Below are 45,169 nucleotides of genomic sequence, written 5' to 3'. Positions count from 1 at the left end.
GCACTGCAGACCAACCTTGAAGCTGCCGAAGAAATCGCCCGTCAGTTGCGCTTGCGCGACATCGGCGGCCTGATCGTCATCGACTTCATCGACATGACCCCTGCCAAGAACCAGCGCGCCGTGGAAGAGAAAGTCCGCGAATGCCTGGAAGCCGACCGCGCTCGCGTGCAAGTCGGTCGCATCTCGCGCTTCGGCCTGCTGGAAATGTCCCGTCAGCGCCTGCGTCCATCCCTGGGCGAAAGCAGCGGCATCGTCTGCCCGCGTTGCAATGGCACCGGCATCATCCGTGACGTTGAATCGCTGTCGCTGGCGATCCTGCGCCTGATCGAAGAAGAAGCCCTGAAAGACCGCACCGCCGAAGTTCGCGCACAAGTGCCGATTCCGGTTGCAGCTTTCCTGCTCAACGAAAAACGCAACTCGATCACCAAGATCGAACTGCGCACCCGTGCCCGCATCGTCATTCTGCCGAACGATCACCTCGAAACGCCGCACTTCGAAGTTCAGCGTCTGCGCGATGACAGCCCGGAAGCCGCGGTCGGCCAGTCCAGCTACGAAATCGCTGCTGCCGCTGCCGAAGTCGAAGAAGTCCAGCCAGCCGCTGCGACCCGCACCCTGGTTCGCCAGGAAGCCGCGGTCAAGACGGCTCCGGCCCGCGCCAACGCTCCGGTTCCGACCGAAGTCGTCGCGGCTCCGGTGGCTGCACCGGCCGTCGCCCCAGAGCCAAGCCTGTTCAAAGGCCTGGTGAAGTCGCTGGTCAGCCTGTTCGCCACCAAGGAAGAGCCTGCTGCGCCGGTTGTGGTTGAAAAGCCAGCCACCGAACGCCCTGCTCGCAACGAAGAGCGCCGCAACGGCCGTCAACAGAGCCGCAACCGTAATGGTCGCCGCGATGAAGAGCGCAAGCCTCGTGAGGAACGTGCACCGCGTGAAGAACGCGCACCACGTGAGCCACGTGAAGCCCGCGAAGAAGCTCCAGCAGTCGCCCAGGAACGCGCTCCGCGCGAAGAGCGCGCACCACGCGCCCCTCGTGAAGAACGTGCACCGCGCGCCCCGCGTGAAGATCGCAAGCCACGTGGCGAGCGTGAAGAACGTCCGGTTCGTGAATTGCGCGAGCCTCTGGATGCCGCTCCGGCCGCTGCTGCCAGCGCTGAAGAGCGTCCAGCCCGTCAGCCACGTGAAGAACGCGCTCCACGCCCACCGCGTGAAGAACGTCAGCCACGTACCGAGCAAGCCGCTGCTGCCGTTGCTGAAGAAGAGTTGACCACCAACGAAGAGCAACTGCAGGAAGACGGTCAGGAAGGCGCCGAAGGCGATCGTCCGCGCCGCCGCTCCCGTGGCCAGCGTCGTCGCAGCAACCGTCGTGAGCGTCAACGCGATGCCAACGGCAACGTGATCGAAGGTTCGGAAGAGTCCGAGTCGGCTGAAAACGCCGAAGCGCCAAGCGCTGCCGATCTGGCCGCCGGCCTGGCTGTTACCGCAGCCGTTGCCAGTTCCGTGATCAGCGCACCTGCTGAAGCACAAGCCAATGAGCAAGCTGAACGCGCCACTGCCGCCACTCTGGAAACCGCTCCGGTTGAAGCTCCAGTGGTTGAAGCGACCACACCAGTAGAAGTCACCGCTGCTCCGGAAATCGAAGTAGCACCGGTTCGTGAAGCACAGCCTGAAGTTGAAGCTGCCGCTGAGCCGGCCGTCGTCGCTGAACCAGTGGCTGCTACCGAGCCTGTGGTTGAAGCGCCGGCTGAACCGGTACGTGAAGTTCGCGAAGAACAAACCACGTTCAACTGGGTTGCCGAGCCACCTGTAGCGGTCGAAGCTCCAGCGCCAGCCGCTGAAGCTCCGGTTGCCGAAGCCATGGTCTCCGAGCCAGTGGTTGCTGCTGCCGAGCCTGCTCCGGTGGTTGAAGCGCCTGTGGTTGCCGAACCGGTGGTTGAAGCCACCCCTGTCAGCGCCCTGACCCCAAGTGGCCGTGCGCCGAATGACCCGCGTGAAGTGCGTCGTCGCAAGCGTGAAGCCGAGCGTCTGCAGAAGGAAGCCGAACTGGCTGCCGCTGCTGCTCCGGCCGCTGCCGAGCCAGCCCCGGTTGTTGCTGAAGTTGTCGAGGCAGCCCCTGCCCCGGCCGCTGAAGTCGCTGCCGAACCGGTTGAATCCGCGATCGACGAAGCACCGCGCTCCGTTCAGGAAGCGGTAGAGCAACACGAGCAAGCCCAGGAAAAAGAGCACGAGCCTAAACCCCTCGCCTGATTCCATCGGCCATTAAAAAGCCCCGCCTGGTGATCCCAGGCGGGGCTTTTTTATGTTTGCGGGGAAGCAGCGGGACCGCGTTGTGGATCGTTCCCACGCTCTGCGTGGGAATGCAGCCCGGGACGCTCCGCGTCCCAAGCGGACGCAGAGCGTCCATTGAGGCATTCCCACGCAGAGCGTGGGAACGATCATCCATCAGGCAAAGATCAACGCCTCTGGCACATCCACATCCCACAACACCCCGGGATCCTCCACTGCCACCTCGACCACCCTCGCCTGTGCGAACAGCGACTTGGCGCCGTGATCACCGGTCAACGCCATCAATCCCGGACCAAAGCTTCGCCCGAACCCCACCGGATGCCCATACTGCCCCTCATGCACCGGCACGCTGACGGCATCATCCGCAATGGCCGCGACGACCTGCTCAATACTGGACGGCAGAATAAACGGCATGTCCCCCAGCACGATCAACCAGCCACCGAGTTGTGAACACGCCGTCACACCCGCCGCAATGCTGTCGCCCAGACCGGTCGACTCGATCCGCACAATCTCGCAACCATAGGCCTGAGCCATGCGAATCACTTGCGGGCGATCCGCCGTGGTCACCAGTACGCGCTTCTCAAGCGCGGCCGGCAGATTCACCAGCACCTGCTCGATCACCGAATGCACGGTGACGCCATCACGAGCGGTGCAGTCCACTAGCAGCTTGTCCTTGTCGTCGCCCGCTACCTGTCGAAACCGACTGCCCTGCCCCGCGGCCAGAACGATAACGCCAATGGAGTCGCTCATACGCCCTCCTGCAACGGCCTCTTGTGTTTCAGCTCGACGCCGTTCTTGATCGCCACAATTTCGGCCAGCAGCGACAAGGCGATTTCCGCCGGTGTATGGCTGCCGATGTGCAAACCGATCGGGCCGTGCAAGCGCTCGATGGCCTGTTGTGACAAGCCTAGCTGAGCCAGGTTGTCCCGGCGCTTCTGGCTATTGATCCGCGAACCCAGCGCACCGACATAAAACGCCTTGGAGTCCAGCGCCGTGAGCAGCGCCATGTCATCCAGGCGTGGATCGTGGGTCAGCGCGACAATGGCTGTGCGCTCGTCGGTCTGGATGGTCAGCACCGCTTCGTCGGGCATGCCCGGGACGAAGCGACCGTGTTGCTCTTCCCAGCCGTAGACGAACTCGGTGCGCGGATCGCAGATCAGCACTTCGAAATCCAGCAGCCGTGCCATCTCGGCAACGTAGCGCGACAGTTGGCCGGCGCCGATCAGCAACAGCCGCCAGCGCGGACCATAAATGGCGCGCAAGGTCTGTCCGTCAAACACCAGCACATCAGTCTTGCTCGCTGGCTGCAGAATCACTTCACCGGTCGCCAGGTTCAGCTCACGCGCAACGATTTCATGGGCCTCGCAGCGCGTCAGCAATTCGGCAACCCACGCCGGATCACCGACGCGCTCCTCGGTCAGGCGCAACGTGCCACCGCACGGCAAACCAAACCGTGCGGCCTCCTCCCGGGTGACGCCATAGGTAATCAACTGCACCGGCGGCCCATCGGCCGGGATACGGCCATCGTGCAGCCGGGCAATCAGGTCATCCTCGACGCAGCCACCGGACACCGAGCCAATCACCACGCCGTCTTCACGCAAGGCCAGCATGGCGCCAGGTGCCCGGGGTGCGGTGCCCCAGGTCTGGACCACGCTGTACAACATCACCCGCTGACCGGCGCGGCGCCATTCCAGCACGCTGCGCAGGACGTTCAGATCGACGCTGTCCATCAGGCTTGTGCCTTCTGCCAACCTTGCAGCTGATAGCGTACCGGCAGATTACGGATACGCTTGCCGGTGGCGGCGAAGATCGCGTTGCACAGCGCCGGCGCAATCGGCGGCACGCCCGGCTCACCGACTCCGCCCAATGGCACATTGCCCGGTGGCGTGACCAGATGCACGGCGACTTCCTTCGGCGCCAGGGACATGCGCGCCACTTCGTACATGTGGAAGTTGTCCTGCTGAACCTTGCCGTCCTTGAAGCTGATCTCCCCCAGCACCGCGTTGCCCAGCCCCATGACGCAGGCACCTTCGAACTGCGAGCGAATCCGCTCGGGGTTGATCTGCGGGCCGCAATCGACGGCGATGTCGGCCTTGTGCACGATCAGCGTGCCATCGTCTTTGACTTCAACCTCGATCACCGCCGCCACATACGTGACGAAGCTGTAATGCACCGCCAGGCCTAGCCCTCGGCCCTTGGGCAACTCACGCCCCCAACCGGCCGCTTTGGCGGCGGTTTCCAGCACGGTGCGCATCCGTGCAGTGTCGATTGGATAACGCTCGGGAGATTCGCCGTAGTTCCACTCTTCACTCAAGGTGCGCGGATCGATCTGACGGTCCGGCCCGAGCAATTTGATCTGGTACTTGAGTGGATCCTGGCCAGCCTTGTGGGCCAGTTCATCGACAAAGCTCTGAATCGCAAAGCCGTGGGGAATGTTCGACACCGAGCGATACCAGCCAACCCGGGTATGGACCGTCGCTTCAGGGTTTTCCAGGCGCACGTTGGGAATCGCGTAAGCCATGTTGGTAAAGCCCATGCCCAGTTCGAAAGCCGCCTCATGGTTCATGCCCGGCGCGAACAGTGCGGTGATACTCGGCGCCACTGTGCGGTGCAGCCAGCCGGACGGCAGGCCGTCCTTGTTCAGGCTGGCTTTCAGGTATTCAGCAGACACGGTGTGGAAATAGGAGTTGTGGATGTCGTCTTCACGGGTCCATTGCACCCGCACCGCCTTACCCGGGAACTCCTTGGCCAGGATCGCCGCTTCAACGACGAAGTCCGGCTTGGACTTGCGACCGAAACCGCCGCCGAGCAAGGTGACGTTGAACGTGACGTTATCGAATGGAATGCCGAGGCGCTCGCCGATCCGTTCGCGGGTGACTTGCGGGGCCTGGCTTGGGGCCCAGGCTTCGCACACGCCGTCCTTGAAGCGGGCGATGGCGACCATCGGTTCCATTGGCGATTGCGCCAGGTGCGGCAGGTAGTAAGAGGCTTCGAGGGTGCTGTCGGCGCTGCTCATGGCCTGGTCGATGCTGCCGGTATTGCGCACCACTTTGCCGGGCTTGAGGGACGCGGCTTCGAGTTCCTTGCGGTAGGCGATCGAGTCGTAACTGGCGTTGGGGCCGTCATCCCACTCGATCTTCAGCGCTTCGCGGCCCTTGATAGCGGCCCAGGTATTGCTGGCCACCACGGCCACGCCGCCCAGAGGTTGAAATTCGGACGGCAACGGACGGCTTTCGATTTGCAGGACCTTGATAACACCCGGGACTTTCATCGCGGCGCTGGCATCGAAGGATTTTACCTTGCCGCCGTAGACCGCTGGCCGCGCGATGGTGGCGAACAGCATGCCGTCGAAATGCACATCGGCGCCGTAGACCGCACGACCATTGACGATGTCCTCACCGTCGATGGCCTTGGTGCCTTCCTTGCCGATGTAACGGAATTCCGATGGCTGCTTGAGCCGCAGGCTGTCGCGGGCCGGTACCGCCAGTGCCCCGGCAGCAGCGGCCAACGCGCCGTAGCCCAGTTCACGACCCGTCGGTTGGTGAATGACTTTATGCAGTTGTGCATGGCACTCGCTGACCGGCACTTTCCACTGCGCGGCGGCGGCTTGCTCAAGCATGGTCCGCGCGGCAGCACCGCAACGGCGCATCGGCTCGTACCAGTGACGCATGCTGCGCGAACCGTCGGTGTCCTGATTGCCGAAACGCACTTCGTCGCCCGGCGCCTGTTGCACTTTGACCAGCGCCCAGTCGGCGTCCAGCTCATCGGCCACTACCATAGTAAGACTGGTGCGCACGCCCTGGCCCATTTCCGAGCGGTTGCAAACCACGGTTACGCTGCCATCGGCGGCGATGCTGACGTAAACCTTAGGATCATCGATCCAGCCGTTGGGCATGCCGTCGGCGCCGAACTTCTTGTCTTTTTCGGCGGCGAGCGCGTCCTGCCAACCCCAACTGGCAGCCAGCACCAGCGCACTGGTGGCGCCCACGCCTTTGAGAAAGCCACGGCGACTGAGGTTGCTCAGCGCAAAATCATTGGGTAGCTGGCTCATGCCTTGGCCTCCTTCAGGTGAGTGGATGCCTGACGGATGGCAGTCTTGATCCGGTTGTAGGTGCCGCAACGGCAAATGTTGCCGACCATTGCCTCTTCAATCTGCTCGTCGCTGGGGTTCGGATTGGTTTTGAGCAACGCCGTGGCCGACATGATCTGCCCACCCTGGCAGTACCCGCACTGAGCCACGGCGCTGTCGAGCCAGGCTTGCTGCACGACTTTGCCAACCGGGTCGGCGTGCAGGTTATCGATGGTGCTGACGTTCTGGCCGATTACCGAGCCGATTGGCGTTATGCAACTGCGCGCAGGCGCGCCGTCGATATGAATGGTGCAGGCGCCACACAGGCCCATGCCGCAGCCGAATTTGGTGCCGTTGTAACCGGCCACGTCACGGATCGCCCAGAGCAGCGGCATGTCCTCGGTGACATCTAGTTGATGATCTTGTCCATTGAGTTTCAGGGTAATCATGGGCACGCCCGCCATTTTTTCTCATAAGAGGTCGAGGTTATGGGGTCGAGCAATCTGTCGCTGGGTTCCTTCACGCAGATCGACTCAGGCTAATGGGCTCTCTTATGCAGACGGCGACGTCTGCATCGGGCCTTTGGTGGAGCAAATGCTTGCATCGTTAGGTGGCTAAGTTAACTGAGCATTAACAAAAAAGCCCTGCACATTTGAAAGATGTGCAGGGCTTTGGAATCAGCCTGAAAGCCTAGCCTCAATACTGATTGGGTTCCATTTCCAGGTCGACTTTGAATCGCTCTGAAATATCTTTCTGAATACGTTGTGCCAGGTTCAGCAATTGCAGGCCTGTTGCGCCGCCGTAGTTGACCAGCACCAGTGCCTGTAATTTGTGTACACCGGCATCGCCTTCGCGAAAGCCTTTCCAGCCGGCCCGTTCGATCAGCCAGCCCGCCGCCAGCTTCATTTGCCCGTCGGGTTGCGCGTAGGCCACCAGCTCCGGGTATTGCTCCTTGAGTTGCGCCACTAATGTTGCCGGCACCAAGGGGTTCTTGAAGAAGCTGCCGGCATTGCCAAGCACCGCCGGGTCCGGGAGCTTTTCGTTGCGAATGCTGCAAATGGCCTGGCTGACATCGGTGGCAGTCGGGTGATCAATGCCCTGTTCAGTCAGGCGCTGACGCACCGGGCCGTACTCCAGATGCAGGTGTGCGGCGTGATCCAGGGCAAAACGAACGCGCAGGATCAACCACCGCCCCGGTTCCTGTTTGAACAGGCTGTCGCGGTAGGCGAAGTTGCACTCGGCCAGCGAGAAGTCGCGCAGCTCACCGGTCTGGCGATCGAGGGCGGTCAGGCCGGCAAAAACGTCTTTTATCTCGACGCCATAAGCGCCGATGTTCTGCATCGGTGCCGCGCCGACAGTGCCGGGGATCAAGCTGAGGTTTTCCAGCCCCGACAGCCCTTGCACCAAGGTGTGCTGCACAAACGGATGCCAAGGCTCGCCGGCCTCGGCTTCAATCACGACCTTGCTGCCGTCATCACTGAGGATGCGAATCCCGCGTGTGGCCATGCGCAGTACCAGCGCCTGCACATCAGCAGTCAGCAGCAAATTGCTGCCGCCGCCGATAACCAGCACGGGCACATTATGTTCCAACCCATAGGCCAGGGCTTCGCGCACGTCAGCATCGCTATGCGCCTCGGCAAACAGCCGGGCCTGAACGTCCACGCCAAAGCTGTTGTACGGTTTGAGCGAAACCTGGGGTTGAAGCTGCAAACTCATAACCGGCCCTTCAATTCGATCACCAGCAGATCGCTGGCGCGCTCGATCAGGTCCAGCACCTGTTCGAAACCCTGGTCGCTGTCGTGATAAGGGTCCGGCACTTCATCGATTTCCGACTGGTAGCGACGAAGGAACAGGTCCAACTCGGCCTTGCCCTTGGCCGGTTGCAAGGCCTTGAGGTGGCGCAGGTTGCTGTTGTCCATCGCCAGAATCAGGTCGTAGGTGGCGAAATCGGCGCGGGTCACTTGCTGAGCGCGCTGGGCGGACAGGTCGTAGCCGCGCAGCTTCGCCGCGGCCTGGCTGCGCTTGTCCGGGGCCTTGCCGACGTGCCAGTCACCGGTGCCGGCGGAGGCCACTTCGACTTGATCGGCCAGCCCCGCCTCACGCAGTTTGTGCCGCAATACGCCTTCGGCCGTGGGCGAACGGCAGATGTTGCCCAGACAGACGAACAGAACCCGCATCAGGCCTCCAGCAAGCGACGAACGCGCTCGAGGTCTTCAGGGGTATCGACGCCGGTCGGCGGTGCAATCAGCGCATCGGCGACGTGAATCCGCACGCCGTGCCAGAGCGCCCGCAGTTGCTCCAGAGACTCGGTGTTTTCCAGCCAGCACGGGCCCCAGATGACGAAGTCCTGCAGGAAACCGGCGCGATAGGCATAAATGCCGATGTGGCGGCGATACGGCACGCCTTCCGGCAATTGCTCGCGGCTCTTGGCGAACGCGTCGCGAGCCCACGGCAAAGTGGCTCGACTGAACGTCAGCGCCAGGCCATTGAGGTCGCTGACCACCTTGACCACGTTGGGGTTGAACAGGGTTTCCACATCTTCGATCGGCTCGGCCAGGGTGGCCATGCGCGCTTCGGTGTGGGCGGCCAGGTTGGCGGCGACCTGATCGATCACGCTCGGCGGAATCAACGGCTCGTCGCCCTGAACGTTGACCACAATGGCGTCCGGGGCCAGGCCCAGTTTCGCCGCGACTTCGGCCAGACGGTCAGTGCCGGAATTATGGTCTTCGCGCGTCAGCACCACGTCGGCACCAAAGCTTTTGCAGGCCTCGACAATGCGCGCATCGTCAGTGGCAACGACCACGCGCTGGGCACTGCTTTTGCTCGCCTGTTCCCAGACGTGCTGGATCATCGGCTTGCCGGCGATCAGCAGCAGGGGTTTGCCCGGCAGACGGGTGGAGGCATAGCGCGATGGAATGACAACGGTAAAGGCTGTGGTCATTTATCCAGACGCTCGTCGGTGGTCAGGGTGCGCGCTTCACTTTCGAGCATCACCGGGATGCCGTCGCGAATCGGGTATGCGAGGCCAGCGCCCTTGCTGATCAGCTCGGTTTTGTCGGCGCTGAGCTTGAGCGGACCTTTGCAGATCGGGCAAGCGAGGATATCGAGCAATTTGGTGTCCATGAACATTCCCTGGATAGAAACGGATTTAAGGCAAAAGACGAGCCGGCAACAGGCGCATCAGCTGCGTATCGAACCAGGCCACGAAGGCCGGCGATGGCGCAGCATCGACCGCCAGGTACCACCAATCGGCGGCGGCGAAGGCACGGCACTTCACCGCGTCCTTTTCCGTCATCACCACTGGCAATGACGGTGTGAAATTCAAGGCCTGCACGCTGTACTCGGCGTGGTCGGCAAATGCATGCAGCACTGGCCGCCAGTGTAGCGTTTCGAGGGTCGTGAAGAAACGCTGGGGATTGCCGATCCCGGCCACGGCGTGAATAGCCTGGCCTGAGGGGAAGTGGTCAAGGGGCCGGCGTTCGCCGCTTTGCAGGTTGACCAGTGCTGTGGGTTGCAGCTGGAAGGCAAAACCGTCGATGCGGTCGGCCGTGGCACCGTTGTAAAGCACCGCATCGACGCTTTGCAGGCGCTCGATCGGTTCGCGCAACGGCCCGGCCGGCAGGCAACGCTGGTTGCCCAGCCCCCGGGCGGCATCGATCAGCACCAGTTCCAGATGCCGGGCCAGCCGGTAATGCTGCATGCCGTCGTCGGAGAGGATCAGGTCCAGCGGCTCGCTCGCCAGCAAGGCTTTGACCGCGCGGCTGCGGTCCGGATCGATCATCAGCGGCACGCCGGTACGCTGGACGATCAGCAATGGCTCATCGCCCGCCATGTCCGCGCCTTGATCCGCCTCGACCCGCCACGGCAATTGCGCAGGTTTGGCGCCGTAGCCACGGCTAACCACGCCGACCCGCAGACCGTTGCGCTGGCAGTGCTGGATCATCCACAGAATCAGCGGCGTCTTGCCGGTGCCGCCTACCGTGATGTTGCCGACCACGATCAGCGGCACCGGCGGTTGGTAGATCTCGCCCTCGCCCGCCAAAAAGCGTTTGCGCTTGCCGGTGACCACGCGTCGATACAGCCATTCCAGAGGCTGCAACAGCTTCAACGCCGGATGACCTTCGTACCACGCAGCGAGCAATCGATCGGACATGGCCATCAGGACGCCGGTGCCGCCTCGACTGTGGTCATGCGCAAGTGACTGAAACCGAGCTTGCCGGCAGCGTCCATTGCGGTGATAACGGACTGATGGGGGGTCTTGCCATCAGCGCTGATGGACAACGGCAGGTTGGTATCGCCGTTGGATTCTTTCTGTAGCGCTTCCATCAGGCTGGTCAGGTCATTCTTGGGCAACAATTGGTTGTTGACCGAGAACACCCCTTCGGCGCTGATAGCGATGTCCAGTTGCTTGGCCTGCTGGTCTTCGGCCGGGGAACCGCTGACCGCTTCCGGCAGGTCGACGCGCAACTGGGTTTCACGGGTGAAGGTGGTGGTTACAACGAAAAACAGCAGCAGGATAAACACCACGTCGATCAACGACGCGAGGTTTATGTCGACTGTTTCCCGCGGTTTACGACGGAATTTCACGCTTTGCCCTCAGCCAGATCCACGTCGCGATCACCTTGCACTACCTCGACCAGCTTGATCGCTTCCTGCTCCATGCCCACCACCAGCTCATCTATGCGGCGTTGCAGGAAGCGGTGGAAGAACACGGCCGGAATACCAACCATCAGACCGGCAGCGGTGGTGATCAGCGCTTTGGAAATACCACCGGCCAGTACCGAGGCGTTGGTGCCCATGCCCGTGCCCATGAATGCACTGAAAATATCGATCATGCCCAGCACCGTACCCAGCAGACCCAGCAACGGGGCCATGGCAGCAATGGTGCCGAGGGCATTGATGTAGCGCTCGAGCTCGTGAATCACCCGCGCAGCGGCTTCTTCGATGCACTCTTTCATGATCTCGCGGCCATGCCTGGAATTCGCCAGACCGGCGGCCAGGATCTCGCCCAACGGAGAGTTGGCACGCAGTTCCTTGAGCTTTTCTTTATTGAGTTGTTTGTCCTTGATCCAGACCCAGACCTGCCCGAGCAAATGCTCCGGGGTCACGCGGCTGGCACGCAGGGTCCAGAGACGCTCGGCGACGATCGCCATGGCCGCGATGGAACTCAGAATGATCGGCAGCATCATCCAGCCGCCGGATTTGACCAATTCCCACACAGTGACAGTCCCCTCGAAAAAGTGCGCCACTCTAACATAGGGGGTGGACGCACCGAAGACCGCGATGTCGTATCCGGTCGGGCTTCGACAGTTCGGGTTACTGGCTGGATGGTGGCAGATCGCGCCAGAAGCGCCGTTCTTGAAGCATCGTCCACGGCGGCTTGAAGCGCCCCAGTTGCAGACGAATGGCACCTTGCTCGGCGCTGTCGTAAATCGCCACGCCGCGTTTTTGATACCGCGCCACGACCGTGGGATGGGGGTGGCCGAAAGAATTGCCGTTGCCACGGGAGATCAGCACCGCTTTGGGTTGCAATACGCTGAGCAACGCCATCGAAGATGAACTGCGACTGCCATGGTGCGGGGCCAGCAACCAATCCGTCGGCACCGCCAATGGACCGTCGAGCAGCGCCCGCTCGGCCGCGCTATCGATATCGCCAGTCAGCAGCAACCGCTCGCCATTGGCTTCGATCTGCAGCACACAGGACTTCTGATTGCTGTCGATGGCAGACGGCCACTGCCAGAGTTGAAACTTCACATCGTCCCAGGCCCATTGCCGACCGCTCTCGCAGCCCTCGGCGTGCAGTTCGTCTGGCAGGGCCTGGTGATCGCCGCTCAGTATTTGCTTCACCGGTATTCCATTGGCAATTGCTCGCGCACCGCCGGCGTGATCGGCGTCGGCATGGCTGATCAGCATCAGATCGAGCCCGTTCACACCCAGTTTGCGCAATGATGGCAACACCACCCGCTCACCCAGATCGATATCGCCGAACCGTGGCCCGGCGTCATACAGCAAGGTGTGATGGCGGGTACGCACCAGGATTGCCAAACCCTGACCGACATCCAGTTGCCAGACCTCGGCCATGCCTTCAGGCAACGTGTGCAGGGGCGAAAAAACCAGTAACAGCAGCATCGGCCAGCCCAACGGGCGCAACGGCACGCCTCGCGGCAATAACAGCAGAAAAGCCCCCAATGTGCCGACCGCCCATACCCACAACGGGACCGCCACCGGAACCCACGCGGGCAATTGCCCGGCGATCAACGCCAACCCCTTGAACAAAAGATCGATCAGACCGCCGGCCAACCACAGCAATCCTTCGCCCACATAAGGAACGGGCAACAACATCGTCCCAAGCAAGGCCGGCGGCAGGACAACCAGACTGACCCAGGGCACCGCCAGCAAATTGGCAAGCGGCCCGCTGAGACTGATCGGCAACCCCAGCACCAACAGCAGCGGGCACAGACCGATCGCGATCAGCCATTGAGCGCGAGTCCAGGTTTGCCACCAGCGCCATGCCCCCAATCGGCCGCCAAAAGTGAAAATCAGCACCGCGACCGCTGCAAAGGACAACCAGAAACCCGGTTGCAGGCTCGCCAGCGGGTCCAGCAGCAAAACGCCATCAAGCGCCAGCAACAGCGGCCACCATGCGCCGAGGTGACGAAACCGTAGTCGCCACAACAGCACCAGACCGATCATCAGGCAGGCCCGCCGCACCGGCACCTCGAAGCCGGCCAGCAGCCCATAACCGAGCGCCGCCGCGAACGCCAGTCCGCATGCCCATGGCAGCCACGGCAAGCGCTTGGGCCATAAGCCAAAACGCGCCAACCCGGCGATCAGCAGATACACCACTCCCGCCAGCAATCCCACGTGTTGCCCGGAAATCACTAATAGATGCACGGTGCCGGTGTCTTGTAGCACCTGCCAGTCCTCACGACTCAATCCCGCGCCATCCCCCAGCACTAATGCCGTCAGCGCACCCGTTCGCCCTTGAGCATCCACGGCCTGCAAACGCTGACGGATGCCGTCACGCCAGGCCCACTGTGCTTCCATCAGTCGCTGGCCATCCTTGACGGTCCCGGTGGCGCCGATGTGCCGGGCCAACAACCAGGCGTCGTAATCGAACGCATGCGGGTTGAGCAACCCGGCAGGACGCTTCAATTTGACCGCCAGCCTCCAATGCTCGCCGCTATTGACGGGCGGCCCGCCATACCAGGCCAGGCGCAGGTGCCGAGGCAGTCTGGTGCGACGCGACTGACTGTCCGTCAGTTCGAAACGCACTACGCCCTCGGCCTGCTGCGGCAACCCGGTCACACGACCTTCGAGCCAGCGAGTCTCGCCATCAAGCGTCGCTGCCAGGCGATCATTCAGCGCCCACTGTGCATTCGCGCCCGCCCAACTGAAACCGAACAGAAAAAATGCCAGGGGGAAGGTGCGAAACGGCAACAACATCAAACCCACTACCGGCAACAACAGCCACAACCCCGCTGGCGGTAGTACCGGTAAAAAACGCAGGGCCAACAGACCCAACGCCAGCGCCATCATCCCTGTGCGCATAAGCCCGTCCTTGAGAGTTCCAGCCCTAGGCTTAGCCGGTCTGTCGCACGTCCGCCGTTATCAATTGTCACAAAGTCTGAATGGGCGGTTCGTAGAATCAAGACATACTTGCCGCCTTAACCGACCGAGAAGCCTTATGCCCCGGCGCTTGTTCAAACGTTACATGCCAGACCCGACCAGCATCAGGGAACACAAATCCTTACGCTTTCTCGGCACCCTGCTGCATGACCCGAACCTCTGGCACCTCAATCGCCACTCCGTCGCGCGGGCCATGGCGGTCGGTCTGTTCGCGGCGTTCCTGCCCATTCCGTTGCAGATGCTGTTGGCGGCCATCCTTGCCATTGTGGTGCGCGGCAACATGCCGATTGCCGTCAGCCTGGTCTGGTTGACCAACCCGATCACCATGCCGGCGGTGTTCTTTTGCACTTACCAGACCGGCGCCTGGCTGATGGATGTTCCTGCCCGCAGCCTGCCGAATGAGCTGACCTGGGAATGGATCAGCGGCGAACTCTCGAGCCTGTGGCAACCGTTCTTGCTTGGTTCGGTGGTGACGGGGCTGGTGCTGGGTGCCCTCGCCTATTGTCTGGTGATGATGTATTGGCGCTGGTGGGTGAGTCGGCAGTGGAAGCGGCGTAAGCGTAGCCGGATGTAAGAATGCAAAACGGCCTCCGCTTGGGAGGCCGTTTTTTTGCGGTGTTTGTGCTGACGCCATCGCGAGCAGGCTCGCTCCCACACTGAATGGCGTTACCCATCTATTTTGCGATCGACACAAAACCAATGTGGGAGCGAGCCTGCTCGCGATGCAGGCGACTCGATCTTCCTTAGGTACGCATCCCGCGCCCACTCACCAGCAACCGCGCACAACCGATATACAGCACAACGGTCGCTATCAACATGAAGGTGATCGCCACGCTGATCTTGATATCCGACACACCGAGGATGCCGTAACGGAAGGCGTTGACCATGTGCAGCACCGGGTTGGCCAGCGACACGGTCTGCCAGAATGGTGGCAGCAGGCTGATCGAGTAGAACACCCCGCCCAGGTACGTCAACGGCGTCAGCACGAATGTCGGGATGATCGAGATGTCATCGAAGTTGCGCGCAAATACCGCGTTGATGAAACCCAGCAGCGAGAAAATCGTCGCCGTCAGCACCACCACCAGAACGGTCACGCCCAGGTGATGCACCTGCAATTGAGTGAAGAACAACGACAGCAGGGTCACGATGATCCCGACCATCAACCCGCGCAGCACGCCGCCCAGGGTGTAGCCGATCAGAATCGTATGCGGCGATACCGGCGACACCATCAATTCTTCGATGGAACGCTGGAACTTGCTGCCAAAGAAACTCGACACCACGTTGCCGTAGGAGTTGGTGATCACCGACATCATGATCAGCCCCGGCACGATGTACTCCATGTAGGTGAAGCCACCCATGTCGCCGATCTGCCGACCGATCAGATTGCCGAAGATCACGAAGTACAGAACCATGGTGATGGCCGGCGGCAGCAGGGTCTGTGGCCAGATCCGGGTGAAGCGTTTGACCTCGCGGTAGACGATGGTGTTGAGGGCAACGAGGTTGGGTTGCAGCTCGGAACTCATACCGCCACCTTCGACAGATTCTTCTCCACCAGGGACACGAACAACTCCTCAAGGCGATTGGTTTTGTTACGCAGGCTCAACACTTCGATGTTCTGCTGCGTCAATTGAGTAAATAGCGCGGTAATGCCCATGGCCTTGTCAACCTGAACTTCCAGGGTATGACTGTCGATCAGTTTGGCCGGGTAACCGAGCAATTGCGGGGCCACTTGCAACGTATTCTTCATATCCAGCAGGAAGGTTTCGACATGCAGTTGGCTGAGCAACTGCTTCATGCTGGTGTTCTCGACAATGGTGCCGTGGTCGATGATGCCAATGTTGCGGCACAACTGCTCAGCCTCTTCCAGATAGTGGGTGGTGAGGATGATGGTGATGCCTTTTTTGTTCAGTTCGGTGAGGAAAGTCCACATCGAGCGACGCAATTCGATGTCCACCCCCGCCGTCGGTTCGTCGAGGATCAGCAGGCGCGGTTCGTGAACCAGCGCACGGGCGATCATCAGTCGGCGCTTCATGCCGCCGGACAGGGAACGCGACGGCACATCGCGCTTGTCCCACAGGCCCAGTTGGGTCAGGTACTGCTCGGCGCGTTCCTTGGCGATTTTCGCCGGGATGCCGTAGTAACCGGCCTGGGTCACGACAATGTCGAACGTCTTTTCAAACTGGTTGAAGTTGAATTCCTGGGGCACCACACCAATGGAGCGCTTGAGTTGCGCAGGATTCTTGTCCAGGTCGTGACCGAAGATATTCACCGTGCCGCTGGTCTTGTTCACCAGGGTTGAAAGAATGCCGATGGTCGTGGATTTGCCGGCGCCGTTGGGGCCGAGCAAGGCGAAAAAGTCACCTTCGGCGACGTCCAGATCGATACCACTCAAGGCCTGGAAACCGTTGCCGTAGGTTTTGGTTAGCTGCCGGATGGACAGAGCGGAACTCATATCGGATTACGCACCAAGAAGGGAAGAAAGGAATAAATAAGGGCGGGCGGCGAGCAATGCAACCGCGGCGCACGAGCGCAATGGTGCTTGTCGCTGCCGCACAAGTACAGTCAAGTGTGTCGATAGTGAGTATTAAGTCAACGCGGTCATGACCGCCTTCTGATAGGCCGGACGCTGTTTCAGGCGCTCGTACCAGGCCTGCAAATGAGGCTGCGGCGCGCGCTCGATCGGCATCTCGAACCAGGCATAAATGAAACTGCCCAGGGGAATGTCGCCCATGCCGATCTCATCGCCCGACAGATACGGTTTGGCCGCCAGCGCTTGATCGGCCATCGACAGCAGATCGTCGCACTCCTTGATCGCAGCCTTGATGGCCGGCCAGTCCTGCTGGTCTTCCGGGGTGCGCAACACGCCCCAGAACACCGTGCGGAACGGGGCGGCAAAACTTGAGGTGGTCCAGTCCATCCACTTTTCGGCAGAGGCTCGGGCTTGCAGGTCTGTCGGATACCAGGCAGTACCGCTGGCATGACGGGCCATCAGGTAACGGACGATGGTGTTGGATTCCCACAGCACAAAACCGTCGTCGTCGATCACCGGCACGCGGCCGTTGGGATTCATCGCGCGGTACTCAGGCGTGTCGACTACACCAAAGGCGCCGCCGGCATCGATGGCTTCATAGGCCAGGCCCAGTTCTTCGGCCGCCCACAACGGCTTCCTGACATTCGACGAATTTTTCCGACCCCAGATCTTCAGCATGACCGCCCCTTTTTGGATGAATGCGCAGGCAGCATACGCCGGATCAGGCGCGACTCAAATCGCTCTGCATGTCCCCCAGTAGCACCGGCAGCTGCTCGCCAAACAGATGCGGATAGCACTTTTCCAGGTGTTCGAAAAAGAACGCTTCAGGCACATCGGTGAACTGGCCGTGATCGATCAGATATTCCATCAACTGCTCGCCGTCACGGTTGAAGGGGTGGAACACGCTGTCGTTGATCCCGTCGAACTCCAGCGGCGCGACATTGAACAGTTCGCAGAGTTGTTGATTGAAAGCCGGCGTGGCTTTGACCCAACGATCGTTCAGATATAACTCGGTGTAGCCGTGCATGGCGAACACATCGCTTTTGAGCAGTTCGAGCAGACGCGGCGTCGACAGATGATTACGCACATCTGCCAGACCGATACGCGCCGGGATCCCGCAATGTCGGGCCGCACCGGCGAGCAGCGTGGCTTTTGGCACGCAATAACTCTCCCCGGCCGCCAGCGCATAGCTGCCGCGCAAGGTCTCTGGATCGCGGCTGAAGGTGTAAGGGTTGTAGCGCACGGCCTCGCGCACCGCGTAATAGAGATTGATCGCCTGCTCAAGCGGATCGCGCCCGGCGCCACGATGTTTTTCGGCGAACTCCATCACCGAGGGATGGTCACTGTCGATGAAGCGGCCGGGGCTCAGATACGCATGCATGGCAACAATCTCCAGGGGGAAGCCACGAGTCTAGCGACACCTTCAGCACAGAGATAACGACGTTTCGGCCAAATATCAGCGTTTACCGCGCTGTCGATAACAGCGCTTAACCGTCCGCCTTCGAAATAACTGACGAATTTCAGCCGTTGCTTCCTACACGCTCAGACTCATGCTCTGGCCCCCCACTTTTATGGATGCCGTCTAAGCTCTGAAAGTGGTTTTGCCCCTGGCTTCATGGAGAATTGAATATGTTGCTGTTGTGGATACTGGTTCTGGTGGTCGGGATTGCCTACCTGGCACATCGCCGCACTGCGCCTCTGCCCGCCTTGGGCATCATCGCTGTCTATCTGCTGGCGATGGGCATCTTCAGCCATGCCCCCGTCTGGCTCATGCTGATTTTCTGGGTGATGCTCGCGGCCGTGACCGCTTTTCTGTTGCTGCCGGATCTGCGCCGAAAACTCTTCACTGCGCCAATATTCGGCTGGTTTCAAAAAAACCTGCCGCCGATGTCGCAAACCGAACGTGAAGCCATTGAAGCTGGCACGGTCTGGTGGGACGGCGAGTTGTTCAACGGGCGCCCGGACTGGAACAAGCTGCTGGCTTATCCAAAAGCGCAACTGAGCGAAGAGGAACAAGCGTTCATCGATGGCCCGACCGAAGAGCTCTGCGCCATGGTCAGCGATTGGCAGATCGGCCAGTTGCTGGATCTGCCGCCCAAGGCTTGGGATCACATTAAACAACATGGCTTTTTTGCCCTGATCATCCCCAAAGAGTACGGTGGCAAAGGCTTCTCGGCTTATGCGCACTCCCAGGTGGCGATGAAACTGGCCACCCGCAGCGGCGACCTGGCATCGACCGTCATGGTGCCCAATTCCCTCGGCCCGGCGGAACTGCTGCTGCATTACGGCACCGACGAACAACGCAATCATTACCTGCCACGGCTGGCCCGTGGCGACGATATCCCCTGCTTTGCCCTGACAGGCCCGATGGCGGGCTCCAACGTCGGCGGGATGACCGACACCGGGGTCATCTGCAGAGGTGAATGGGAAGGCAAGGAAACCCTCGGCTTGCGTCTGAACTGGGAAAAACGCTACATCACCCTCGGCCCGGTTGCGACCTTGATCGGCCTGGCGTTCAAGGCTTATGACCCGGATCATCTACTGGGCGACAGAGTCGACCTGGGGATCAGCCTCGCCTTGATTCCAACCCAGACCCCCGGTGTAGAAATCGGTCGCCGTCACCTGCCGCTGGGCGCCTCATTCATGAACGGCCCGAACTCCGGCAAGGATGTATTCGTACCGCTGGAATTCATCATTGGCGGTCAGGAGATGCTCGGCGAGGGCTGGATGATGCTGATGAACTGCCTGTCGGTCGGGCGTTCCATTTCACTGCCGGCCATCGGTACCGCTGCGGGCAAGTTCACCAGTCTGGTGACGGGCCAATACGCGCAGGTTCGCGAACAATTCAACGCACCACTGTCAGCCTTCGAAGGGATTCAGGAAGCACTGGCGCGGATCGGCGGCAGTACCTGGCTGATGGACAGCGCACGGATGCTCACCGCCAACGCGGTCGATCTCGGCGAAAAACCGTCGGTACCTTCGGCCATTATCAAATACCACCTCTCCGAACGCGGCCGCGAATGCATCAGCCACGCCATGGATGTTCACGGCGGCAGGGCCATCATCATGGGCCCGAACAACTACCTGGCGCGTAGCTGGCAAGGTGCGCCCATTTCCGTCACGGTCGAAGGTGCGAACATCCTCACACGCAATTTGATGATCTTCGGCCAGGGCGCTATTCGCTGCCATCCGTTCGTGCTCAAGGAAATGGCCCTCGCCCACCGCGAAGACAAACAACAGGCACTGATCGAGTTCGATGCACTGCTGCTCGACCACATTGGTTTTGCCGTGAGCAACGCCGCCAGCACGCTGGTGCTGAACCTCGGCCTCGGGCATTTCGAACACGTGCCCGGGGACAAGCTCAGCCAAGGCTATTTCCGTGCCCTCAACCGTCAAGCCGCGGCCTTTGCGCTGCTTGCAGACCTGAGCATGATGCTGCTGGGCGGCGAACTGAAACGCCGCGAACGGCTGTCCGCACGTCTGGGCGATGTACTCAGCTACCTGTATCTGGCCTCCGGCGCACTCAAGCGTTATCACGATCTCGATTCGCCGGAGCATATGCGTCCGCTATTCGCCTGGGCCATGGAAGAGAGCCTCGGCCAGTCCGAACGTGCGCTGGACGAACTGCTGACCAACTTCCCGAACAAGGTACTTGGATGCCTGCTACGGATGATGGTGTTCCCGTTCGGTCGTCGCCACAGAGGCCCGTCGGACAGGCTGGCGGCCGAAGTTGCAGCCGTCACTGGCCGCGCCAAGGGCGATCCAACCCTTGAGGAGTTACTGGGCGGCTGCTATCGCCCGCAATCGCCAGAGGATTCGGTCGGCGCCCTGCAGCACGCCTGCGACTTGTTGAACGCTGCCAAGCCGCTACAGAAAAAACTCAATACGGCACTGAAAAGTCGCCAGGTCAAACCCACTGTCGGAGAGTCTCCCATTGATGCCGCCCTGGAGGCTGGCGTCTTGCAACCGCTTGAAGCCCAGACCCTGCGCGAGGCAGAAGTGGCGCGACGCAAGGTGATTGATGTCGATGATTTCGATCCAAAGGAGTTGGTATTGGCCAAAGGCAAGGTCCGCTGATCCGGCGGACCCTGTGTCTTGCATGGGGCTCTTTAATATGTGAAAAGGGGCGCAGGAGCTTTATACTCCCGCGCCCGTTTTGCTCTTGAGGACTTATCTCGTGTCCAATGTCGTTGCCGATCATCTCGTCTTGCTCGACCACCTGCGCAGCATCCTGGTCGCCGTAGGTGAGGCCGAACAGGTTCCCGAAGAAAGCCATGCCTTGTTCCTGGAGCGCTTCGACGAACTGCGTGCATTGCTGCCGGTCGACCCGATCGAAAGCCAATACCTGGGCCAGGACATTCTGTGTCAGGTGATCACTCGCTATCCGCAGATCGCCCACTTGGTCCCGCGCGACCTGCTGTGGTACTTCGCCGGCGACTGCCTGCATTACATGCCCGATGATGAAATCGACCTGTACCAGGCCCTTGAAGAACGTCGCTTCGAAGCCGAACAGAACGACGAACCGTTCGACTGGAATCAGGAAAAACAGCTACTGGCGATGTCGAACCAGGACAGCAAGCACTGATTCCACTGTCAGCAAATGCAAAGGCCCGCATGGTTATTCATGCGGGCCTTTTTTTGTGGCATTGCCGAGTGATGTGGTGTTTGGGCTGCCGTCTTCGCGAGCAAGCCCGCTCCCACAATGGATTTCTGTCATACATAGAATTTGTGTCCACTGAAGATCAAATGTGGGAGCGGGCTTGCTCGCGAAGAGGCCCGTCAAAGCAACCCATCACTTTCGGGCAACTCATACTCTGCCGCGACCTTGTCCAACGCACCCGGCTTGCCCGGCCGGCTCAAGGTCGGCTCTTTCTCCAGGCATTCCACCAGATAGTCGATAAACACCCGCAACTTGGGCGGTAGATAGCGGGTTGGCGAATGCAGCAACCAGGCGCCTCCGTGGTAGGACGCCAGAAAAGTCCAGTCCGGCAGAACCTGGACGATCAGCCCTTGTTCCAGCGCATAACGGGCGGTGAAGTACGGCAGGCTGCCGATTCCGATGTGTTGCAATACCGCGCCCAGTCGCACCCCCGTGTGATTGGCGGCATAACGTCCGCGCACGCCGACAGTCACGGCTTTGCTGCCTTTCTTGAATTTCCAGCGCGCATCGCTCGGGGTTTCGCCCAGATAGATACAGCTGTGGTTGAGCAAATCATGGGGATGAGTCGGGGTGCCGTGTTCGGCCAGGTACTGTGGCGTTGCACAGAGTAAATGATCGACGGTCAACAACTGCCGCCCCACCAGCCCCGCGGGCGGGCGGTCGGTAATACGGATCGCCAGATCGACGTTGTCGTCGATCAAATCCACCTGACGGTCCTCGAGCAACAACTCCACATTCACTTTGGGATAGCGCCGCAGAAATTCGGGCATGTGCGGATGAATCACGAATCGCCCGACAGCCTTGGGCACGCTGACACGCACCAGCCCTTCCGCCTCATGGGTGAACTGACCGCTGATTTCCATCACCGACTTCGCCGCGCTGACCATCTCCTGGCAACGCTTGAACACCTCTTCGCCACCGTCACTCAGGCGCAGCTTGCGCGTGGTTCGCTGCAGCAGCCGCGTGGCGAGTGCCTTCTCCAGCCGCGAAATGCTGCGACTTACCGCCGAGGGTGAAGAACCTAATTGGCGTGCTGCTTCGGAGAAACTGCCAGTCTCGACAACCTTGACGAAAATCGCCATTTCACCGAGCAGCGGCAGGGGAAGATTTATGCTCACAGCGCAACAGTCCTTTGATGATTGAACGGATTATCACGCAATTCCACGGTTCATATAATAAAAATAGAATCTTTAATAAGAGCATGGAATATGACGCTTCGCCTCTTCTTCCATAGTGATGAGCTCAAGGCCAACGTGGAAGTCCTGGAATGCACACCCCAGGAGAACGAATTCGCTGTGGTGCTGCGGGCCACACTGTTTCATCCTCAAGGCGGCGGGCAACCCTGGGATACCGGCTGGATCGGCGAAAGCCAGGTGCTGCGCGTGGTTCAGGATCCGGACCGGATCATCCATTTTGTCGACCACCCGGTAAAACTCGGCATGACCCAGATTCGGGTTGACGAGCAACGACGCCGGTTCAACACGCGCATGCATTCAGCGGGGCACCTGATCGGTCACTTCGTCCAGGCGATGGGCTGGATGCCGATCAAGGCTCATCACTGGCCCGATGAAGGACGTGTCCAGTTCAAGCCGGCTGATAGCGCGCAGGAGGTCGATGCGCAGACGATTCAGCACGGCATCAAGCAATGGATCGCCCATGACCTGCCGCGCCTGACGTCGTTGCGCGAAGGCGCCCGGGAAATCGGTTTCGGTGAACTGCCCGCCTACGGTTGCGGCGGCACCCATGTACGGAGCCTGAAGGATTTGGGCACGGTCACGATCGCTTCCCTTTCACAGAAAAAGGGAACGCTGTCAGTCCACTACAGCGTGGATTGAGCATTTGGGCGATGTCGGCCCCGTCATCGCCTGACGCCGGGGGAGTCTGCGTTCGCGGGCTCTGTTGACTATCGATAGATGGACCTAAAGACATGATGCTTGACGTCGAGCGTCTCGATGAGACGTGCATACAAAAACTGGCCAATGAAGAAGTCCTCGCCATCCGCGTCAAGGGCTTGTTGCCTGGGCCGCTGGCGATCCAGATCGGCGACAAGATCCTCGCCCCCGGCTTCGAAGGCTACATCAACGCGCCGAGTATCGGCCGCATTGGCATGGCGTTTTATGAAGCGGAAAACCAGCCGCTGTTGATCGAAGACTATTTCGAGCGCGCCACCAGCAATATCGCCGAGTTGCGCAGCCGTTGTGCGCCCTACTCCTCTCCTGTCGACACGCTGCGCTGCATGCTCGACGAGTCCTGGCCGGCGGGGGCGCACCTGGAAAATCTCTATGGCCGCAAGATGTATGTGGGCCTGTCCCGGGTCGTGAAGCCCGGCGTGTGCTTCCTCGCCCATCACGACATTTTCGCCAAGGATGCCCCGGACAGCTTCCAGGCCAAAAGCCTGGAAGCGCAGTTCGCCTGCAATGTTTACCTGAACATGCCGACCGAGGGCGGCGCATTGCAGATGTGGGACCACGACATTTCTCCGGACCAGTTCGATGAAATGCGTGGCGACAGTTACGGCATCGACCCGGCCTTGCTTGGCCCTCCGACCCTGGAGATTCGTCCTGAGCCGGGTGATTTCATCATGTTCAATTCGCGCTGCATGCACTCGGTGACCCCGGGTGTGGACGACCCGCGATTGAGCCTTTCGTTCTTTGTCGGCTATCGCGGCAATGCTTCACCCCTGACTTTCTGGAGCTGAGATGTTTTCGAATTACCTGGGCGAGTTTCTGGCGCTGGCAACGATCCACTTTCTGGCCGTGGTCGCCCCCGGACCGGACTTCGCCGTGACCATCCGCCAAAGCGTGCGTTTCGGCCGCTTAGTGGGTATTTGCACGGCGCTGGGCATCGGCGCGGGCATTTCCGTGCATGTGCTTTACACCTTGCTCGGCGTCGGCGCGCTGATGCACACCACGCCCTGGTTGTTGACGGTGGCCAAGGTTGTGGGGGGTGCCTACATTTTGTACCTCGGCGTGAGCCTGATACGCAGCAAACCCAAATCAGCGATTGAAGGCGACAAGGGTGCAGAGGCGTCAACTGAACGGCAGACCTTGTTCAGGGCCTTCAGCACGGGATTTCTGACCAATGCCACTAATCCCAAGGCCACGCTGTTTTTCCTGGCGATCTTCACGACCATCATCAGCGCCACGACACCACTGCAGATTCAGGCGCTATACGGGCTATGGATGTGTTTCGTGAACGCCTTGTGGTTCGTGATCGTGGCCCTGTTCTTTTCCAGCGCCCGGGTGCGGTTGCTGTTCATGCGCATGGGGCACTGGTTCGAACGAACCATGGGGGTGATCCTGATTCTGTTCGCTGGCCGGTTGATTCTGTCGATGTAAAACAAACGGCCCGCCAGTCTGGCTGGCGGGCCGTCGATATCATTTCTTGTTCGATAACCCAGACATTTACCAAAGCGCCAGGGTATAGCTGACGATCAAGCGATTCTCATCCAGATCATTGCCAAAGTTCGAACGCACCGACGCGTTGCGCCATTTAAAGCCCAAGCCTTTCAACGTACCGTCCTGCACCACGTAAGCGATATCGGTGTCGCGCTCCCATTCCTTGCCTTCACCCGCAGCACTGCGCTGCACGTTATCCCCCGAGATATAGCGGGTCATAAAGCTCAACCCCGGCACACCCAATGCGGCGAAGTTATAGTCGTAGCGCGTTTGCCAGGAGTGTTCGTCAACGTTGGCGAAGTCATTGATCTGCACGAAGTTGACCAGGTACGGATCGCTGCGTCCGATGTACGGAAACGGATCGTCGCCGCTCATGCGCTGGTAGCCGAAGCCCAGCGCGTGACCGCCGCGACTGTAGGTAAACATCGCACCGAGAGCCTGGTTGTCGAGGTCACGGAAGTTGCCATCTTCGATGCTGCGCGCATAGCGCACGTCGCTCTTGAGCGACTGACCGGCTCCCAGATCCAGCAGGTGGACCAATCCGAGGTAGTTTTGCTGGTAGATGTTTTCCAGCTTGCCGTAGCGGTACTGCGCTGTCAGGTTCGGCAGGAATTGATAGTCAGCCCCGGCGAACTGGAATTTGTCGCTTTGCCCGCCGATGCGATTGGCGGTCATGTCCTGATAGTCAGTGGAATCGACAAAGTTGATCTGCGTGAGTTGACCGGCGGTGAGCTTCAAACGGTCGATTTCCTGCACATTGACCAGGCCGCCTTTGAAAGTTGACGGCAACAGGCGAGTGTCGTTGGAGTTCACCACCGGATCCTTGATCTGCAACGTCCCCAGCTTCAGGGTGCTCTTGGACAAACGTACTTTGGCGGTCAGGCCCAACTCGCCATAGCGATCCTGCGAGCCACCCGACAAATCCGCCGGCAACAGATTGGTGCCCGCCGTGCCGCCGCCGGAGTCCAGTTTAAATCCGGCCATGCCCAGCGCATCCAGACCAAACCCCAGCGTGCCAGCGGTATAGCCGGACTCCATCCTCAACAGAAAACCCTGTGCCCATTCCTCGGCTTTGTCTCGCGAGCCGTCCTGGCGGAAATCGCGATTGAAGTAAAAGTTGCGTGCTTCCAGGCTGCCTTTACTGTCGGCAATGAAATCCGCCTGAGCGGCCGGTGCGCCGAGCAAGCTCAACCCGAGCAATGTGCCGACCGGGAGGTACAACCGTTGGGTGGAAAGCGAATAGTGCATGCCGTGCTCCTGTTTCGGACGCAAGCGAGCCCTCTCGGGGGCGTTGCGATCGCGGCCGATGTTTGTCGATTAGCAATGGATCAGCGACGTCTGGGCACAACGGCCCAGACGTGTCGGGGTTCAGGATTCGAGTTGTCGACCGCGGGTTTCCGGCAGGCTTAACGCGGCCAGAATCACCACGCCATAGGCACCGGCAGCGAAGATTCCGATCCCCGTACCAATCGGCAACGTTTCGCTCAGCGCACCGATGAACAACGGAAACAGCGCCGCAATGGAACGCCCGGCGTTATAGCAAAAGCCCTGGCCCGAACCGCGCATGCGGGTCGGAAACAACTCGGTCAGAAAAGCGCCCATGCCGGCAAAAATGCCCGAAGCGAAGAAACCCAACGGAAAGCCCAGCCAGAGCATCCAGGTGTTGTCGATGGGCAGTTGGGTGTAGGCCAGAACGATCGCCATGGAGCCGACGGCAAACAGGATGAAGTTCTTCTTTCGGCCGATGGCATCGGTCAGCAACGCACTGGTCACATAGCCGATGTAGGAGCCGACGATCACCATCGCCAGATAGCCGCCAGTGCCGAGTACACTTAGGCCGCGTTCGGTTTTCAGGTAGGTCGGCAACCACGTGGTGATCGCGTAATAACCGCCCAGCGCACCAGTGGTCAGCAACGAAGCGCGCAAGGTGGTACTGAGCATCCGAGGCGCGAAAATTTCGAAGAAGGCCCAACGCGAATCCTTTTCAGGCTTGGCCTTGCGCTCAATACAGGCCTGCTCGAAGGTGTCCGACTCCTTGACCAGTCGGCGGATTACCAATACGAATAGCGCAGGCACCAACCCGATCATGAACAGCGCCCGCCAAGCCTCTTCCGGCGGCAGAAAGCTGAATAATCCGGCATAGAGCAATGCCGTCAGCCCCCACCCTAGCGCCCATCCGGCCTGCACCATGCCCACTGCCTTGCCGCGATCCTTGGAACGAATCACCTCGCCAATCAGCACCGCACCCGCAGTCCATTCACCACCGAAACCAAAGCCCATCAAAGTCCGGGCCACCAGCAGTTGCTCGTAGTTCTGTGCCAGTCCGCAGAGGAAAGTGAAGAAGGCGAACCACAGCACCGTCAGTTGCAAGGTGCGCACCCGACCGATGCGGTCGGACAGTATTCCGGCGATCCAGCCTCCCGCCGCCGAGGCCAGCAGCGTACAAGTGCCAATCATCCCGGCATCGCCCTTGGAGATGCCCCAGGTGGCGATCAGGGTCGGAATAACGAAACTCAGCATTTGTGTGTCCATGCCATCCAGGGCATAGCCGATCTTGCAACTCCAGAAGGTACGCTTTTCATTTTTCGACAGGGGGCCGTACCAACTGAACGGGCCGGTGCGGCCCGAACCTGAAAGCACGTGGTCAGTCATGGTCTTTTCCATGGGAGTTCCTGCGGCAGCAAGCGAAGATGACGGACACGCCTCATTATTTTTTTGTGAAGGCGTTGTCGTGGGGGGCAGACGCAGTGGCTGCGTCGTGGAGCGGATTCTTCGCGCCAAGGCCAAACTGCGTCAAACGGGAAAAAAACGAGGTTATGCATAAGAAAATTTGATACCCCCGGCGACGAACTCTGGAGTAACAATTACTGCACCCCCACCACGGTTCTCTGTGGAAAAACAGTGAACGCCCCCCCCACGAGAACCGCCATGAACCTCAAATTTCTCGAAACCTTCGTCTGGGTCGCCCGCCTGCAAAGCTTCAGCCTCACCGCCGAGAAAATGTTCAGCACTCAGGCCGCTATCTCCAGCCGGATTGCCTCGCTGGAAGAAGAGTTGGGCCTGCGTTTGTTTGTGCGCGATTCGCGCGGCGTGTCGCTGACGCTCGAAGGTCTCAAGGTGCTCGACTACGCCGAGCAGATGCTCGAGGTTCAGCGAGCGTTGAAACACTCACTGGATAACACCAACCCGCAACAGGGCCTGGTGCGCATCGGTGTGATGGATACGGTGATCCATACCTGGCTCAGCCCGTTGATGTCGACCTTGATGCAGACCTTCCCCGCCGTGGAAATCGAGATCACGGCCGACGCCGCACGCAATCTGTGCGATCAGCTGCAAAAGGGCTATCTGGACATCGTGTTCCAGACGGACCTGATCCGCCACGAAAGTGTGCGCAACCTCGAACTGGCGCACTACCCCATGCACTGGATCGCCGCCAGTAACTCAATCTATGCCCGCCCCTATGCCTCACTGGCCGAAATGGCCAGTGAGCGCATCATCACCTTCGTCAAAAACTCCCGGCCGCATCAGGATGTACTCAACCTGCTGCACGCCCACGGCATCAGTACGCCACGCGTCAGTTGCGTCAACTCGGTGTCGGCCATGACCCGGCTGATTCGTGACGGCTTCGGCATTGGCGCCTTGCCGGCCGCGCTGGTGGCCAAGCCCTTGGCCAGCGGCGAGCTGATTCAGCTGGAACCAGGCACTCGCTTGCCGCAGCTGGATGTCGTGGCTTCATGGCGCGCCGGCGTCGGCCTGGAGTTGATCGAAAGCATCGTCGACATGAGCCGCCAAGTGGTCTCCCAATACGCTGCGGATGTCGGCCCGCTTCGAATGGTTCCGGCACCCGGTCTCAACAGCCGACGGTCCCTTGAATAACTTTTAGTTGTCGGGGGGTAACAACATTCCTGGTTGGACGGCATCGTCATGGTTTTCTAAAAAGGGTCATCGAACCTGAAGAGATGCCGTGATGAGCCAACCCACCCTGTCTTTCGAACAACTGAGGCACAGCGCTCCACTGGCCCTGCGCCAATGCATCGCTGCCGGACAATATCAGGGCCACACCAGCGGCTTGGCCCAAGGGCGGGTGCAAGCCAATATCGTGATTCTGCCCAATGATTGGGCTAACGAGTTTCTGCGGTATTGCACGCTCAATCGTCAGGCTTGCCCCGTGCTCGACGTTACCGACCCCGGTGATCCGTATTTTCGCAATCTCGGCACAGCCATTGATATCCGCCACGAGGTGTCCCGATACAGGGTCTATCGCCATGGCGAACTGAGCGAAGAACCGTCGGATATCGAGCATTTGTGGCAGGACGATCTGGTGGCCTTCGCCATCGGTTGCTCGTTCTCCTTCGAGCAACCGCTGCTGGATGCCGGCATCGCCCTCAGGCACATCGATCTGGGGCGCAATGTTGCCATGTACCGGACGAACATAGACACTCGCCCTACCGCTCGCCTGAGCGGCAAGCTGGTGGTGAGCATGCGCCCGATGAAGGCCGCCGCGGCGATCCAGGCGATCCAGATCACCGCACGTATGCCCAACGTCCACGGCGCGCCCGTGCACATTGGTGATCCGGCGCTGATCGGCATCGATTCACTAGGCAGCCCGGACTACGGCGATGCCGTGCCAGTCGAAGCCGACGAAATCCCGGTATTCTGGGCCTGCGGTGTGACCCCGCAATCGGTGGTGCAAACTTCGCGTCCGCCACTGTGCATCACCCACGCTCCCGGCTGCATGCTGGTAACGGATGTTTTGAATAGCGCTTTGTAAATGAGTGCGGGCTCGCGTGGCATAGTAACGTGAGCCTCGGATAAGGATGTTCTCAACCTGATAGGGATTCGACGGACAAACAATGAACACTGCTCAACAATCGATTCAACAGTACATAAAAGCCAAGGACAGTAATCGCCCACATTTGTTACGCCTGGCCTTTGCGCCAGACGCGATACTGGACATGGTCGTGCACACCGGATCTATCTCGTTTCCACCCCACGTTGAAGGCCTCGGATCTATCGGCGATGTACTCGTCAGGCGATTCGGCCAGACTTTCGAAAACGTCTATACCTTTTGTCTGGGACGTCCACCTGAACCGCAGGCCAAAACATTCCAGTGCAAATGGCTGGTCGGCATGTCCGACAAAAGCGGCGGCGAAGGCCGAGTCGGTTGCGGTCTGTATGAGTGGCAGTTCAGCCCCGAGTCGGGGCTTGTCGAGAGGCTCACTATCACCATTGAGCACATGAAAACCCTGCCAGCGACTGATCTGCACTGCATCATGGAGTGGGTATCGCATCTGGATTACCCATGGTGCAGTTCGCAAGCCTTAGTGAGCAATGCTCCTGATATAGACACGCTTGAAGAGGTGATCCAGTACCTTACGGCCAAGACGCCAACCTGCACTTCGCAGGTGTAGAGCGACACAATCAGTCGTATTCAGCTTCCTTGTAATATCCCCTCAGACGCCATTGTTAGGTTTGGTCAGCATCCGAAAAGTACAAACCGGCACGCCTGAAAAGACGCCACTCAATGAGTGGCGTTTTTGTGAAATATGCAGCGCAAAACCCAAAGAAAAACTCGCAGGACCGTAAAGCACCCCTTATTTCATCAGCATCCAGCGCAATACCAATGATTGCGCGGCCTGACCGTGGCTTTCAGAAAAAAACCAGTATCTGTATCGAAAGTTTTCGTTCAAAGCATGGCGCTTTGCCTTGGTTGAACTACCTTTCAAACAAGAAGAAGACATAACGGTTCGAAATGCCACGTTAGGTTCAGCGATCAGATAGCGGATTGGCAAAAGGAGTTACCTCACTATGATCCTGACAAGCGTTTTCCGGCTCAGTGCGTTAATTGCCGGTTGCTTTTTAGGGGAGTCAGGTCGGCGCAAAGTGCCGTCTTTAGCTGCTGCTGTCGAGCCTGCGTATATCGTTCGGGTTGACAGCCCTGGCATCTGGATCACTAAAAACCGTTATAGCGAAGGTCGCTCGTTGTTCCGTCAGAACAGCGTATTGCAGTTGCTTGCATGTAGCACCACGGAATATTGCCGGAGCCATTAGTCAGGGGCCTGGCGGGGTAGAGGGCCGACCAAGGCCCCTTGTAGTGATCCGAGGCAACCTGGTTTTGCCTCAAAGATGGCTATTCAGCGAGGATGCACTTAATGAGCTATCGTACCGTGCCCGCTTTCAAGCGAATTATCCATGGTCTGTTCTGGACGGGCCTCAGCGTGAATGCGGCTCAGGCCGCGCCGGCCAATTGTTCGCAACTGGATAATATGCCGACAACGTTTGAGGTCGGCCAGGGGCTTCAGAATGAACTGCGCGTCCCCGTCCCGGTGACACAGCTGGCAGTCGGCGATCCGAAAATCGCCGACGTGCAACCCAGCGGCAACAACCCCAATGCCTTCTTGCTCACCGGTATGGCGCCGGGGACCACCAGCCTGATGGTCTGGACTGCCTGTTCGACAACGCCGCGCCAAAGCATGGTGTTCGTCAAGGGCAAGGCCACCGCGGCGCTCACTAGCGTCTCGACAGTGCCTTCCGAAGATCCGCTGTTGCCGATCCAGGTGCAAACCGACATCCGCTTCGTTGAAGTCAGCCGGACCAAACTCAAGGAAGCCAATGCCTCGATTTTTGGCCGCCAAGGCAACTTCCTGTTCGGCTCACCGAGAACCTTGCCCACCGTCGGCGGCATTGTCACGCCGTCGGTGCCGGTGAACAACGGCATGTTCAACTTCGCTTTTGCGTCCAGCGATACTCTAGTGTCGATCAACGCACTGGAAGGCAGCGGTTTCGCCTACACCCTGGCACGGCCAAGCCTGGTCGCGCTCAGCGGGCAGAGTGCGAGCTTCCTGGCCGGTGGTGAAGTGCCGATTCCAGTGCCCAGTTCCGGCAGCGATAACGTGTCCATCGAGTACAAGGAATTTGGTATTCGCCTGACCCTGACGCCGACCATCATCGGGAAAAACCGTATCGCGCTGAAGGTGGCGCCGGAAGTCAGTGAACTGGACTTCACCAACGCCGTAAGCATCGCCGGCACCATCGTTCCGGCGCTGACCATTCGACGTACCGACACCAGCATCTCCCTGGCCGACGGCGAAAGCTTCGTCATCAGCGGCCTGATCAGCACCCGCAACAGTTCCCAGGTGAACAAGTTTCCGGGGCTGGGCGATATCCCGATTCTGGGCGCGTTCTTCCGCGACAACAGCGTCAACCGTGAAGAGCGTGAACTGCTGATGATCGTTACCCCGCATCTGGTCCAGCCACTGGCTGCCAATGCACAACTACCGTCATTGCCTGGCGAACAGCTGCGCAATTACGACCCGAACTTCTACCGTATGTTCTTTCTTGAAAATGGCGACTTCGACAGTCGTTCCGGGCTCTCGCAATGAGCCTGAATCAGACTTGCCTCGACCTCACTCGTAACGGTGATCTTGAACGCTTGCCAAGCCAGCTTTATTGCCATTGGCCAGGCGTTCAACGTGTTGTAGCCAGAGGACACTCGATGAAAGCAGTCATTGCAATAGCGGCGACAATCATGCTCACAGGTTGTGCCAGCAATGGCTTGTCGTCGCGACCGGCTGAGTGTGCCAAGCCCGCTTCGGATCAAGAGCTGGCCCTGAGCTTGGCCGATAACATGGTCAATGAGGGCCGTTTGTATGCCAGCCTGGCGAATCTGGAAGGTTTGCCCGACAACCTGGTTCAGGTTCGCCTGCGCAAGGCTCGGGTACTGCGCTTGATGGGGCGTAACGAGGCAGGGCCGTTGTATCAAAGCTTGCTCGGCACCTGTATGGCCGCTGACGGGGAACATGGCTTGGGCCAGTTGGCCGCGGCCAAAAATGATTACGCCAACGCTACCACTCACCTTGAGCGTGCGGTGAAGATGGCCCCCACCGACGAAAGGATGCGCAATGACCTGGGGGTGGTCTACCTCAATCAGCGACGGATCCCTGAAGCACGCTTTGAGTTCATGACCGCCATGGAGCTCAAACAGTCCAATTCACTGGCGGCAATCAATATGGTGACGCTGCTGATCTATCAGGATAACTGGAAGGCAGCTTCCGAACTCGTGACCCGCGCCAGCTTAAGCCCTCAGCAAGTCGCAGAGGCTCAAACCCGCGCGGAAAAGCTCAAGGCTTCTGCTAAAAAAGCAGTGGCATCCGAGGGGAATCGCAGAACTGAGGTAGCCGCTGCCTCATCCAGTGCGACCAAGTAAAACGTACGAGGAGTCGAGATGAATACCAAGAGGCTGTTGATCGTGTGCATGGCTTGCCTGTCCACCAGTGCCTGGGCTTTTGAACCAGGCCCCTCTTCGAAGGAGCAAAAAGGCACCGAGCAGTGGATGCAGCTACAGATTCGCGGGATAGTTGCTTCACCCAAACTGCAAACCGCTTCGGCCACCGAACGTGACCTGGCCATGCAGCGTTGGATCAATAGCTTCAGCTACCCGATTCCGCAGTTTTTTGACCAGGATGCTGCGGGAGAGATGCCTAGCAGTAATTGAGGCGCATCAACGGGTGATCAGCCTCTGACATCGTCTAAAGTGGCCTGGCTGCAAAGCCGGGCTAGATGTCGTATGCAGGAAAGCATTGGCATCTACACATTATCCAAGCTTGGCCAGATTACCCTGGAGCTGCCGAAGACTGCGATCTTTTGCTCTTCAGCGATCCCTCGGCCATCCAAATAAAAAGATCGCCGGCTTCGCCAGTTCCTACGTCTGACCGAGTCGGTGTTCCTGAAAGGGGTATCAGGCAACCATCGATTCCGCCTGATCAGCCTGTCATCGAGCGTATCGCAGCAATCAGCGCCAGGTCGTGATCAACCGATGTATACAAATCTCTGTAGGAGCGGCCGCAGGCTGCGATCTTTTGATTCAGAGACTTGGGCAACGAATTGCCTGTCATCAAAATCAAAAAATCGCAGCCTGCGGAGTTCTTTCGAGGAGGTGTAGATCTATGGCTGGACGTGCAAATCAGGTTCAGGAGACAAGGCCATCTGACTCGACAGCACATGCCTCCTGTTCATTTCAAAGCTTCCCGAATGCTCTGAGCACTCCGATCAACGGAGGGCCCACGGCTACCAGAAAGAAGCTCGGCCACAGACAGAAAATCAACGGGAATATCAGCTTGGTACCGATTTTCGCCCCCGCTTCTTCGGCGGCCTGCGTACGCCGGTCACGGAACTCATCGGCATAGATGCGTAGGGTATCGGCCACGCTGGTACCAAAGCGGATGCTCTGCGCCAAGAGGCTGACCAGCCCTTGTATCTCCTCCAGTCCGGTGCGCACAGCCAGTTGCTTGAGCGCTTCTGTACTGGGAACACCAGCGCGGATTTGCGCATTGACCAGCGCCAATTCCTCAGCCAATTCAACTTGGCTGACCGACATTTCCTCAGCCACCCGCTCAATGGTCTGCGGCAATGCCAGACCCGACTCCACACAGACCACCATAAGGTCTAGGGCGTCCGGAAAGGCCGCACGCAGTCTGCCCTGTCTAGCCTGCTTGCGCTTTTCGACATAAATCGCTGGCAGCAACCACCCGGCAGCAGCAGCCATTGACACCAGCAGCAACCCCATACTCAGAGAAACCCTGGAGAACATCGGCAACAACAGCAGAGCAATGCCAACCGATATCAGTGGCAACAGCAAGCGCACCGCCCAGTACATCTGTACCGCCGACTGTGAGCGGTAACCGGCGTGCATCAACAAGGTTTGGGTGGCGGACGTATGAGCCGTCCCTGTCGAGCCAAAGCGTTGGCCGACCCGCTCCAGCAATAATTGCAGATTCCCCGGCGCGTCCTGCCCAGCGATACTCCCTGAATGACCGCGCTTGATCAGCGCCAGACGACGCTGCACCGGATCCTGCAGCCCCAGCACCAGCAACACCACAGTAACGGCCGCGAGCACTGCACTTAAACCCATAGCACTGACGAACAACATACGCGCCAGCTCCGCATTACCCACCACCCGACTTAACAACCCGAGCAAATAGTCCATGACCTGCACCTCCGCGAAACGAATACCGCTTAAACCTGAATCCGGATGACTTTGCGGATCCAGAGAATCCCGAGCAACATGGCGCCGAAAGCCCCGATGATCAACTTGTGGCCAAGCGGATCATTGATCAGCAAAGGCATATAACTGGGGGTTGTGACCAGGATCACCGCAGCCAACACGAACGGAATGGCCACCAGCACCCAAGCTGACATGCGTCCTTCGGCCGACAAGGTTTTGACCTTGCGCTGGAAACGGAAGCGCCCTCGGATCAGACAACTCAAACGCTCCAGCACCTCGGTCAGATTACCGCCGGTCTCGCGATGAATAAGGATCGAGGTCACCAGCATCATCACCGTCATGCTCGGCATCCTCTCCAACAGGCCGAGCATGGCCCGACGTACATCGTTGCCATAGTTGATGTCGGCGAAGGTCAGGCCGAACTCTTGAGCCACTGGTCCCTTGTGCTCCTCAGCTACCAGGCGCAGGGTTTCATTGAATGGATGCCCGGCTCGCAGGGCCCTGCACATGGCATCCAGCGCATCAGGCAGGCCCTCCTCAAACGCAGCGAAACGTTTGCCACGGTCACGAGAAATTTTCAGCATAGGTAACCAGAACACCCCAAGGCTCGCCATCAACGCCATCCACCAGATTGACGAGACCATCCAGATCAAGATACCCGCCCAGATGCCCAGCACCAGACCGAGCAGTAATACCCGATAGGCCCGGTATTCGTGCCCGGACTGCTCAATCATTTGCGTCAATGTTCCCATAAACGGCAGCTGCTCAAGCCTGGCCTCCAGAGGCGACAAACGTGTCAGGTACTTCTGCCTCAACACCGTCTGCATGTTGGGCAAATTATTGGCTTTCTCCAGTACATTCAGACGACCGCGGATGCGCTTGCGCATCTTGCCGGCCTCGCCGAACACCGGCACCACCAAGCCTTGGGACAGGAGGAACACGGCGATAAACACCATGCCTAGGAAGATCAGAATGAATTCACCAGGAATATGGCTCATGACTGCCGTGCCTCCATCCATTCAGGCCTGAACATCGTCAGCGGCAACTCGATGCCGCGCTTGGCCAACACATCGCGGAAGGCCGGGATCATGCCGCTGGGGCGATAATCGCCGAGCACCTCACCGTTTTCACCCATGCCTTGACGCGCAAAGGAGAAGATTTCGGTCATGGTGATGATCTCGCCCTCCATGCCGTTGATCTCTTGCACGCTGACCAGGCGGCGCTTGCCGTCCTCCTGACGTTCCAGCTGGATCACCACATCGATGGCTGACGCGATCTGCTGCCGCATGGCCTTGATCGGGAAAGTCGCCCCGGTCATCGACACCATGTTTTCGATTCGTCCCAACGCATCGCGCGCGGTGTTGGCGTGGATGGTGGTCAACGAGCCGTCGTGGCCGGTGTTCATCGCGGTCAGCATGTCCAGCGCCTCGGCGCCGCGCACTTCGCCGATCACAATGCGGTCCGGGCGCATCCGCAGACTGTTGCGTACCAACTCCCGCTGACTCACCTCGCCTCGCCCCTCGATATTCGAAGGCCGGGTTTCCAGGCGTACTACGTGGGGTTGCTGCAGTTGCAGTTCAGCCGAGTCTTCGATGGTGACGATCCGTTCGTTTTGCGGAATGAAACTGGACAGCACATTGAGCATGGTGGTCTTGCCGCTGCCGGTACCGCCGGAAATCAACACGTTCAAGCGTCCACGGACAATCGCCTTGAGCAACAGGGCAATGGCCGGGGTCAATGTCCCCACCGAGATTAGGCTGTCGGTATTGAGCAGGTCCACCGCAAAGCGGCGAATCGACATGCTCGGGCCGTCGATGGCCAGCGGCGGGATAATTGCGTTCACCCGCGAACCGTCCTTGAGCCGGGCATCCACCAACGGTGAAGACTCGTCGATACGACGACCCAGGCTGGAGACGATGCGGTCGATGATGTTCAGCAAATGCTGATCATCGCGAAAGCGCACATCGGTCCGTTGCAGTTTGCCGAAGCGCTCGACATAGACCGAGGCATGGCCGTTGACCAGAATGTCGGACACGCTGTGATCGGCCAGCAACGGTTCCAAAGGACCCAAGCCAAGCACTTCGTCAGTGATTTGCTTGATGATCAACTGGCGGCTGACAGAACTCACCGGCGCCGAATGCTCATCGAGCAAGCGCTGGCAAATATCGCGAATCTGCCGCGTGGCCTCGGCCTGTTCAAGGGAGTCCAGCAAGGACAGGTCCATGACCTTGAGCAACTGCTGGTAGATCTTTTCCCGCCACTCGGCTTCCACCGGGGTAACCTGGCTTCTGGTTTCGTAAAGAACGTCCGGCGCCGCACGTTCCCACGCCATTATTTCCTCTGCCGGGTCCAGCAGGTCCTCGGTCGCCGACGATGAGGCGGGTTTACCGGACTGTTTGCGCAAGCGGTTACGAAAGTCGCTGATCATGGGTCATCCCCCGAAAAAACGGTTGAAGGCGCGTTTGAGTAAGCCTTTGTTCCCGGCTACTTGTTGACCGACCAGGTCCTCGGTCATGTCGCGCAGAGCGGTAGTAATCGCTGCCCTCGGCGCATGCAGCCCCAACGGCACGCCAGTGTTCTGACTCTGGCTGACCAGGTTGAAGTCGTTGGGTAATTTCGACAGATTGGTGCAGCGCAGCGCCTCGCCGATGTCTTTGAGGCTGATGGCGGCTGCCTTGTCATAGCGGTTGACCACGATCTGCAATTGATCGCCGCGCACACCCAGGTCATCGCGAAGAATTCGCACCAGGGAGCTGGCATCGCGCAGATGACTGACACTCTGCTGCACCACCACGTACACCCGATCCACCTGTTCCAGCACCGAGCCGGTGAGGTGGTCGATTTGCCGCGGCAGGTCAATCACCACCCAGTCATAGCTGGCGCGGGCCAGTTTCAATAGAGCATCAAGCTGTTCGGGCTGGGCATCTTGCGGCAGGCACAGCTCACCGGCCCGGCCACCCAGCACATGCAAGGTCGGGCTGAAGTGACTGCAAAAACCGCGTAACGCGACGCTGTCCATGCCGTCGATCTGATGCAACACCTCCAGATGGCTGTGGGTCTGCGCCACATCCAGGTAATGCGTCACGCTGCCAAACTGCAGGTCCATGTCCAGTAACAGAGTACTGCCGCCCTTGGCGCTGAGTTGTTGGGCCAGGTTGCAGGCGAGCAAGGTTCCGCCAGAGCCGCCCTTGGCACTCATCACGGCGATCAATTTGCCTTCTGTTCCACTGCCAGTCCGAACTTCCATGACCAGCCGATTCAAGGCGGCAACCAGTTCGGTCTCGGCAATGGGCTCGGGCAGCACGTCCCGGGCGCCGGCCTGCATCGCCAGGCGCATGCCTTCCTGTTCGCTCAGCAGACCGCAGACCAACATCGGCGGACGCTCATGAGCCGGGTGCAGCAACAGCGCCGCCAGCTCTTCGCGCCACAGGTGGCTGACGCGCAACAGCAACAGATCGGGCATCCGGTCCAGACCGTAGAGCGGGTCGACATGTCCATTACTCACCAGGCGAGTGCTCACCTCCAGGCCGGGCATGCGTTGGCAGACACTCTGCAGATCGCGCAAAGAGGTGGCATCGCGACTGCTGATCAGCAACCGGAGCCCGGTTTTGCCGGTCGAGGTGGAGAGCGGCGTTTCCTTGGTATTCAGCATGGTGTGATCTCCCCGGAATCGGAATGACGCCCAAGGCTTTCGCGTGGCAACGTTGCCCTGAATGTGGGCAAGGTAATGGGCACGCCGAACCCGGGAATGAACAGATTGAAAACGAAGTTTTGCAGGTTCAGCTGGACATAGCGGATGGCACGAAAACCGTTGACTCCACTCGTGTCAGCGGGGTTGGCCACCAAAGCACCGTTCACATCCAGATAGGTCAGCGTCAGGTGGGTGGTGGCCAGATCGGTGATCAATTGGCTCGTCCCTGTATCGCCCGCGGCATTGAAGATCGCCCGCTGCAACACTATCGGATCGCTGATATTGCACACCGCCGCCAGGCGCGCACCACGCCGTACGGCTTCATCCAGCGCGTTGACCGTGAAGTACAGGCGGCCCATTTCCAACACGGCGAACAACAGCGTGAACACCAGCATGCCAATGATGGCGAACTCCACGACATAGGTACCGCGCATGCGTTTGCGATTCATCACAGTGCCCTCATGACAGTGGTGGCGACCAGCGGAATGCTCAGCGCAATCTGATTACCAAAAAACCCCGGTATCGTTCCGGCACAACTGCCACCGCCAATCACCGGGCAGAACGTATAAGTGATGGTGACCCGTACATGGTCAGTGCCCACCGTGACGACATCCACGTTGGCAGTCGTCAATCCTGACACCACAGCGGTCCCGGTATTTGCAGGCACGCCATAGACCGCGACATTTCTCGTCTGGGCCTTCAGCGCATCGCTCAGAGCGACAGCGCCAAGCGTCGAGTTCCAGGCCTGGCTGGCGACGAAACGGTCGGCATCGCGGCTGGCTTGCAGCAGTACGTTGTACTGGTAGAGCATGCGGCCGAACTCGCCGAGGGTCAGCAACAGCAGGAGCAAAAATGGCAAGACCAGGGTGAACTCCACCATTGCCACGCCTTGCTGGCTCTGCGGTTGTTTAAACGTTTGAAGTCTCATGACGCCCCCTACGAGTCAGTGCTCGGAGTGCCGCTGCCGTTGAGATAGGTTTTGTAGAGCTGGATGATCTGCGGGCCGGAATCGTTCGACGGGTCAGGACCGGACACATTGTCACCTTCGCACTCTTTCACAAACTGTCCGAAGATCTGCGCTTCGGTGCCGCCCCCGTTCATGGGCTGCACCACGAAATAACAGCCAAAACCCAGGACAGGGATCGAGGTTGAACCGCCCTGTTTCCCGGTGCATTCACCCACCACGATTTTCAGCATCCGGCGCTCGAACACCCCATTGCTCTCACAGCCACTGCCGGTCCCTGCCACGCATGCGGCCACGCTGGCACGCCAGTCGTTGTAATCCATTATCGCCTCGCCACCCGCCGTAAGATTGCCATCGCTCGATGTGACAGGCTGCCCTTTGTATTGCGCTTGTGCCGGGGTAACTGAATCGTTGTAAGTAATCTGAGGGTTGCTGGACGCGGTCACCAGATCTGGCGGGTAGTTCGAAGCGCTGACCGGACCGTTGTAGATGCCAAAGCGTGTATTCAGGCCTTGAGACGCAGGGCCGACCTTGTTGCCAGGCGCGGTTTGGACATTTTGCCCCACGTTGCGACAGACCGAGCCGCCTCCAGCCAGGTCGTCCCTGACCGTGCTGCCGCCCGAGCCGAAATCGAGCAACTGGAAGTTGCCTGGGCCAATGGGGGACGAATTGCCGGCAGCCGACTTCAATACTTGCAAATCACCAAACTGGAAACCCCAGAACATGCCGGCGTCAGGGTCGTATTGGGTCGCGTCGCCACAGATCATCAACGGGGCGAGATCACACGGGCTGGTAGGGCTGGGTCCAGCGGTGGCGATTGCCGCCACAGCTTTGGTCTCCAGGCCGCCAAATGACTGGGCGAAGTTCCAGAAAAATCCCGTCAGGTTATAGCTCGGTACAGATACCCGAACGTATTTTGCATCCGTCGGCCCTGGGTAGGAGAACGGGCCATAGACGCTACTAGCCAGTTCCACAACAGCGAATCCACCTACGTTGCCGGCGATGGCCGTTGCCAATTCGTCGTTACCCGTGGCATTGGCATTTTGCGTCAGCGTATTGAGCGCGGCAGTCTGCGTCGCGCTGGCAGTGTTGCCCCCCCCTGCCACCTGACTCAGGGTTTTGGCACCACTCAGGGCGGCGGCGTCCACCGCATTCTGTAGGCGCGTCTTGTTCAGCAACATGTGTCCGCCGTCCAGAGTCAACGCCGCCATCATGAGCATCGCTGCCAACGTGATCGCCATCAATATGCTCACAGCCCCTCTCTGGCGCCTTGGCGTCGCAGTGAACGGCCGTTGAATATGGGGATTCATCATCTCGTCCTCATTTGCCGATGCTGATCCGGATCGGCTCCGCCAAAACCATGGTGCCCGGTTGCGCTCTGTCAGCGAATGTTAACTACTTTGGTTTCGATCCCACGGATAATGGTGATGGCACCGCCACCCTCGCCGCTGCTGCGGTGTACCACGCGTTTTGGCACCGTGGCGGTGGCCACTGCCATGACCGGCGGAGCGGCAGGTGCGATGACTGCGGTCTTTTTCTCGAGGTTCAGCGGGTTGCGCAAAGCCAGTTGCAACTTGCCTTCCGTCTGCGCCGTGACCAGGGTTTCTGCCTCGGCAGCCGACATCTCCAGCGTCACTGCACGCACCACCACTGGTTGGGTCTTGTCGGTACCTGCCGTCTGGTCCACCGCCAACACCCGCAAGTTCTCGAGGATGGTCTTGGACATGGCGTTGTTGCCGGTGCCATCAGTGCGCTTGGTTGCCAGTACATCGACCCGGTTACCCGGTAACAGGAACCCGCCCACACCGACCACGTCGTCCACGCGGACCGATATTGCACGTTTGTCTGTCGCAATCAGCGAGGCCAGGGTACTGCCGCCCAAATGCTCACTCAGACGCGCGCCACGCATGATGTCGCCCTTCAGGATGTCGAACGTTGCGATCTTGCCTACTGCCTTGTCGGTGGAGTCGAAGGCATCGTCCGGGATCGTGTCCATGGGCATGCGCATGGTCGTGACCTGCTGAGCCTCGACCATCTGCCCGAAGGGAATCTCTACCGTGGCGACCACCACACTTCGAAGGTGATCATCCGGCGTGGCATTGAGCCGTGCGCTCAGCCAGGAATCGGCCATCCATGCAGCCCCAAGGCCCATGACCAGGGAAATGCCTATCAGGGAAACAGTACGAGAGCTCATGTCAGTATCTCCGCTTCAAAGAAAGTCGAGCTGGACGAAATAGTTGTGCCAGGCCCATTCCAGCTCCTGCGGCGACAGGGCTCCGGAACCGCCCAGGTAACGCTGACGGTCGAGGGCCATATTCAGGAGATCGCGGGGATGGCAAGGCACCAGGGGCATGCCTTCACTTGCATAAAGCCTTTGCAATACATAACGCAGCAGCAGCGGGTCAAAAGGAATGCCCAGACGCTCGCTTTCCTGACGCCAGATCTTTTCGTACTCCTCAGGCTTCAGGTAACCGAACTGCAGCTTGTAGCCAATCCGGCGCAGGAAGGCCTCATCGGCCAGCTCCAGGGGATTGAGGTTGGTGGAAAACACCAGAATCAAATCGAACGGCAGCTCGCAATGCCGACCGCCGCCCAGATTGAGGAAGTCGCGCTTCTCTTCCATGGGTACGATCCAGCGATTCAACAGCTCGGCCGGAGCCATGCGCTGGCGTCCCATGTCGTCAATGATGAACAGGCCGTTACTGGCCTTGAGCTGCAAGGCGGCCTGGTATTGACGAGTGTAGGGGTCATAGCGAACGTCCAGCTGTTCCATGCTCAGCTCGCCGCCCGTAATGACAATCGGGCGTTTGCAGCACAGCAGACGACGGTCGATCCCTTCGTTGAGCATCAGATTGTTCGATTGACTGTTGTCATCCAGGCGCTGATGCACCTGCGGGTCATAAATCTCGATCACCGACTCGTTGATGACGATGGCATGAGGCACCCAGATCGCTTCAGCGAACAAACGAATCAGCCGACTGCTGACATACGTCTTGCCGGTACCCGCGGGACCATAAATCATGATCGCGCGCCCAGAGTTCAGCGCCACACCCAACTGATCGAGCATCCCCTCCGTGAGCACTACGCCCGCGAGGGCCCTGTGCATATCGTCGGCGTTGATGCGACCATGGTGAATGGTCTGGATTTTGATCAGTGAACGGTAAGTACTCACCGGGAAAGGTGCCGCACCGATATAGCCGCTACGTGACAGGGCATCTCGGGCGGCACTGCGACCCCGTTCGGTCAGGCCATAGCGCAGCATCTGCCCACCCGTCGATTGCGGCCCCATCTGGCCCAGCACTTCGACACGGCCATCCTTGCGCAGAAACGCCAGGACTTCTTCCAGTACAGCACCGGTCAGAGCCAGGCGCTCCACCAGCCGCGACATGTCCAGCACGCCGGCATCATGCAAATGTTTGCACACCAGCTCACCGAGAAAACTGTCGGTCAGACCGGTTTCGCGGATGGTGCATGGCTGAGGCGCCAGTCGTTGCACCGCTTCCCGCTCATTGGGGAAGGCATTAGTATCAACCATGACGTGCATGACTAATCTCCCAACCCACTGGCAACGAGTTGCCAGTAGATGCTGCCCAGAGTGCCGAGCAAGATTGCAACAGCGTAAGGAAAGGGCTTGCCGGCAGCCTCGTCCGCACTCGGCGCCAAGTAGGCCCGAGCCTTCAGAATCAGCCAATAACGCCCCAGGGTTTGCAACATCTGACCGTGCACCAGCACAATCAGAAAACCGCACAGGCCGCCGAATACCAGACTGTATAGCGCGGCCCACACTGCGTAATGAACCGGTAGGAAGCTGCCAACCATGGCCATTAACTTGACGTCGCCGGCGGCCATGCCACCCACGGCATACATGGGCAGAAACAGAGCAAAACAGATCAGGATGCCCAACAGCCCGTCACCCAATCCGCTTATTCCACCTGAATAAGTCTGACCGGCTAATCCCAAGGCCAGACCCACCAGGATCAGCAGGTTGGGAATGCGGTGGCGACGGATATCGCTCACCACCGCTATGCCCAGCAGCCCTATTAGCACACCAGTTGCCACCAGCTGCTCCATGGACATTGCAGCATCTCCCTATCGGAAATTATTGTTACGAGCAATTACCACCAGCACCAACGGCGGTGCACAAGGCCGTGATTTGGGTATGTACGGCCGTTCCGAGATCGGTGAATGCGAGGGCAACAGCTGCCGTAATCAACCCTCCCGCTACCGCATACTCCACAATGGTCAGACCATCTTCGTCTTTGACGAACTTCACTACCGAAGCCTTGATTGTTTGCATGATCATTTTGCCCACCTCACTCGAATGTTGTTTTTTCCGGAGGCAGTGCGTTCTGCTCTGCCTGGATGCAACACTAGTCAGGGGCAAGGCATGGGCGTTAGGAAGATTTTGCACATCACTAGGACTTTTTTGCGGGTGAGCCAAATACGGGTCATTGGCTCTTGAAGAAGTATTAAGAGGGGAAAAACGAGGGGTGGCAGGCAAAGGCGATTGCCATTGATTCACAAGCGACAAGCGGTTGATACCGGGTGTTGCCAAGCCACGTCAACAAACAGTTGCCCTAGACCGACTTCAGACAACACATAGAGCGAATAGAACTAACTTTCGCCTTTCTTATCAGTATTTATTCTGCAAAGTGATAGCACGTTAGCAATACTACTCACCGAGAACGGCACGAAGAACCGCAGAGTAGAGACATGACGTCCAATTTGACCAAAAGGCCATCGCTACTGTGGTTCGATCAGACCCACGATCGCTCCACCAAGGAACTCATCGCGCAGTTCGAGAGCGCCTGCGACTGCAAATTGGCGAAAAACTCCGTGTTGCCCCACGGGGAACAGGCGGACATGATCTGCATCCATTTTGATCGCCCCGACACGCCGGGCTTGAGGCTGTTGCTGGAGATCAAACGCACCACCCCCACCATCCCGATCACCATGTTCACCGTGCAGCACTCGGAAGAACTGGCTGTCTGGGCCATGCGCTCCAGTGTCTGGGAATACATGGTGCTCCCGCTCTCGGCCACCGAGAGGAAGCGCTATCTGACAGCAGTGGTGCAGCTGTGCGAGTTGCGCCGAAATGCCAACGGCCAGCGCCAGACATCACTTATCGATCACGCCCCGACCCTGCCGGACAGCATCCGGTTGACCGCGGGACACCAAAAACACCAGGCGCTGAGCAACATCATGCTGTACATCGATCAGCACTTTCGGGACAGCATCGATCAGAGGGATTTGGCGAAGCGCTGCGGCATGACGACCTTTCGCTTCAGCCGCCTGTTCAAGGAAGCCAATGGCGTTGGCTTCACCGATTACATCCTGGACAAGCGCATGAGCTTCGCCAAACAACTGCTCGACAATAGCCAGATGCCTATTACCAGCATCGGCTATGAGGCCGGCTTCAAGGATCCGTCGTACTTCGCTCGCGCCTTCAAGCAGTTCGTCAACTGCACGCCCAGTGAATACCGTTTGACCTGCCAACTCAGAGCGGTAGCAGCACAACCGGCGCTGGAGGATACAACCACGCAAGCGCTCGAAAGCCTGGTGCAAAGCCTCGGAAATTGAGAGTGTAATACCAGTTAAGCGCAATTCATGTGGGAGCGGGCTTGCTCGCGAAGGCGGTGTGTCAGGCGATATCAATGTTGACTGTGCCGCCGTCTTCGCGAGCAAGCCCGCTCCCACAGGTTCAGCGCCTTAACTGACTGGCATTACCCGAAGGTTTTTATTCCAATCAATGAACATGACAAATAACGCGCATAAAAAAACGCCGCTCAATGAGCGGCGTTTTTTTGAATTTGGAGCGGGAAACGAGACTCGAACTCGCGACCCCGACCTTGGCAAGGTCGTGCTCTACCAACTGAGCTATTCCCGCAAATGGCGTCCCCTAGGGGACTTGAAACCGGCCAACGGTGCCACGTGGAAGAACTTGAAGC

At 59.3% G+C, this 45,169-nt stretch carries 44 protein-coding genes and 1 tRNA gene; 14 read left to right on the top strand and 31 right to left on the bottom strand.

What is annotated here, in order from left to right:
- On the top strand, window positions 1-2,238 hold a 2,238-nt coding region (locus ACQKPC_RS25815), incomplete at its 5' end, for a ribonuclease E/G (protein ID WP_427627281.1).
- A gap of 195 nt (window positions 2,239-2,433) precedes the next feature.
- On the opposite strand, the gene ACQKPC_RS25810 is transcribed toward ACQKPC_RS25815, so the two are convergent.
- From ACQKPC_RS25810 to ACQKPC_RS25755, 12 genes are all read right to left on the bottom strand, one after another.
- On the bottom strand, window positions 2,434-3,027 hold the full coding sequence (locus ACQKPC_RS25810; protein WP_427627279.1) for a nucleotidyltransferase family protein: 594 nt from the start codon (window positions 3,025-3,027) through the stop codon (window positions 2,434-2,436).
- Window positions 3,024-4,007 carry an XdhC family protein gene (locus ACQKPC_RS25805; protein WP_427627277.1) on the bottom strand — a complete coding sequence of 328 codons (984 nt, stop codon included), beginning with the start codon at window positions 4,005-4,007 and terminating at the stop codon, window positions 3,024-3,026. The genes ACQKPC_RS25810 and ACQKPC_RS25805 overlap by 4 nt, the downstream gene beginning before the upstream one ends.
- Window positions 4,007-6,328: a molybdopterin cofactor-binding domain-containing protein gene (locus ACQKPC_RS25800; protein WP_427627275.1), complete on the bottom strand. Its 2,322-nt coding sequence runs from the start codon at window positions 6,326-6,328 to the stop codon at window positions 4,007-4,009. The genes ACQKPC_RS25805 and ACQKPC_RS25800 overlap by 1 nt, the downstream gene beginning before the upstream one ends.
- Entirely contained in the window at window positions 6,325-6,795 is a 471-nt protein-coding gene (locus ACQKPC_RS25795; RefSeq protein ID WP_019650423.1) for a (2Fe-2S)-binding protein, read from the bottom strand. The genes ACQKPC_RS25800 and ACQKPC_RS25795 overlap by 4 nt, the downstream gene beginning before the upstream one ends.
- Before the next feature lie 247 nt (window positions 6,796-7,042).
- A complete protein-coding gene (gene murB / locus ACQKPC_RS25790; protein ID WP_427627272.1) occupies window positions 7,043-8,062 on the bottom strand; it encodes a UDP-N-acetylmuramate dehydrogenase in 1,020 nt (339 codons plus the stop codon).
- Window positions 8,059-8,523 carry a low molecular weight protein-tyrosine-phosphatase gene (locus tag ACQKPC_RS25785; protein WP_427627270.1) on the bottom strand — a complete coding sequence of 155 codons (465 nt, stop codon included), beginning with the start codon at window positions 8,521-8,523 and terminating at the stop codon, window positions 8,059-8,061. The genes murB and ACQKPC_RS25785 overlap by 4 nt, the downstream gene beginning before the upstream one ends.
- Window positions 8,523-9,287, bottom strand: coding sequence for a 3-deoxy-manno-octulosonate cytidylyltransferase (gene kdsB, locus ACQKPC_RS25780; protein ID WP_427627268.1), 765 nt, complete (start codon window positions 9,285-9,287; stop codon window positions 8,523-8,525). The genes ACQKPC_RS25785 and kdsB overlap by 1 nt, the downstream gene beginning before the upstream one ends.
- Complete coding sequence (locus ACQKPC_RS25775; protein ID WP_003174668.1) at window positions 9,284-9,469, bottom strand: Trm112 family protein; 186 nt, start codon at window positions 9,467-9,469, stop codon at window positions 9,284-9,286. The genes kdsB and ACQKPC_RS25775 overlap by 4 nt, the downstream gene beginning before the upstream one ends.
- A 25-nt stretch (window positions 9,470-9,494) precedes the next feature.
- Window positions 9,495-10,505, bottom strand: a complete 1,011-nt coding sequence (gene lpxK, locus ACQKPC_RS25770; RefSeq protein ID WP_427627266.1) for a tetraacyldisaccharide 4'-kinase — start codon at window positions 10,503-10,505, stop codon at window positions 9,495-9,497.
- Window positions 10,505-10,933: an ExbD/TolR family protein gene (locus tag ACQKPC_RS25765; RefSeq protein WP_427627264.1), complete on the bottom strand. Its 429-nt coding sequence runs from the start codon at window positions 10,931-10,933 to the stop codon at window positions 10,505-10,507. Before ACQKPC_RS25765 ends, lpxK begins: the two co-directional genes overlap by 1 nt.
- On the bottom strand, window positions 10,930-11,565 hold the full coding sequence (locus tag ACQKPC_RS25760) for a MotA/TolQ/ExbB proton channel family protein (protein ID WP_008067747.1): 636 nt from the start codon (window positions 11,563-11,565) through the stop codon (window positions 10,930-10,932). The genes ACQKPC_RS25765 and ACQKPC_RS25760 overlap by 4 nt, the downstream gene beginning before the upstream one ends.
- A gap of 97 nt (window positions 11,566-11,662) precedes the next feature.
- A complete protein-coding gene (locus ACQKPC_RS25755; protein ID WP_427627262.1) occupies window positions 11,663-13,897 on the bottom strand; it encodes a DNA internalization-related competence protein ComEC/Rec2 in 2,235 nt (744 codons plus the stop codon).
- Between the two features lie 136 nt (window positions 13,898-14,033).
- Between ACQKPC_RS25755 and ACQKPC_RS25750 the strand changes: the two genes are divergently transcribed.
- Window positions 14,034-14,549 carry a DUF2062 domain-containing protein gene (locus ACQKPC_RS25750; protein ID WP_427627260.1) on the top strand — a complete coding sequence of 172 codons (516 nt, stop codon included), beginning with the start codon at window positions 14,034-14,036 and terminating at the stop codon, window positions 14,547-14,549.
- A gap of 169 nt (window positions 14,550-14,718) precedes the next feature.
- Here the strand turns inward: ACQKPC_RS25750 and ACQKPC_RS25745 are convergent, their stop codons facing one another.
- From ACQKPC_RS25745 to ACQKPC_RS25730, 4 genes are all read right to left on the bottom strand, one after another.
- Window positions 14,719-15,498 carry an ABC transporter permease gene (locus ACQKPC_RS25745; RefSeq protein ID WP_007905224.1) on the bottom strand — a complete coding sequence of 260 codons (780 nt, stop codon included), beginning with the start codon at window positions 15,496-15,498 and terminating at the stop codon, window positions 14,719-14,721.
- The gene (locus tag ACQKPC_RS25740; protein ID WP_427627257.1) at window positions 15,495-16,427 is read right to left on the bottom strand and encodes an ABC transporter ATP-binding protein; all 933 of its coding nucleotides are present in this window, start codon (window positions 16,425-16,427) and stop codon (window positions 15,495-15,497) included. The genes ACQKPC_RS25745 and ACQKPC_RS25740 overlap by 4 nt, the downstream gene beginning before the upstream one ends.
- Before the next feature lie 132 nt (window positions 16,428-16,559).
- Window positions 16,560-17,183: a glutathione S-transferase family protein gene (locus ACQKPC_RS25735; protein ID WP_427627255.1), complete on the bottom strand. Its 624-nt coding sequence runs from the start codon at window positions 17,181-17,183 to the stop codon at window positions 16,560-16,562.
- Window positions 17,184-17,226: 43 nt separating this feature from the next.
- Window positions 17,227-17,886: a transglutaminase-like domain-containing protein gene (locus tag ACQKPC_RS25730; protein WP_427627253.1), complete on the bottom strand. Its 660-nt coding sequence runs from the start codon at window positions 17,884-17,886 to the stop codon at window positions 17,227-17,229.
- Between the two features lie 248 nt (window positions 17,887-18,134).
- Here ACQKPC_RS25730 and ACQKPC_RS25725 point away from each other — a divergent pair, with 248 nt between their 5' ends.
- Together ACQKPC_RS25725 and ACQKPC_RS25720 are read left to right on the top strand one after the other, a co-directional pair.
- Window positions 18,135-20,582: an acyl-CoA dehydrogenase gene (locus tag ACQKPC_RS25725; RefSeq protein WP_427627252.1), complete on the top strand. Its 2,448-nt coding sequence runs from the start codon at window positions 18,135-18,137 to the stop codon at window positions 20,580-20,582.
- Between the two features lie 100 nt (window positions 20,583-20,682).
- Window positions 20,683-21,090, top strand: a complete 408-nt coding sequence (locus tag ACQKPC_RS25720; RefSeq protein WP_007905217.1) for a PA2817 family protein — start codon at window positions 20,683-20,685, stop codon at window positions 21,088-21,090.
- Between the two features lie 194 nt (window positions 21,091-21,284).
- Here ACQKPC_RS25720 and ACQKPC_RS25715 read toward each other — a convergent pair whose 3' ends face one another.
- Window positions 21,285-22,283: a LysR family transcriptional regulator gene (locus tag ACQKPC_RS25715; RefSeq protein ID WP_427627249.1), complete on the bottom strand. Its 999-nt coding sequence runs from the start codon at window positions 22,281-22,283 to the stop codon at window positions 21,285-21,287.
- A gap of 90 nt (window positions 22,284-22,373) precedes the next feature.
- Between ACQKPC_RS25715 and ACQKPC_RS25710 the strand changes: the two genes are divergently transcribed.
- The 3 genes from ACQKPC_RS25710 to ACQKPC_RS25700 all read left to right on the top strand — a co-directional run bounded on the left by ACQKPC_RS25710 (window position 22,374) and on the right by ACQKPC_RS25700 (window position 24,503).
- Complete coding sequence (locus ACQKPC_RS25710) at window positions 22,374-23,000, top strand: alanyl-tRNA editing protein (RefSeq protein ID WP_427627247.1); 627 nt, start codon at window positions 22,374-22,376, stop codon at window positions 22,998-23,000.
- A 92-nt stretch (window positions 23,001-23,092) separates the two neighbouring features.
- Window positions 23,093-23,863: a 2OG-Fe(II) oxygenase gene (locus tag ACQKPC_RS25705; RefSeq protein WP_305446515.1), complete on the top strand. Its 771-nt coding sequence runs from the start codon at window positions 23,093-23,095 to the stop codon at window positions 23,861-23,863.
- Window position 23,864: 1 nt separating this feature from the next.
- On the top strand, window positions 23,865-24,503 hold the full coding sequence (locus ACQKPC_RS25700) for a LysE family translocator (protein WP_427627245.1): 639 nt from the start codon (window positions 23,865-23,867) through the stop codon (window positions 24,501-24,503).
- Window positions 24,504-24,569: 66 nt separating this feature from the next.
- Here ACQKPC_RS25700 and ACQKPC_RS25695 read toward each other — a convergent pair whose 3' ends face one another.
- Together ACQKPC_RS25695 and ACQKPC_RS25690 are read right to left on the bottom strand one after the other, a co-directional pair.
- Window positions 24,570-25,811, bottom strand: a complete 1,242-nt coding sequence (locus tag ACQKPC_RS25695) for an OprD family porin (protein ID WP_427627243.1) — start codon at window positions 25,809-25,811, stop codon at window positions 24,570-24,572.
- A 120-nt stretch (window positions 25,812-25,931) separates the two neighbouring features.
- Entirely contained in the window at window positions 25,932-27,215 is a 1,284-nt protein-coding gene (locus ACQKPC_RS25690; RefSeq protein WP_185022051.1) for an MFS transporter, read from the bottom strand.
- Between the two features lie 276 nt (window positions 27,216-27,491).
- On the opposite strand from ACQKPC_RS25690, the gene ACQKPC_RS25685 reads away from it, so the two are divergent.
- From ACQKPC_RS25685 to ACQKPC_RS25660, 6 genes are all read left to right on the top strand, one after another.
- Window positions 27,492-28,439: a LysR family transcriptional regulator gene (locus ACQKPC_RS25685; protein ID WP_008070207.1), complete on the top strand. Its 948-nt coding sequence runs from the start codon at window positions 27,492-27,494 to the stop codon at window positions 28,437-28,439.
- Between the two features lie 91 nt (window positions 28,440-28,530).
- Window positions 28,531-29,334, top strand: coding sequence for a putative hydro-lyase (locus ACQKPC_RS25680; RefSeq protein ID WP_427627241.1), 804 nt, complete (start codon window positions 28,531-28,533; stop codon window positions 29,332-29,334).
- Between the two features lie 82 nt (window positions 29,335-29,416).
- Window positions 29,417-29,974, top strand: coding sequence for a hypothetical protein (locus ACQKPC_RS25675; RefSeq protein WP_427627239.1), 558 nt, complete (start codon window positions 29,417-29,419; stop codon window positions 29,972-29,974).
- Window positions 29,975-30,715: 741 nt separating this feature from the next.
- Window positions 30,716-31,945 (top strand): type II and III secretion system protein family protein, encoded by a 1,230-nt coding sequence (locus ACQKPC_RS25670; protein ID WP_038982062.1) that lies wholly within the window; start codon window positions 30,716-30,718, stop codon window positions 31,943-31,945.
- 113 nt (window positions 31,946-32,058) lie between these two features.
- Window positions 32,059-32,769, top strand: coding sequence for a tetratricopeptide repeat protein (locus tag ACQKPC_RS25665; protein ID WP_123494613.1), 711 nt, complete (start codon window positions 32,059-32,061; stop codon window positions 32,767-32,769).
- An 18-nt stretch (window positions 32,770-32,787) separates the two neighbouring features.
- Complete coding sequence (locus ACQKPC_RS25660) at window positions 32,788-33,057, top strand: DUF3613 domain-containing protein (RefSeq protein ID WP_427627237.1); 270 nt, start codon at window positions 32,788-32,790, stop codon at window positions 33,055-33,057.
- A gap of 522 nt (window positions 33,058-33,579) precedes the next feature.
- Here the strand turns inward: ACQKPC_RS25660 and ACQKPC_RS25655 are convergent.
- From ACQKPC_RS25655 to ACQKPC_RS25605, 11 genes are all read right to left on the bottom strand, one after another.
- The gene (locus ACQKPC_RS25655) at window positions 33,580-34,548 is read right to left on the bottom strand and encodes a type II secretion system F family protein (protein WP_427627236.1); all 969 of its coding nucleotides are present in this window, start codon (window positions 34,546-34,548) and stop codon (window positions 33,580-33,582) included.
- 29 nt (window positions 34,549-34,577) lie between these two features.
- Window positions 34,578-35,564 carry a type II secretion system F family protein gene (locus ACQKPC_RS25650; RefSeq protein WP_427627235.1) on the bottom strand — a complete coding sequence of 329 codons (987 nt, stop codon included), beginning with the start codon at window positions 35,562-35,564 and terminating at the stop codon, window positions 34,578-34,580.
- On the bottom strand, window positions 35,561-36,994 hold the full coding sequence (locus tag ACQKPC_RS25645; RefSeq protein ID WP_427627234.1) for a CpaF family protein: 1,434 nt from the start codon (window positions 36,992-36,994) through the stop codon (window positions 35,561-35,563). Before ACQKPC_RS25645 ends, ACQKPC_RS25650 begins: the two co-directional genes overlap by 4 nt.
- 3 nt (window positions 36,995-36,997) lie before the next feature.
- The gene (locus ACQKPC_RS25640) at window positions 36,998-38,218 is read right to left on the bottom strand and encodes an AAA family ATPase (RefSeq protein ID WP_427627233.1); all 1,221 of its coding nucleotides are present in this window, start codon (window positions 38,216-38,218) and stop codon (window positions 36,998-37,000) included.
- Window positions 38,212-38,706 carry a TadE/TadG family type IV pilus assembly protein gene (locus ACQKPC_RS25635; protein WP_427627231.1) on the bottom strand — a complete coding sequence of 165 codons (495 nt, stop codon included), beginning with the start codon at window positions 38,704-38,706 and terminating at the stop codon, window positions 38,212-38,214. Before ACQKPC_RS25635 ends, ACQKPC_RS25640 begins: the two co-directional genes overlap by 7 nt.
- Window positions 38,706-39,185, bottom strand: a complete 480-nt coding sequence (locus ACQKPC_RS25630) for a TadE/TadG family type IV pilus assembly protein (RefSeq protein ID WP_427627229.1) — start codon at window positions 39,183-39,185, stop codon at window positions 38,706-38,708. The genes ACQKPC_RS25635 and ACQKPC_RS25630 overlap by 1 nt, the downstream gene beginning before the upstream one ends.
- An 8-nt stretch (window positions 39,186-39,193) precedes the next feature.
- Window positions 39,194-40,534, bottom strand: coding sequence for a pilus assembly protein TadG-related protein (locus ACQKPC_RS25625; RefSeq protein WP_427627227.1), 1,341 nt, complete (start codon window positions 40,532-40,534; stop codon window positions 39,194-39,196).
- A 68-nt stretch (window positions 40,535-40,602) separates the two neighbouring features.
- Window positions 40,603-41,415, bottom strand: coding sequence for a Flp pilus assembly protein CpaB (gene cpaB / locus ACQKPC_RS25620; RefSeq protein ID WP_427627225.1), 813 nt, complete (start codon window positions 41,413-41,415; stop codon window positions 40,603-40,605).
- Window positions 41,416-41,430: 15 nt separating this feature from the next.
- The gene (locus ACQKPC_RS25615) at window positions 41,431-42,765 is read right to left on the bottom strand and encodes an AAA family ATPase (RefSeq protein WP_427627224.1); all 1,335 of its coding nucleotides are present in this window, start codon (window positions 42,763-42,765) and stop codon (window positions 41,431-41,433) included.
- Between the two features lie 2 nt (window positions 42,766-42,767).
- Window positions 42,768-43,298 carry an A24 family peptidase gene (locus tag ACQKPC_RS25610; RefSeq protein ID WP_427627223.1) on the bottom strand — a complete coding sequence of 177 codons (531 nt, stop codon included), beginning with the start codon at window positions 43,296-43,298 and terminating at the stop codon, window positions 42,768-42,770.
- Between the two features lie 28 nt (window positions 43,299-43,326).
- Window positions 43,327-43,524: a Flp family type IVb pilin gene (locus tag ACQKPC_RS25605; RefSeq protein ID WP_427627221.1), complete on the bottom strand. Its 198-nt coding sequence runs from the start codon at window positions 43,522-43,524 to the stop codon at window positions 43,327-43,329.
- A 410-nt stretch (window positions 43,525-43,934) separates the two neighbouring features.
- Here ACQKPC_RS25605 and ACQKPC_RS25600 point away from each other — a divergent pair, with 410 nt between their 5' ends.
- Entirely contained in the window at window positions 43,935-44,801 is an 867-nt protein-coding gene (locus tag ACQKPC_RS25600) for a response regulator transcription factor (protein WP_427627219.1), read from the top strand.
- A gap of 231 nt (window positions 44,802-45,032) precedes the next feature.
- Here ACQKPC_RS25600 and ACQKPC_RS25595 read toward each other — a convergent pair.
- Window positions 45,033-45,108 (bottom strand) — tRNA-Gly (locus ACQKPC_RS25595).
- Window positions 45,109-45,169: the final 61 nt, after the last annotated feature.

The sequence above is a fragment of the Pseudomonas sp. NPDC089918 genome, assembly GCF_050280605.1.
GTDB lineage: Bacteria > Pseudomonadota > Gammaproteobacteria > Pseudomonadales > Pseudomonadaceae > Aquipseudomonas.
The sequence above is the reverse complement of the archived record's forward strand: the minus strand, read 5'-3'. Positions and strand labels throughout refer to the sequence as shown.

Excerpts from the sequence above, each read along its gene's own strand:
- ACQKPC_RS25640 (WP_427627233.1), bottom strand. The coding sequence starts at position 38,218 with ATGCTGAATACCAAGGAAACGCCGCTCTCCACCTCGACCGGCAAAACC.
- ACQKPC_RS25745 (WP_007905224.1), bottom strand. The coding sequence starts at position 15,498 with ATGAGTTCCGAGCTGCAACCCAACCTCGTTGCCCTCAACACCATCGTC.
- ACQKPC_RS25700 (WP_427627245.1), top strand. The coding sequence starts at position 23,865 with ATGTTTTCGAATTACCTGGGCGAGTTTCTGGCGCTGGCAACGATCCAC.
- ACQKPC_RS25805 (WP_427627277.1), bottom strand. The coding sequence starts at position 4,007 with ATGGACAGCGTCGATCTGAACGTCCTGCGCAGCGTGCTGGAATGGCGC.
- ACQKPC_RS25650 (WP_427627235.1), bottom strand. The coding sequence starts at position 35,564 with ATGAGCCATATTCCTGGTGAATTCATTCTGATCTTCCTAGGCATGGTG.
- ACQKPC_RS25730 (WP_427627253.1), bottom strand. The coding sequence starts at position 17,886 with ATGCATGCGTATCTGAGCCCCGGCCGCTTCATCGACAGTGACCATCCC.
- ACQKPC_RS25665 (WP_123494613.1), top strand. The coding sequence starts at position 32,059 with ATGAAAGCAGTCATTGCAATAGCGGCGACAATCATGCTCACAGGTTGT.
- kdsB (WP_427627268.1), bottom strand. The coding sequence starts at position 9,287 with ATGACCACAGCCTTTACCGTTGTCATTCCATCGCGCTATGCCTCCACC.
- ACQKPC_RS25680 (WP_427627241.1), top strand. The coding sequence starts at position 28,531 with ATGAGCCAACCCACCCTGTCTTTCGAACAACTGAGGCACAGCGCTCCA.
- ACQKPC_RS25670 (WP_038982062.1), top strand. The coding sequence starts at position 30,716 with ATGAGCTATCGTACCGTGCCCGCTTTCAAGCGAATTATCCATGGTCTG.
- ACQKPC_RS25660 (WP_427627237.1), top strand. The coding sequence starts at position 32,788 with ATGAATACCAAGAGGCTGTTGATCGTGTGCATGGCTTGCCTGTCCACC.
- ACQKPC_RS25735 (WP_427627255.1), bottom strand. The coding sequence starts at position 17,183 with ATGCTGAAGATCTGGGGTCGGAAAAATTCGTCGAATGTCAGGAAGCCG.
- ACQKPC_RS25625 (WP_427627227.1), bottom strand. The coding sequence starts at position 40,534 with ATGATGAATCCCCATATTCAACGGCCGTTCACTGCGACGCCAAGGCGC.
- ACQKPC_RS25725 (WP_427627252.1), top strand. The coding sequence starts at position 18,135 with ATGTTGCTGTTGTGGATACTGGTTCTGGTGGTCGGGATTGCCTACCTG.
- ACQKPC_RS25705 (WP_305446515.1), top strand. The coding sequence starts at position 23,093 with ATGATGCTTGACGTCGAGCGTCTCGATGAGACGTGCATACAAAAACTG.
- ACQKPC_RS25630 (WP_427627229.1), bottom strand. The coding sequence starts at position 39,185 with ATGAGACTTCAAACGTTTAAACAACCGCAGAGCCAGCAAGGCGTGGCA.
- ACQKPC_RS25800 (WP_427627275.1), bottom strand. The coding sequence starts at position 6,328 with ATGAGCCAGCTACCCAATGATTTTGCGCTGAGCAACCTCAGTCGCCGT.
- ACQKPC_RS25685 (WP_008070207.1), top strand. The coding sequence starts at position 27,492 with ATGAACCTCAAATTTCTCGAAACCTTCGTCTGGGTCGCCCGCCTGCAA.
- ACQKPC_RS25750 (WP_427627260.1), top strand. The coding sequence starts at position 14,034 with ATGCCCCGGCGCTTGTTCAAACGTTACATGCCAGACCCGACCAGCATC.
- murB (WP_427627272.1), bottom strand. The coding sequence starts at position 8,062 with ATGAGTTTGCAGCTTCAACCCCAGGTTTCGCTCAAACCGTACAACAGC.
- ACQKPC_RS25740 (WP_427627257.1), bottom strand. The coding sequence starts at position 16,427 with ATGAGTTCCGCTCTGTCCATCCGGCAGCTAACCAAAACCTACGGCAAC.
- ACQKPC_RS25690 (WP_185022051.1), bottom strand. The coding sequence starts at position 27,215 with ATGACTGACCACGTGCTTTCAGGTTCGGGCCGCACCGGCCCGTTCAGT.
- ACQKPC_RS25810 (WP_427627279.1), bottom strand. The coding sequence starts at position 3,027 with ATGAGCGACTCCATTGGCGTTATCGTTCTGGCCGCGGGGCAGGGCAGT.
- ACQKPC_RS25600 (WP_427627219.1), top strand. The coding sequence starts at position 43,935 with ATGACGTCCAATTTGACCAAAAGGCCATCGCTACTGTGGTTCGATCAG.
- cpaB (WP_427627225.1), bottom strand. The coding sequence starts at position 41,415 with ATGAGCTCTCGTACTGTTTCCCTGATAGGCATTTCCCTGGTCATGGGC.
- lpxK (WP_427627266.1), bottom strand. The coding sequence starts at position 10,505 with ATGGCCATGTCCGATCGATTGCTCGCTGCGTGGTACGAAGGTCATCCG.
- ACQKPC_RS25645 (WP_427627234.1), bottom strand. The coding sequence starts at position 36,994 with ATGATCAGCGACTTTCGTAACCGCTTGCGCAAACAGTCCGGTAAACCC.
- ACQKPC_RS25605 (WP_427627221.1), bottom strand. The coding sequence starts at position 43,524 with ATGATCATGCAAACAATCAAGGCTTCGGTAGTGAAGTTCGTCAAAGAC.
- ACQKPC_RS25675 (WP_427627239.1), top strand. The coding sequence starts at position 29,417 with ATGAACACTGCTCAACAATCGATTCAACAGTACATAAAAGCCAAGGAC.
- ACQKPC_RS25755 (WP_427627262.1), bottom strand. The coding sequence starts at position 13,897 with ATGCGCACAGGGATGATGGCGCTGGCGTTGGGTCTGTTGGCCCTGCGT.
- ACQKPC_RS25635 (WP_427627231.1), bottom strand. The coding sequence starts at position 38,706 with ATGAATCGCAAACGCATGCGCGGTACCTATGTCGTGGAGTTCGCCATC.
- ACQKPC_RS25615 (WP_427627224.1), bottom strand. The coding sequence starts at position 42,765 with ATGCACGTCATGGTTGATACTAATGCCTTCCCCAATGAGCGGGAAGCG.
- ACQKPC_RS25795 (WP_019650423.1), bottom strand. The coding sequence starts at position 6,795 with ATGATTACCCTGAAACTCAATGGACAAGATCATCAACTAGATGTCACC.
- ACQKPC_RS25695 (WP_427627243.1), bottom strand. The coding sequence starts at position 25,811 with ATGCACTATTCGCTTTCCACCCAACGGTTGTACCTCCCGGTCGGCACA.
- ACQKPC_RS25655 (WP_427627236.1), bottom strand. The coding sequence starts at position 34,548 with ATGGACTATTTGCTCGGGTTGTTAAGTCGGGTGGTGGGTAATGCGGAG.
- ACQKPC_RS25710 (WP_427627247.1), top strand. The coding sequence starts at position 22,374 with ATGACGCTTCGCCTCTTCTTCCATAGTGATGAGCTCAAGGCCAACGTG.
- ACQKPC_RS25785 (WP_427627270.1), bottom strand. The coding sequence starts at position 8,523 with ATGCGGGTTCTGTTCGTCTGTCTGGGCAACATCTGCCGTTCGCCCACG.
- ACQKPC_RS25775 (WP_003174668.1), bottom strand. The coding sequence starts at position 9,469 with ATGGACACCAAATTGCTCGATATCCTCGCTTGCCCGATCTGCAAAGGT.
- ACQKPC_RS25610 (WP_427627223.1), bottom strand. The coding sequence starts at position 43,298 with ATGTCCATGGAGCAGCTGGTGGCAACTGGTGTGCTAATAGGGCTGCTG.